Annotated in this window: 64 protein-coding genes (2 of these 64 cut by a window edge); 52 read left to right on the top strand and 12 right to left on the bottom strand. The window is 36.9% G+C overall.

What is annotated here, in order from left to right; all coding sequences use genetic code 11:
- The 8 genes from K319_RS0108965 to K319_RS0108930 form a co-directional block, all read left to right on the top strand.
- Positions 1-464, top strand: the end of a protein-coding gene (locus K319_RS0108965; RefSeq protein WP_027383360.1) for a heavy metal translocating P-type ATPase. It extends 1,915 nt beyond the left edge of the window; 464 of the gene's 2,379 nt are visible here — the last part of the coding sequence; its start codon lies beyond the left edge, outside the window; its stop codon occupies positions 462-464.
- Between the two features lie 110 nt (positions 465-574).
- On the top strand, positions 575-760 hold the full coding sequence (ccoS, locus tag K319_RS0108960; RefSeq protein WP_027383359.1) for a cbb3-type cytochrome oxidase assembly protein CcoS: 186 nt from the start codon (positions 575-577) through the stop codon (positions 758-760).
- 15 nt (positions 761-775) lie between these two features.
- Positions 776-3,061: a cytochrome-c oxidase, cbb3-type subunit I gene (gene ccoN / locus K319_RS0108955; protein WP_027383358.1), complete on the top strand. Its 2,286-nt coding sequence runs from the start codon at positions 776-778 to the stop codon at positions 3,059-3,061.
- Between the two features lie 18 nt (positions 3,062-3,079).
- Positions 3,080-3,277 (top strand): hypothetical protein, encoded by a 198-nt coding sequence (locus K319_RS0108950; RefSeq protein ID WP_027383357.1) that lies wholly within the window; start codon positions 3,080-3,082, stop codon positions 3,275-3,277.
- Between the two features lie 19 nt (positions 3,278-3,296).
- A complete protein-coding gene (locus K319_RS0108945) occupies positions 3,297-4,181 on the top strand; it encodes a cbb3-type cytochrome c oxidase N-terminal domain-containing protein (protein WP_027383356.1) in 885 nt (294 codons plus the stop codon).
- A 105-nt stretch (positions 4,182-4,286) separates the two neighbouring features.
- Positions 4,287-5,741 carry a cytochrome c oxidase accessory protein CcoG gene (gene ccoG, locus K319_RS0108940; protein WP_027383355.1) on the top strand — a complete coding sequence of 485 codons (1,455 nt, stop codon included), beginning with the start codon at positions 4,287-4,289 and terminating at the stop codon, positions 5,739-5,741.
- A gap of 10 nt (positions 5,742-5,751) precedes the next feature.
- Positions 5,752-6,201, top strand: coding sequence for a FixH family protein (locus K319_RS0108935; RefSeq protein WP_027383354.1), 450 nt, complete (start codon positions 5,752-5,754; stop codon positions 6,199-6,201).
- Positions 6,192-6,929 (top strand): sulfite exporter TauE/SafE family protein, encoded by a 738-nt coding sequence (locus K319_RS0108930; protein ID WP_027383353.1) that lies wholly within the window; start codon positions 6,192-6,194, stop codon positions 6,927-6,929. The genes K319_RS0108935 and K319_RS0108930 overlap by 10 nt, the downstream gene beginning before the upstream one ends.
- Before the next feature lie 42 nt (positions 6,930-6,971).
- Here K319_RS0108930 and K319_RS0108925 read toward each other — a convergent pair whose 3' ends face one another.
- The 4 genes from K319_RS0108925 to K319_RS0108910 form a co-directional block, all read right to left on the bottom strand.
- A complete protein-coding gene (locus K319_RS0108925) occupies positions 6,972-7,445 on the bottom strand; it encodes a DUF6702 family protein (RefSeq protein ID WP_027383352.1) in 474 nt (157 codons plus the stop codon).
- A gap of 57 nt (positions 7,446-7,502) precedes the next feature.
- Entirely contained in the window at positions 7,503-8,213 is a 711-nt protein-coding gene (locus K319_RS0108920) for an LOG family protein (RefSeq protein WP_027383351.1), read from the bottom strand.
- On the bottom strand, positions 8,210-8,923 hold the full coding sequence (locus tag K319_RS0108915; RefSeq protein WP_027383350.1) for a nucleotidyltransferase family protein: 714 nt from the start codon (positions 8,921-8,923) through the stop codon (positions 8,210-8,212). Before K319_RS0108915 ends, K319_RS0108920 begins: the two co-directional genes overlap by 4 nt.
- A gap of 85 nt (positions 8,924-9,008) precedes the next feature.
- Positions 9,009-9,440 (bottom strand): RapZ C-terminal domain-containing protein, encoded by a 432-nt coding sequence (locus K319_RS0108910; RefSeq protein WP_027383349.1) that lies wholly within the window; start codon positions 9,438-9,440, stop codon positions 9,009-9,011.
- 149 nt (positions 9,441-9,589) lie between these two features.
- On the opposite strand from K319_RS0108910, the gene K319_RS0108905 reads away from it, so the two are divergent.
- The 5 genes from K319_RS0108905 (at position 9,590) to ypfJ (ending at position 13,592) form a co-directional block, all read left to right on the top strand.
- Positions 9,590-10,753 carry an NTF2-like N-terminal transpeptidase domain-containing protein gene (locus tag K319_RS0108905; RefSeq protein ID WP_027383348.1) on the top strand — a complete coding sequence of 388 codons (1,164 nt, stop codon included), beginning with the start codon at positions 9,590-9,592 and terminating at the stop codon, positions 10,751-10,753.
- A 9-nt stretch (positions 10,754-10,762) separates the two neighbouring features.
- Complete coding sequence (locus tag K319_RS0108900; RefSeq protein ID WP_027383347.1) at positions 10,763-11,299, top strand: adenine phosphoribosyltransferase; 537 nt, start codon at positions 10,763-10,765, stop codon at positions 11,297-11,299.
- An 80-nt stretch (positions 11,300-11,379) separates the two neighbouring features.
- The gene (locus tag K319_RS0108895; RefSeq protein ID WP_027383346.1) at positions 11,380-12,084 is read left to right on the top strand and encodes a YfgM family protein; all 705 of its coding nucleotides are present in this window, start codon (positions 11,380-11,382) and stop codon (positions 12,082-12,084) included.
- A gap of 3 nt (positions 12,085-12,087) precedes the next feature.
- On the top strand, positions 12,088-12,573 hold the full coding sequence (gene ribH / locus K319_RS0108890; RefSeq protein ID WP_027383345.1) for a 6,7-dimethyl-8-ribityllumazine synthase: 486 nt from the start codon (positions 12,088-12,090) through the stop codon (positions 12,571-12,573).
- A gap of 167 nt (positions 12,574-12,740) precedes the next feature.
- Positions 12,741-13,592, top strand: coding sequence for a KPN_02809 family neutral zinc metallopeptidase (ypfJ, locus tag K319_RS0108885; protein WP_027383344.1), 852 nt, complete (start codon positions 12,741-12,743; stop codon positions 13,590-13,592).
- 90 nt (positions 13,593-13,682) lie between these two features.
- Here ypfJ and K319_RS0108880 read toward each other — a convergent pair whose 3' ends face one another.
- Together K319_RS0108880 and K319_RS0108875 are read right to left on the bottom strand one after the other, a co-directional pair.
- A complete protein-coding gene (locus K319_RS0108880; protein ID WP_027383343.1) occupies positions 13,683-15,953 on the bottom strand; it encodes an aconitate hydratase in 2,271 nt (756 codons plus the stop codon).
- Positions 15,954-16,255: 302 nt separating this feature from the next.
- A complete protein-coding gene (locus K319_RS0108875; RefSeq protein WP_027383342.1) occupies positions 16,256-19,033 on the bottom strand; it encodes a bifunctional aconitate hydratase 2/2-methylisocitrate dehydratase in 2,778 nt (925 codons plus the stop codon).
- A 310-nt stretch (positions 19,034-19,343) separates the two neighbouring features.
- Between K319_RS0108875 and K319_RS21915 the strand changes: the two genes are divergently transcribed.
- The 12 genes from K319_RS21915 to K319_RS0108815 all read left to right on the top strand — a co-directional run bounded on the left by K319_RS21915 (position 19,344) and on the right by K319_RS0108815 (position 30,880).
- A complete protein-coding gene (locus K319_RS21915) occupies positions 19,344-19,766 on the top strand; it encodes a DUF2752 domain-containing protein (RefSeq protein WP_051230552.1) in 423 nt (140 codons plus the stop codon).
- 15 nt (positions 19,767-19,781) lie between these two features.
- The gene (locus K319_RS20070) at positions 19,782-20,450 is read left to right on the top strand and encodes a WG repeat-containing protein (protein WP_034671607.1); all 669 of its coding nucleotides are present in this window, start codon (positions 19,782-19,784) and stop codon (positions 20,448-20,450) included.
- Between the two features lie 238 nt (positions 20,451-20,688).
- Positions 20,689-22,794, top strand: a complete 2,106-nt coding sequence (locus tag K319_RS0108860; RefSeq protein WP_027383341.1) for a TonB-dependent receptor — start codon at positions 20,689-20,691, stop codon at positions 22,792-22,794.
- Between the two features lie 156 nt (positions 22,795-22,950).
- Positions 22,951-23,619 carry a T9SS type A sorting domain-containing protein gene (locus K319_RS0108855; protein ID WP_027383340.1) on the top strand — a complete coding sequence of 223 codons (669 nt, stop codon included), beginning with the start codon at positions 22,951-22,953 and terminating at the stop codon, positions 23,617-23,619.
- 92 nt (positions 23,620-23,711) lie between these two features.
- Positions 23,712-24,392, top strand: coding sequence for an HU domain-containing protein (locus K319_RS0108850; RefSeq protein WP_027383339.1), 681 nt, complete (start codon positions 23,712-23,714; stop codon positions 24,390-24,392).
- Positions 24,364-24,885, top strand: a complete 522-nt coding sequence (locus tag K319_RS0108845; RefSeq protein ID WP_027383338.1) for an acyl-CoA thioesterase — start codon at positions 24,364-24,366, stop codon at positions 24,883-24,885. The genes K319_RS0108850 and K319_RS0108845 overlap by 29 nt, the downstream gene beginning before the upstream one ends.
- An 89-nt stretch (positions 24,886-24,974) precedes the next feature.
- Positions 24,975-25,907 (top strand): 2-hydroxyacid dehydrogenase, encoded by a 933-nt coding sequence (locus K319_RS0108840; RefSeq protein WP_027383337.1) that lies wholly within the window; start codon positions 24,975-24,977, stop codon positions 25,905-25,907.
- 100 nt (positions 25,908-26,007) lie between these two features.
- On the top strand, positions 26,008-27,267 hold the full coding sequence (locus tag K319_RS0108835) for a serine hydrolase domain-containing protein (protein ID WP_027383336.1): 1,260 nt from the start codon (positions 26,008-26,010) through the stop codon (positions 27,265-27,267).
- Positions 27,268-27,710: 443 nt separating this feature from the next.
- The gene (locus K319_RS0108830; protein WP_027383335.1) at positions 27,711-28,229 is read left to right on the top strand and encodes a sigma-70 family RNA polymerase sigma factor; all 519 of its coding nucleotides are present in this window, start codon (positions 27,711-27,713) and stop codon (positions 28,227-28,229) included.
- Positions 28,195-28,896 carry a hypothetical protein gene (locus tag K319_RS0108825; RefSeq protein WP_027383334.1) on the top strand — a complete coding sequence of 234 codons (702 nt, stop codon included), beginning with the start codon at positions 28,195-28,197 and terminating at the stop codon, positions 28,894-28,896. The genes K319_RS0108830 and K319_RS0108825 overlap by 35 nt, the downstream gene beginning before the upstream one ends.
- A gap of 102 nt (positions 28,897-28,998) precedes the next feature.
- Positions 28,999-30,351 (top strand): DUF4252 domain-containing protein, encoded by a 1,353-nt coding sequence (locus K319_RS21005; RefSeq protein ID WP_051230550.1) that lies wholly within the window; start codon positions 28,999-29,001, stop codon positions 30,349-30,351.
- A gap of 4 nt (positions 30,352-30,355) precedes the next feature.
- Positions 30,356-30,880, top strand: a complete 525-nt coding sequence (locus K319_RS0108815; protein ID WP_027383333.1) for a DUF4252 domain-containing protein — start codon at positions 30,356-30,358, stop codon at positions 30,878-30,880.
- A gap of 51 nt (positions 30,881-30,931) precedes the next feature.
- Here the strand turns inward: K319_RS0108815 and K319_RS0108810 are convergent, their stop codons facing one another.
- The 5 genes from K319_RS0108810 to K319_RS0108790 form a co-directional block, all read right to left on the bottom strand.
- Positions 30,932-31,387: a YciI family protein gene (locus K319_RS0108810; RefSeq protein ID WP_027383332.1), complete on the bottom strand. Its 456-nt coding sequence runs from the start codon at positions 31,385-31,387 to the stop codon at positions 30,932-30,934.
- Between the two features lie 60 nt (positions 31,388-31,447).
- Entirely contained in the window at positions 31,448-32,653 is a 1,206-nt protein-coding gene (locus tag K319_RS0108805; protein ID WP_027383331.1) for an NAD(P)/FAD-dependent oxidoreductase, read from the bottom strand.
- 142 nt (positions 32,654-32,795) lie between these two features.
- On the bottom strand, positions 32,796-34,484 hold the full coding sequence (locus tag K319_RS0108800) for a T9SS type A sorting domain-containing protein (RefSeq protein ID WP_027383330.1): 1,689 nt from the start codon (positions 34,482-34,484) through the stop codon (positions 32,796-32,798).
- 86 nt (positions 34,485-34,570) lie between these two features.
- Positions 34,571-37,936 (bottom strand): methylmalonyl-CoA mutase family protein, encoded by a 3,366-nt coding sequence (locus K319_RS0108795; RefSeq protein WP_027383329.1) that lies wholly within the window; start codon positions 37,934-37,936, stop codon positions 34,571-34,573.
- 227 nt (positions 37,937-38,163) lie between these two features.
- On the bottom strand, positions 38,164-39,798 hold the full coding sequence (locus K319_RS0108790; RefSeq protein WP_027383328.1) for a T9SS type A sorting domain-containing protein: 1,635 nt from the start codon (positions 39,796-39,798) through the stop codon (positions 38,164-38,166).
- A 99-nt stretch (positions 39,799-39,897) separates the two neighbouring features.
- Here K319_RS0108790 and K319_RS0108785 point away from each other — a divergent pair, with 99 nt between their 5' ends.
- Positions 39,898-41,490, top strand: coding sequence for a glycosyltransferase family 39 protein (locus K319_RS0108785; protein ID WP_027383327.1), 1,593 nt, complete (start codon positions 39,898-39,900; stop codon positions 41,488-41,490).
- A gap of 38 nt (positions 41,491-41,528) precedes the next feature.
- Here the strand turns inward: K319_RS0108785 and K319_RS0108780 are convergent, their stop codons facing one another.
- Positions 41,529-42,005, bottom strand: a complete 477-nt coding sequence (locus tag K319_RS0108780; RefSeq protein ID WP_027383326.1) for a Dps family protein — start codon at positions 42,003-42,005, stop codon at positions 41,529-41,531.
- Positions 42,006-42,234: 229 nt separating this feature from the next.
- On the opposite strand from K319_RS0108780, the gene rpsL reads away from it, so the two are divergent.
- The 26 genes from rpsL to rplO all read left to right on the top strand — a co-directional run.
- A complete protein-coding gene (gene rpsL, locus K319_RS0108775; RefSeq protein ID WP_027383325.1) occupies positions 42,235-42,648 on the top strand; it encodes a 30S ribosomal protein S12 in 414 nt (137 codons plus the stop codon).
- 23 nt (positions 42,649-42,671) lie between these two features.
- Positions 42,672-43,148, top strand: a complete 477-nt coding sequence (rpsG, locus tag K319_RS0108770) for a 30S ribosomal protein S7 (RefSeq protein ID WP_027383324.1) — start codon at positions 42,672-42,674, stop codon at positions 43,146-43,148.
- Between the two features lie 6 nt (positions 43,149-43,154).
- Positions 43,155-45,272 (top strand): elongation factor G, encoded by a 2,118-nt coding sequence (gene fusA, locus K319_RS0108765; RefSeq protein WP_027383323.1) that lies wholly within the window; start codon positions 43,155-43,157, stop codon positions 45,270-45,272.
- A 17-nt stretch (positions 45,273-45,289) separates the two neighbouring features.
- Positions 45,290-45,595 (top strand): 30S ribosomal protein S10, encoded by a 306-nt coding sequence (rpsJ, locus tag K319_RS0108760; protein ID WP_002661363.1) that lies wholly within the window; start codon positions 45,290-45,292, stop codon positions 45,593-45,595.
- A 244-nt stretch (positions 45,596-45,839) separates the two neighbouring features.
- Positions 45,840-48,068, top strand: a complete 2,229-nt coding sequence (locus K319_RS20060) for a zinc-dependent metalloprotease (protein ID WP_051230545.1) — start codon at positions 45,840-45,842, stop codon at positions 48,066-48,068.
- A gap of 101 nt (positions 48,069-48,169) precedes the next feature.
- Positions 48,170-48,622 carry a low affinity iron permease family protein gene (locus K319_RS0108750; RefSeq protein WP_027383322.1) on the top strand — a complete coding sequence of 151 codons (453 nt, stop codon included), beginning with the start codon at positions 48,170-48,172 and terminating at the stop codon, positions 48,620-48,622.
- A gap of 215 nt (positions 48,623-48,837) precedes the next feature.
- Complete coding sequence (rplC, locus tag K319_RS0108745; protein ID WP_027383321.1) at positions 48,838-49,464, top strand: 50S ribosomal protein L3; 627 nt, start codon at positions 48,838-48,840, stop codon at positions 49,462-49,464.
- Complete coding sequence (gene rplD / locus K319_RS0108740) at positions 49,455-50,084, top strand: 50S ribosomal protein L4 (protein ID WP_027383320.1); 630 nt, start codon at positions 49,455-49,457, stop codon at positions 50,082-50,084. The genes rplC and rplD overlap by 10 nt, the downstream gene beginning before the upstream one ends.
- Before the next feature lie 3 nt (positions 50,085-50,087).
- Positions 50,088-50,378 carry a 50S ribosomal protein L23 gene (gene rplW / locus K319_RS0108735; RefSeq protein ID WP_027383319.1) on the top strand — a complete coding sequence of 97 codons (291 nt, stop codon included), beginning with the start codon at positions 50,088-50,090 and terminating at the stop codon, positions 50,376-50,378.
- Positions 50,379-50,397: 19 nt separating this feature from the next.
- A complete protein-coding gene (gene rplB / locus K319_RS0108730; RefSeq protein WP_027383318.1) occupies positions 50,398-51,219 on the top strand; it encodes a 50S ribosomal protein L2 in 822 nt (273 codons plus the stop codon).
- Between the two features lie 2 nt (positions 51,220-51,221).
- The gene (rpsS, locus tag K319_RS0108725; RefSeq protein WP_027383317.1) at positions 51,222-51,500 is read left to right on the top strand and encodes a 30S ribosomal protein S19; all 279 of its coding nucleotides are present in this window, start codon (positions 51,222-51,224) and stop codon (positions 51,498-51,500) included.
- A 2-nt stretch (positions 51,501-51,502) separates the two neighbouring features.
- Positions 51,503-51,898, top strand: a complete 396-nt coding sequence (rplV, locus tag K319_RS0108720) for a 50S ribosomal protein L22 (protein WP_027383316.1) — start codon at positions 51,503-51,505, stop codon at positions 51,896-51,898.
- 8 nt (positions 51,899-51,906) lie between these two features.
- Entirely contained in the window at positions 51,907-52,644 is a 738-nt protein-coding gene (gene rpsC, locus K319_RS0108715; RefSeq protein WP_027383315.1) for a 30S ribosomal protein S3, read from the top strand.
- Positions 52,645-52,722: 78 nt separating this feature from the next.
- A complete protein-coding gene (gene rplP, locus K319_RS0108710) occupies positions 52,723-53,148 on the top strand; it encodes a 50S ribosomal protein L16 (RefSeq protein WP_027383314.1) in 426 nt (141 codons plus the stop codon).
- 11 nt (positions 53,149-53,159) lie between these two features.
- The gene (rpmC, locus tag K319_RS0108705) at positions 53,160-53,345 is read left to right on the top strand and encodes a 50S ribosomal protein L29 (RefSeq protein ID WP_027383313.1); all 186 of its coding nucleotides are present in this window, start codon (positions 53,160-53,162) and stop codon (positions 53,343-53,345) included.
- Between the two features lie 12 nt (positions 53,346-53,357).
- Positions 53,358-53,612, top strand: a complete 255-nt coding sequence (rpsQ, locus tag K319_RS0108700; protein WP_027383312.1) for a 30S ribosomal protein S17 — start codon at positions 53,358-53,360, stop codon at positions 53,610-53,612.
- A 2-nt stretch (positions 53,613-53,614) separates the two neighbouring features.
- Positions 53,615-53,983, top strand: a complete 369-nt coding sequence (gene rplN / locus K319_RS0108695) for a 50S ribosomal protein L14 (RefSeq protein WP_027383311.1) — start codon at positions 53,615-53,617, stop codon at positions 53,981-53,983.
- An 18-nt stretch (positions 53,984-54,001) separates the two neighbouring features.
- Positions 54,002-54,322: a 50S ribosomal protein L24 gene (rplX, locus tag K319_RS0108690; protein ID WP_027383310.1), complete on the top strand. Its 321-nt coding sequence runs from the start codon at positions 54,002-54,004 to the stop codon at positions 54,320-54,322.
- An 11-nt stretch (positions 54,323-54,333) separates the two neighbouring features.
- Positions 54,334-54,885: a 50S ribosomal protein L5 gene (gene rplE, locus K319_RS0108685; protein ID WP_027383309.1), complete on the top strand. Its 552-nt coding sequence runs from the start codon at positions 54,334-54,336 to the stop codon at positions 54,883-54,885.
- Positions 54,886-54,888: 3 nt separating this feature from the next.
- On the top strand, positions 54,889-55,158 hold the full coding sequence (rpsN, locus tag K319_RS0108680) for a 30S ribosomal protein S14 (protein ID WP_027383308.1): 270 nt from the start codon (positions 54,889-54,891) through the stop codon (positions 55,156-55,158).
- Between the two features lie 127 nt (positions 55,159-55,285).
- Entirely contained in the window at positions 55,286-55,684 is a 399-nt protein-coding gene (gene rpsH, locus K319_RS0108675) for a 30S ribosomal protein S8 (protein WP_027383307.1), read from the top strand.
- An 18-nt stretch (positions 55,685-55,702) separates the two neighbouring features.
- Positions 55,703-56,248: a 50S ribosomal protein L6 gene (rplF, locus tag K319_RS0108670; RefSeq protein WP_027383306.1), complete on the top strand. Its 546-nt coding sequence runs from the start codon at positions 55,703-55,705 to the stop codon at positions 56,246-56,248.
- An 11-nt stretch (positions 56,249-56,259) separates the two neighbouring features.
- Positions 56,260-56,613, top strand: coding sequence for a 50S ribosomal protein L18 (rplR, locus tag K319_RS0108665; RefSeq protein WP_027383305.1), 354 nt, complete (start codon positions 56,260-56,262; stop codon positions 56,611-56,613).
- A gap of 18 nt (positions 56,614-56,631) precedes the next feature.
- Complete coding sequence (gene rpsE / locus K319_RS0108660) at positions 56,632-57,150, top strand: 30S ribosomal protein S5 (RefSeq protein WP_027383304.1); 519 nt, start codon at positions 56,632-56,634, stop codon at positions 57,148-57,150.
- A gap of 14 nt (positions 57,151-57,164) precedes the next feature.
- Complete coding sequence (rpmD, locus tag K319_RS0108655) at positions 57,165-57,341, top strand: 50S ribosomal protein L30 (RefSeq protein WP_027383303.1); 177 nt, start codon at positions 57,165-57,167, stop codon at positions 57,339-57,341.
- A gap of 80 nt (positions 57,342-57,421) precedes the next feature.
- On the top strand, positions 57,422-57,671 hold the 5' portion of the coding sequence (gene rplO, locus K319_RS0108650) for a 50S ribosomal protein L15 (RefSeq protein ID WP_027383302.1). The gene runs 200 nt beyond the window's last position; 250 of the gene's 450 nt are visible here — the first part of the coding sequence; it begins with the start codon at positions 57,422-57,424; its stop codon lies off the right edge, out of view.

Here is a 57,671-nt window from a genome sequence, read left to right as displayed (position 1 = left end):
CAATTCTCGAAAAACTCATTCCTAATGTTTCTGAGATGAAATTCAATCAAACTCCGGAAAACAAACTGGACTTCATCAAAGAACTTCAGGACAAAGGACAAAAAGTAGCGATGCTTGGCGACGGATTGAATGATGCCGGAGCTTTAAAACAGAGTAATGTCGGAATTGCAATTTCGGATGACAGCAATTCTTTTACACCTTCATCGGACGTGATTATGAATGGCGAGAAAATCCCGGAACTTGACAAATTTTTAGCACTTTCAAAAGATGCAATTACGATTGTAAAAATCACATTCATAATCAGTTTGTGTTATAATGTCATTGGAGTCAGCTTCGCAGTTTCCGGACATATGCATCCACTTTTTGCAGCGATTTTTATGCCTCTCAGCTCTGTAACCGTTGTAACGTTCACGACACTTTCGACTTGGCTCAGAAGTTCCAAATATTTCAAAATAAAGATTTAGAACGCTTTTATTTAGAGTGATTATAAATTATCCATATTTCTATCATTCTGACCAAAGTCAGTAATTTTCACTAAATTTGACGACTGTTTTATCTTAAATTTGCGGCTGGTATGGAGATTCTCTATTTGATGATTATCTGCAGCGTTTCTTTAGCTGTTATTTTTCTAATAATTTTTATTATTGGAGCTAAAAAAGGGCAGTTTGAAGACGATGAATCGCCGGCAGTCAGGATTCTTTTTGATGACGAGGTGAAGACAGACAAGGAGACGAAAACTCCTAAAAATGAAAATGAATAATTGCTATTTGTAGATATGGAAACACAAAAGTTTAGTTATGACAACGGGATTGTTCGCGCTTTTCTTATTGCGACGGTTGTTTTCGGATTGGTAGGTTTTTTATTGGGACTTACTGCCGCGTTGTTATTATTTTATCCTGAATTACCTGAATTTTTCTTGGGAACAGATGACACAACGATCAACACGCTTAGAAGTGGCGGATTGCAAGGTTTGATCAATTCTCAAGGTGCATTTGGATTCGGACGTATTAGAATGCTGCATACAAGTGCTGTGATTTTCGCATTTGTTGGTAACAGTTTCTTTTCCGGATTCTATTACTCGATCCAAAGATTATTAAAAACAAGAATGTGGAGTGACACATTATCTTGGATTCACTTCTGGGGATGGCAGCTGATGCTTGTTTCTGTGGTAATTACATTCTTTATGGGTATCAACACTTCAAAAGAATATGCAGAACACGAATGGCCAATTGATATCCTGATCACTTTGGTTTGGCTGGTATTTGGTTTCAATATGTTTGCTACAATTGCAATTAGAAGAGTAAGGCATTTATATGTTGCAATTTGGTTCTATATCGGGACTTGGGTTGCAGTTGCAATGCTTCACATTTTCAACAACTTAGAAGTTCCATTGTCTTTCACAGGATGGAAATCATATTCGGCTTACGCGGGTGTTAAAGATGCATTGGTACAATGGTGGTATGGTCATAATGCGGTTGCATTCTTCTTGACAACTCCGGTTCTTGGGATGATGTATTATTTCGTACCAAAAGCGGCTGACAGACCAGTTTTCTCATACAAACTATCAATTATCCACTTCTGGTCATTAATCTTCGTTTATATCTGGGCTGGTCCTCACCACTTACAATATACTGCTTTGCCAGCTTGGGCTCAGGCAGTAGGAACAGGTTTTTCTATTATGCTTATCGCTCCGTCTTGGGGAGGTATGTTGAATGGTCTCTTGACCTTGAGAGGGGCTTGGGACAAAGTAAGAGAAAATCCGGTTCTTAAATTCTTTGTAGTCGCTGTAACTTGCTATGGTATGGCAACTTTCGAAGGTCCGCTTCTGGCGACTAAAACTGTTAACAAAGTTGGTCACTTTACTGATTGGGTAATTGGTCACGTTCACTTAGGTGCACTTGGATGGAACGGATTTATGGCATTCGGTGTTATATACTATTTAGTTCCGATTTTGTGGAGAACCAAACTTTGGTCTGTAAAATTAGCTAACTGGCATTTCTGGTTAGGGACATTCGGGATTATTTTCTACGCAGTTCCATTATACATTTCAGGATTTACACAAGGTTTGATGTGGAAACAATTCAATCCGGACGGAACTTTGGTTTATAAAAACTGGTTAGATACTGTAACAGCAATTCTCCCTTATTTTAAAATGAGATTTGTTGGAGGTTTATTATATTTCTCCGGCGCTGTTCTTATGGTTGTGAACTTGATTGCAACAGCAAGAAAAGGCTCTTTCCAAAAAGAAGTTTCTGCAGAAGCACCAGCCTTAGCTAACGTAAAAAAAGGAAGAAAAGAAGGAGAAACTTTCCACCTTTGGTTAGAAAGAACCCCTCTTTATTTATCAATACTTTCATTCGTAGTTTTGGCAATTGGAGGTTCATTGGAAATTTTCCCTACAATATTTGTGAAAGAAAACGTTCCTACAATTTCTGCGGTTAAGCCTTATTCTCCGCTAGAATTAGAAGGTAGGGATATCTACATCAGAGAAGGTTGTAACGCTTGTCACTCACAGATGATTCGTCCTTTCCGTGATGAAGTTGTAAGATTCAATGGTAAGAATGGACAGTATTCAAAAGCTGGAGAGTTCATCTATGACAGACCTTTCCTTTGGGGTTCCAAAAGAACCGGGCCGGATTTGCAGAGAGAAGGCGGTGTAAGACCGGATTCTTGGCACTTCAAGCATATGTACAACCCAAGGTCAACTTCCGCAGGTTCTATTATGCCTAGATATCCTTGGCTGATTGAAAACACATTGGACAGAAGTAAATCTAAAGCTAAGTTGGAATTGATGAAGAACACTTTCGATGTTCCTTATACAAAAGCTCAGATTGATTCTATGGATACTTGGATGAACAACCAGGCAAGTGCTATCGTGAAGAATGTATTCTCTGAAGCTGATGACGTTAAGAAATCTTTTGCTGAGTCTAAAGCTAACAAAGAGAAAGCTGGAGAAAAATTCGTTCCACTTGAGAAGAGAGAAATCGTAGCATTGATTTCTTATCTGCAAAGATTGGGTACGGATATCAAGACTACAGAAATAAAAACAGCTAGTAATTAATAATATTAAAAAAATAAAATGATTCCGCAAAGTTTTAAAGACATCGTCTCCAATGTGGAAAACGCAGGATTCTTCCAAACTTTGGCAATGATCATCTTCATTCTATTTTTTGTGGTTGTGGTTTACATCGTAATCAACAGACCTAAGAAATATTATAGTGAAGAAGAAAATGCGCCTTTGGAAAAAGACCACGACGATGACAAATTCACTTTGTAATTAAAAAAGATATTTAATAATGAAAAGAAGAACACCTGTTTATATTAATATTCTAATCGTTTTAGGATTATTACTTGTAGTTTTCTATATGTTCTCGCAGACATCGGATTTTCTATCTACCAGATTTTTCTTAGGAACAGCGTTGATCAGTATCATTGTTGTTTTTATTCAGAATGCTATTGGAGATTTGATCGAGAATGAGAAATTCAAAAAATTAACAGATGCCGAAAAAGCAACTTACCTTGCTGATAAAAAGATTCCTTATTTCCAATATCTTTGGAACGGAGCTTTCAAAAGTCAATCTGAAAAAGAAGAAAAAGACATCCTTATCGACCACGGATTCGATGGGATCATGGAGCTTGACAATCAGCTTCCAAAATGGTGGTTAGGGCTTTTCTACTTCGGTTGTGCATATTGTGTACTTTATGTTTCTTCATATTTCTTGACAGATTTCGCTCATCCTTACAAAGAATATGAGCAAGAGTACAGAGAACAGACTGCTGCTATCAATGATTATATGGCAACAGTAACTCAGCCGACTCTGGAGACTGCAGTTTTCTCAGAAGATAACGTAGAAGCTGGTAAAGCTGTTTTCGAAACCAACTGTGTGTCTTGTCACGGTGAAGGTGGAAAAGGTGGTATTGGTCCTAACTTGACTGACAATTTTTGGATCAACCAACCAGAGAAGACATTATTCAAAAATGTATTCTATATGGTTGATAATGGTAGTAAAAATAACCCTACGATGCAGGCTTGGGGTAAGAATGGTGTAGTTTCCGGATTTGATATGCAAAATGTGGCAGCCTATGTCTATCATATCAACCAAGAACAGGCTCCTATCACACCTGCACAAGGTGGTGCTGCTCCTCAGGGAACAGAGGCACATTGGGAAAAATCGAAATAATACATACAAAAGAGATTGTCAAAAATATCGTTCTTTCGGAATGATATTTGAGAATAAATAGCTACTATTTATTTTCGGGACAATCTCTTTTTTTATCTAAATGATATGAGTACTACAGAAAAAAAATACAACGAGGCAGAAAGCTGGGTAGTAGAAGCTGAAACATTCAGAGACTCTGTAGGGACAATGGATAATACCGGTAAGAGAAAATGGGTGTTTCCAAGAAAACCTAAAGGAAAATATACCAATTACAGAGTTATTGTAAGTATTCTCTTACTGGCAATATATTTTACGGTTCCGTTTCTGAAATTCAATGGTAATCCTGTTTTATTGATCAATATTATAGAACGCCAGTTCTTTATTTTCGGTCAGCCTTTTTATCCTCAGGATTTCTTTATTCTGGCATTAGGGGCTATTGCATCATTAATATTCATTATTATTTTCACAGTTGTTTTCGGAAGGATCTTTTGTGGATGGATTTGTCCGCAAACTATTTTCTTGGAAATGATATTCCGTAAAATAGAATATGCTATTGAAGGAGACCGAAACAAACAGATAAGACTTGACAATCAGGCTTGGGATACTGAAAAGATATGGAAACGTTCTTTGAAATGGTTCACTTTCTTATTGATCTCAGTCATCATCACCCACATCATGTTTATGTATATTGTAGGTTATGAAGAAGTTTTCCGTATCATGCAGGAAGGACCCTTTGCCAAGCCTACCAATTTCTTGGTAATGATCATGTTCACGGCCGCATTTTACTTTGTATTTGCCTGGTTCAGAGAACAGGTGTGTACAATGGTCTGCCCGTACGGAAGATTACAAGGTGTATTGATTGATAAAGAGACCATCAATGTTTTTTACGATTATAAAAGAGGGGAGAACAGAGCTAAATGGAAAAAAGGCGAAGACAGAAGACAGGTTGGGAAAGGTGACTGTATCGATTGTAAACAATGCGTTGTAGTGTGCCCAACCGGCATTGACATCCGGGACGGTCTGCAAATGGAATGTGTGAACTGCACGGCTTGTATCGATGCTTGTGATGAAGTAATGGTAAAAGTTGGACTTCCGACAGGATTGATTCGTTATGCTTCTGAAAAAGAGATCGAGGAACAGCAGAAATTCAGTTTCTCAGGAAAAATGAAAGCTTATTCCGTAGTGTTATTAGCGCTTGTTGTTTTCTTGGGTGGATTACTCTACAATAGAGGGGAAATGGAGGCTAAATTCCTGAAACCTCCAGGGTCAACTTTCTTTGTAAGGGACGGAAAGATCAACAATACTTATAATTATACCTTCCTTAATAAGTCCAACGAGAACAAAACTGTCATTATTAAAATCATTGAGCCTGCCAATGGAGAGATATCTTCCAGTTCGGCGTCAAATAAAATTGTTCTGAAAAGAGATGCAATGATAAAAGGAACTATAACTGTAAGTTTCCCAGAGAGTCAAATCAAACTGTCGAAACAAAATCTGGAGTTGGGCGTTTACGATATGAACGGCGAATTATTGGATTCCTACAAAACTTATTTTGAAGGGCCGTTCAAGTTTCAATTTTAAATATTCAAAAATGAAAAATCTAAATTGGGGACACGGGTTAATGATCGCACTAGGTTGTTTCATCCTTTTCATATTATTTCTGATATTCATTTTTCCGATGGGAAAACAGAATGCAGAAATGATTTCAAATAATTATTACGAGGAAGAGCTTCATTACCAAGACATCATCGATGCAAAAGAAAATGCAGCTAAGCTTGAAAAAGTCCCCGAATATAAAGCAACTTCGGAAGGTATGATGATATCTTTTCCGGAAACTATAAAAGTGGATGAGAACAAAGTGAATTTCGTTTTGTTTCGTACGGACGATTCTAACTTGGATGTCAGAAAAGAAGTCGGTTTACAACATAATGTTTTCTTAATTCCTAAAAAAGTAATTTCTAAAGGTTCTTATACTCTAAAACTAAAATGGACAGAGAATAAAAAACCATATCAGGTAGATTACGATATCTTATGGAAGTAGCACTCATCATATCTGCAATTGGATTGGGATTCGCATCCGGATTTCATTGCATTGGTATGTGTGGGCCTATTGCGCTTTCCATGGGATTGTCCAAAAACCAGAAAGCTAATTTCTATCTTCAGAATCTAACTTATCAATTCGGAAGGATTTTGACTTATTCCTTTCTGGGCGCAGTTTTGGGAATCATCGGACAGAGTTTTGAATTCGCTGGTTTTCAAAAATATCTGACGGTTTCTGTCGGGATTCTATTGATTATAATGGCGATTTCGTCATTTGGAGGAAAAGATTTTGCAACAAAGATCCCATTCATTTCAAGAGCCTTGCTGAAAGTCAAAATGCAGTTGGGAAAAATCCTTCAACGCCCTGATTACAAATATCGTTTCGCCACAGGAATATTAAACGGTTTTTTGCCTTGCGGAATGGTTTATATGGCCTTGACCGCCTCTTTAGCCGCTGGCGGAATCTGGCAGAGTTCATTCTTTATGTTCCTTTTCGGATTGGGAACTTTCCCGTTTATGTTCGCAATTGTTTTCTTGGGAAATTTTATAACAACCGCTTTCCGGGTAAAGATCTTAAAAGTAATTCCCGTAATGATGATTATTCTTGGCGGTTTGTTTGTTTTAAGAGGTTTGGAATTAGGGATCCCATACGTTTCTCCACAATCCGACGCTTTGCATGTGAACCATTCCAAAGATGGATTACACATGGATCACACGAATTGTCATTAGATTTTTAGCATAAAAAAATTGGCCATTTGACCGATTTATATTTTAGAAAGTGACTTCTGCGGTTTCCTTACCCTTTTGGAAATTGACCGTTTTCAGATTACCTTTATAAGTGATATTCATAATATTGACCTGTTTTGGGAATTGTCCGATAAGAATACTGTTTCTTATTTTAAGGCTTGAAATGTCAGAAACATTTCCTACCTCATAATAAACCCAGACAGACTCTCCGTTCACTTGGCTGCCTGTAAAAGTCAAGCTTTTTGGAGCACCATTTACAGCCACATCCACATTGTTGTTCACATATTTTTTCACTTCTGCTTCAAATCCTGCTGTATTAGGGTCGATCTTTACGGCCTGAGAAACATGGGAGGTATTGAGTTTTGTAGTGAATTTCAAAGTTTTGGTTCCGTCAATATAATCAACTTTTGTCATAGACGAAAAAAAGTCAAGGTCTTTGAAACTAAAAAAGCTTATTAGTAAAATTCCCAGAGATAATATAAATATAGATTTTTTCATTTTTATAAAATTAAATAACTTTTATTGCAAATATATGCTCAAATTATATGCCACACATTAGAAATTAACATTTACCGAATATTTATCATAAAAAGATTTGATATGCTCAACCGCGTCTTCTGCAGTATCTACAACTCGGAAAAGCGACAGGTCTTGCTCTGCGATCAATCCTTCTTTCAGCAATGTACCTGTAAACCAATTCAACAGTCCGCTCCAAAACTCGCTTCCTACCAATACAATTGGGAATTTCCCGATTTTATTAGTTTGAATCAAAGTCAATGCTTCAGAAAGCTCATCCAAAGTGCCAAATCCGCCGGGCATCACTACAAATCCCTGGGAATATTTAACGAACATTACCTTTCTAACGAAAAAATAATCAAAATTGATATTATAACCTTTATCAACATAAGGATTAAAGTGTTGCTCAAAAGGCAACTCAATATTCAATCCGATGGATTTTCCGTTTCCCTGGGCTCCTCTGTTTCCGGCTTCCATAATTCCCGGACCGCCTCCGGTAATCACTCCAAATCCAATTTCCGTGATTTTTTTGGCAATATCGGAAGCCATTTTATAATAATAGCTGTCTTCTTTTAGTCTAGCTGAACCAAATATGGAAACACACGGTCCAATGCGAACCATTTTCTCATAACCATCTACAAACTCAGACATGATCCTGAAAACCATCCAGCTGTCTTTGGTGATGGTCTCGTCCCAGGTTTTTTGTCTCAGACTGTCGTGTAATCTCTTTTCTTCGTCCTGTTGTGTCATCTGAATAATTTTTCTGCTTCTACAATAGATTCTGGCTTACCAACATCGATCAAATTAGCCGTGTGTTGATAACCTACAATAATATCTTCTTTCATTAAATCCATATATTCGTCCATAATAGAAAACTTTCCAGTTCTGGTCAATTTTCCAAAAATCTCAGAATTTACACAATGGATTCCACTGAAAGCCAACTCTCGTAATTTGAAAATTCCGCCAACCACAGTTTTTTTATTGGTCAAAAGATTCCTCCATCCTTTCAGGAACATTTTATCATTGAACATCAGTTTTCTGGAACTGTCTCTGTCCGAAACTGCTAAAGTTACCATCCCACCTTTGAGTTCGTGGAGTTTTACAAAATTGGAAATATTAAGATCGGTCAGAATATCAACATTCATAATTAGGAATGTCTTCTCATTTTCAAGGAATCGTTTGGCAAAAAGCAATCCGCCACCGGTTTCCAGAAGTTCTTCTGATTCGTTTGAAATTTCTATATTGGCACCGAAGTTATCATTCTCGGCCAGGAAAGCCAAGATCTGCCCTCCGAAATGATGGATATTAATGACGAAATCATTGATGCCGTAACTCTGCAGATACTTGATGTTTCTTTCCAGAAGTGTAACGTCATTCACTTTGGCCAAAGCTTTTGGATGATTGTCCGTAAAAGGTTTTAATCGGGTTCCCATTCCCGCAGCAAATAGTAATGCTTTCATATTTATAAACGATAAATAATAATGGATGAATGATTAATACGCTCATCAATTTTAAAATAATGGATTTTAAGCTAACAGCAAAAGACTAATTGCTAGAAGCCGATGACAAATTGAGTTGCAATTGTTCATCATGATGGATTATTACTTCCGCATCCGGGAAGTTTTTCCTAATGAATTCTGCCGTTTTGATAGCCGCATAAACAGAACGGTGTTGTCCGCCGGTACATCCGAAGTTGATCTGGAGATTTTCAAAGCCTCTCTCCAGATAATTATTGATACTTATAGAAACAAGATCATGAATTGATTTTAAGAAACTCGGCATCTCTGTTCTAGTTTCTAAAAATTCCTGAACGCCAATGTCATTTCCTGTTTGTGTTTTATATTCTTCAATCCTACCAGGATTTAGAATTCCTCTGCAATCGAAAACGAAACCACCTCCGTTGTCTGTATTATCTTTTGGAATCCCTCCTTTTTTATAAGAAAAACTATGAATATCGATTACTAATTTATTCCGCATCCACTTTAATTTTGCGTAAAGTTACTTTTTTTAATTTTCTTTGAAAAATCGATCAATTCTGAATTTTAAATTTAATTTTGCATATTAATTGATATAAGGCGTTTCAAATCAAACATATTCCTTATTTTTAAAAATAAATCTTACACAAAATGAAATTTATAAAATACTGTCTGCTAGCAACTTTACTGATTCTGATGGTGGGTTGCAAAAAAACAAGTGTTGACGGGAGCAGTCGCAAAAGCTTCCAGGAAAGTATCAATGATATGGCTTCCAGCTTGCCGACTTTGAAGCAAGTAAAATTCAATGAAGCTTTATATATATTGAAAACCTTCGGTGTAGAAGCTGAAGGAGATATTGCTGAAATTGCGGCACTCGGAAAATTGCTTGATGGGAAAAAGACGGCAGAGATTTTTGCCTTGGCAGACCAGGTTGCACAAAAAAATGGGATTGATTGGAGTAGTACAGCTCCGCCAAGTTTGGGCGAAATGAACATCTTTGGAAATGAAGTGGCTTCTGAGAAAGACCCGAACGATATCGATGCGGCTGCACTTAATATTGTTGTGAGAAATATAGCTGGTGATAGTTTAACAGGTTCAAAAGGATTGATCGTTGTTCCGCAATTGGTTGACAATAATGGTAAACAAGTTGACTTTGAAGGCGCAGCACTAGAAACTGTTATGGAGATCTCAAGTGGCGGAAATAAAATATCTACTTCGAAAAATCTGATGCAAGACCCGGCCTTCAGAGGATTTACAATTATGTATTCAAAACTTCCAAAAGAAAAGATCTTCGAAGAAAAGATCGATATCAAACTTACCGTAAAAACAACCAAAAAGCTGTTGCAAATGCTTAAAATGGGAATTCCTGTGAATGGAAAAGCGCTTTACACGCCGCCAGCTCCTGTCGTTTCGGATTCGCTTCAAGTTCCTGAGCCACAAGTTGATCCTCAAACTGGAGAAACTGTTACGCCTCCACCGGCTCCGGCAAAAGTGACTGCGGACCCAAAAACGACTGTGACAAAATTCCTGAATAATCTGTCCTCTCAGAATTTTAAAGCGGCTTATGATGCTTCGGAAAATCCTAATTGGGGTTCTTATGACAAATTCTCAAATCCGAATTCCGGTTTCGGCTCAGTTAAAAATATAAGCGTAAAAAATATTGCGGTTCCTTATAACAAAGATAATTCAGCCAACGTCAACGTAACTTATGATGTTACTGATAAGAACGGGAAAACCACTTCTCTGAATGTTACTTACGGACTGAAAGCCGTTAACAACAACTGGAAAATCACAACTTACAAAATCAACAATTAAAAATAGAAGATGGCATCTGCAGAATTGATAAAGAAATTAGAAGAAACGATAGATAATATTCCGGACTTTCCGATTCCGGGAATCCAGTTCAAGGATATTTGCCCGATTTTTCTTCAGCCAAAATTGTATGAAGAAGTAATCGCTGATCTGGCTGATTTCAGTCGTGGGAAGATTGATGTTGTCTGTGGCATCGAAAGCCGAGGTTATCTTTTCGGGATTGCGATTGCTGTTGCTTTGGACGTTCCTTTCGTTCTAATTAGAAAAGCAGGAAAACTTCCGCCCCCTTTCATTGGAGAAAAATATGATCTGGAATACGGTTCTGCCGAAATCGAAATGAAAACCGGACATCTGAAGCCGGGGCAACGCGTTTTGATCCATGATGACCTTTTGGCAACTGGCGGAACTACGGAAGCTGCAGCGAAATTGATCTCAAAACAAGGTGCAATTCCTGCGCAATTCAGTTTTTTGATTGATTTGAAAGACCTGAATGGTGTGGAAAGGCTCAAAAAATTTGATTCAGAAGTGTATTCTATTCTAAAATATTAAAATATTTTAACCATCAGAAAAAGAAGTTTTTGCATATCAAAAGGAAAACATTAAATTTGCACTCTATTATTAAAAAAATTATGGCAAACCAGCATAACAAAAACCACGAACAAGAAGGAAAAGAAACAGTAGAATTCTTCAAAGACCTTGATAAAGAAGCACTTAATATCGAGTCATTTTTGGAAAAAAATGCAAAAGCACTCAGCATCGCATTTGGAGTTCTAATCGTTGCAGTTTTGGGGTGGTTCGGATATCAGCAATTTATTATTGGTCCTAAAAATGAGGAAGCTACGAAAAGTTATCTTGCCGCTCAGAAAAACCTGGCCGATGGAAAAGAAGACCTTGCTCTTGGCGGGAAATCTGTTGCAAATCCTGGTTTCATCGGAACTTATGATGAATACAGCGGAACAAAAGCTGGCAAATTATCTGCTTACAACGCAGGATTGATAGAATTCAAAAAAGGAAATTATCAGAAAGCTTACGATCTGTTGGACAAATTCGGTTCAGATAACAAAGTTTTGGTTGCTCTGAAATATGGGGCAATGGCAGATTGTCTTTCAAACCTTAACAAAGCCGATGATGCGCTTGCATTGGCAGATAAAGCGTCTTCAGCTTCTGATGATGCCTACACATCTTATTATTTCACAAAAAAAGCAGGAATGTTGGCTTTGGCACTTAAGAAAAATGCTGATGCTAAAAAATATTTCGCTGCGATCGAGGAAAAATATCAGGACTATGACAACGGACAATCCGATGCTTTCATAGAAATGACAAAATATTACTAAACAATGGCAACAACTAATCTATCAGATTATAAGCCACTCAACATATCCAATGCCGATGAATATTCAATCGGCATTGTTGTTTCTGAGTGGAACGATTTCGTAACCTACAACCTTCGAAACGGCGCAATAGAAACGCTGAAGGCCGAAGGCATCAAAGAAGAAAACATACACATATATTACGTTCCTGGTGCATTCGAATTAAGTTTTGCAAGTATGAAACTTTGCAAATCCAACAAGTTCGCTGCGGTTATCGCCATCGGAAATGTGATCCGTGGGGAAACACCTCATTTCGATTATGTTTGTTCCGGCGTTACACAAGGTATCAAAGATTGTAACATTCTTACAGATACACCGGCGATCTTCTGTGTTTTGACAGATGATACCAAAGAACAATCTATCGCAAGAAGCGGTGGAAACTTTGGTAACAAAGGTGTAGAGGCAGCAGTTACTGCATTGAAAATGATCGACTTCAACAATAAAACAAATTAGGACTTCTGATCGTAGATCTTTTAGGAGCTTGATCCCGCTTTCCGTTACAATCTTTTTCAAAGAAAAAGGATTTCCACTGCAATCGGGGCTATTGATAAAGGATGTTCCAAAATATTTCTTTAATATCAAAAGAAAAATACTAATTTTAAAACACAAAATATTATCAGATGAAATGGACAAACGATAGAAGTGACAATGTAGATGACAGACGCGGTTCCGGCGGTGGAGGCGGAATGCTAGTTGGTGGTGGATTGGGAACAATTATTATTGCAGCCATTGTTTTCTTTCTAGGAGGTGATCCTTCTGCAATTTTACAAAACAGTGCAACTTCTTCCCCTCAACAAACTGAGCAGAGACAACTTTCCAAAGAAGAGCTCAACATCAGAGAGTTTGTGAGAATGCTGACCAAAGAAAATGAAGAAACCTGGGCAAATGTTTTTAACCAAAACGGAATCCAATTCAGACCTGCAAAAGTCGTTTTGTTCGAAAGTACAACAAGTTCAGGCTGTGGAATTGCTCAATCAGAAATGGGACCATTCTATTGTCCATCAGACCAAACCATTTATATGGATATGAGTTTCTTCAATGAGCTTCAGCAAAAATTTGGAGCCAAGGTGGGACAATTCACAGTGGCCTATGTTCTTGGTCACGAATATGGACATCATATTCAGAATCTCTTAGGAACATTGGATAAGGTTCATCAACTTAGCCAACGAGGAAGTGAAGCACAAGCCAATCAGATTTCTGTTGCCAATGAATTACAAGCCGATTTCTACGCTGGATTATGGGCAAAACAAACAGATAGCAGAGAAAAATTCTTAGAGCCTGGGGACATTCAAGAAGCAATGAGTGCAGCAGCAGCAGTTGGTGATGACAATATTCAAAAAAGAGGTCAAGGCTATGTGAACCAGGAGAGCTTCACGCACGGTTCTTCTGCTCAAAGGGAGGAATGGTTTATGAAAGGTTACAATACCGGTGATATCAGGCAAGGTGATACCTTTAGTGCATTATTGAAATAGATAAAAGAAACAGAGTTTTATAATAAAACAGAAAAAGCAAGAATCATTTAATTCTTGCTTTTTTATTATTTTGAAATATTGGATTTTGTATTACCCTTCTTTTTCCATCGCTTTGATAAGGTTAAGAGCAGAACCTGCTTTGAACCAGGCGATCTGTCCCGCGTTGTAAGTATGGTTTGCCATGATGATATCTTTAGTTCCGTCAGCGTGAACAAATTCCAAAGTCAATTGCTTGCCCGGTGCAAATTGGTCAAGGTCAAGGAAATTGATGGTGTCATCTTCCATGATCTTGTCATAATCGTCCTTATTGGCAAAAGTAATTCCTAACATCCCTTGTTTCTTAAGGTTGGTTTCGTGGATACGAGCAAAAGACTTAACCAAAACTGCTCTTACTCCAAGATGCCTAGGTTCCATCGCCGCATGTTCTCTTGAAGAGCCCTCGCCATAGTTTTCGTCACCAACTACAATTGTAGGAATACCAGCCGCCTTATATTGCCTTGCAGAATCAGGAACTGGTTTGTATTGGCCATCCAATTCATTTTTAACATTATTGGTCTCCATATTGAAAGCATTTACAGCACCAATCAACATATTGTTGGAAATATTATCAAGATGTCCTCTGTATTTCAGCCAAGGTCCGGCCATGGAAATATGATCGGTTGTACATTTTCCGTAAGCTTTGATCAGTAATCTGGCTCCGGTAATATTCAGCCCGTCCCAAGCTGGAAATTCTTCTAATAACTGAAGTCTATCTGACGTTGGGGAAACAATCACCTCTACATTAGAGCCATCTTCTGCAGGCGCAATATAGCCCGGGTCATCTACATCAAATCCTAATTTTGGAAGATCGTCGCCACTCGGTTCATCAAGCATCACTTCTTCTCCGTTTTTATTTTTAAGCTTATCTGTCAATGGATTGAATCTCAAATCCCCTGCAATAGCCATCGCTGTTACCAATTCCGGGGAACCGACGAAGGCATAAGTATTAGGGTTTCCATCCGCTCTTTTGGAGAAGTTTCTGTTGAAGGAGTGAACAATTGTATTCTTCTCTTGTTTTTCAGCACCTTCACGCGCCCATTGCCCGATACAAGGTCCGCAAGCGTTGGCAAAGACTTTGCCGCCTATTTCATCAAAAGTTTTCAAAAATCCGTCTCTTTCTACAGTGAATCTTACCTGTTCAGAACCAGGTGTAATGGTGTATTCCGCTTTTACCTCAAGATTTTTTTCTTTAGCCTGCTTTGCTACAGAAGCCGCTCTTGCAATATCTTCATAAGATGAGTTGGTGCAAGATCCAATCAATCCGACTTCGATTTTTGTCGGCCATCCGTTTTTCTCTGCGATTTCTTTCATTTGGGAAATTGGTGTTGCCAAGTCCGGCGTGAAAGGGCCATTTAGATATGGTTCTAAAGTGTCAAGATTTATTTCGATAACTTGGTCATAATATTTTTCAGGTTCTGCATGGACTTCCGGATCAGCTTTCAAAACGTGGGCAATTGCGTCAGCAGCATCTGCCAAATCTTCTCGATCTGTTGAACGAAGATATTTGCTCATGTTTTGGTCGTATTCGAAAATGGAAGTTGTAGCCCCAATTTCCGCACCCATATTACAAATCGTTCCTTTTCCTGTACAAGAAAGCGAATTGGCACCTTCTCCAAAATATTCTACGATCGCGCCCGTTCCTCCCTTTACAGTAAGGATTCCTGCAACTTTTAAAATAATATCTTTTGGAGCAGTCCAACCGTTCAGTCTTCCGGTCAATTTTACACCAATCATTTTCGGGAATTTAAGTTCCCAAGCCATTCCAGCCATTACATCTACTGCATCGGCACCACCAACTCCGATGGCAACCATTCCAAGTCCGCCGGCATTTACAGTGTGGGAATCTGTTCCAATCATCATTCCACCGGGAAAAGCATAATTTTCCAAAACGACTTGATGAATGATACCTGCTCCCGCTTTCCAGAATCCAATGCCATATTTGTTGGAAACTGATTGAAGGAATTGATATACTTCGTTATTCTTGTTTTCAGCTTCGATTAGATCTTTTGCTGCGCCGACTCTTGCCTGAATCAAATGGTCTGCGTGAACAGTTGACGGAACTGCCACTTTTTTCTTGCCTGCCTGCATAAATTGTAAGAGGGCCATCTGCGCTGTCGCATCCTGCATCGCCACTCTGTCCGGAGCAAAATCTACGTAAGATTCTCCTCTTTTGAATGCTTCTTTTGCCTGGGAAGGGTAAAGATGAGCACAAAGAATTTTTTCTGAATAAGTAAGAGGTCTTCCCATAAAAGCTCTTGCTTCGTTTACTCTGGTTTCGAAATCAGAATAAACTTTTTTTATCATATCCAAGTCAAAAGTCATATCTCGATTTTATTTTTATTATTTTTTAATGATTTATCCGTGGTTTCTAGACGGAAAAAATTTGTTTCAATACTTTAATCAAATACTATTCCTACAGCTTGATAATAGGATAAAAATGATAGATAACCAAAATATTTTATGACTATGAAGTTAAGGAAAAAATGAAGCTTTTGACATTGATATAGGTTAAAATAATTTCCGCTTACGTTAAATAGAAAGATTCTAAACAAAAATGGAAGATTTCTTTTGAAAATCTTCCATCAATTATTTAAAAAGTCTTTCGACTTTAGTTTTAAAATCAATTAATGACCAACGGTAACCAATTCTTTGATAGATGGAACGAAAGTCGTCAAGTCGATTCCTTCAACAGCTTCTTTGTATTCTTCAATACTTGGGATTCTACCAATAATTGCAGAAAGTACAACTACAGGAGTTGATGCCAATAAAGATTCTCCTTTTTTGCGTTCAGAATCTTCCACAACTCTTCCCTGGAAAAGACGGGTAGAAGTTGCCAAAACAGTATCTCCTTTTTCAGCTTTTTCCTGGTTCCCCATACAAAGGTTACAGCCAGGACGCTCAAGATACATCATATTTTCATATTGAGTACGGGCTTCGCCTTTCGGAGCAGCATCGTTGAATTCGAAACCTGAATATTTTTCTAATAATTCCCAGTCACCTTCAGCCTTCAACTCATCAATGATATTATAAGTAGGAGCCGCTACAACCAATGGGGCCTGGAATTCCACTTTACCATTTTGTTTTTCAAGGTTTCTCAACATTTGAGAAACGATTTTGAGATCGCCTTTGTGAACCATACAGGAACCTACGAAACCAAGGTCAACTTTTTTCTCGCCTCCGTAATATGTGAGGTCTCTGATGGTGTCGTGCGTATATCTTTTGGATACATCGTCGTTGTTTACATCAGGGTCAGCGATCATTGGCTCGACGATTTGGTCCAGGTCAACAACCACTTCTGCATAATATTTAGCATTCGCGTCCGGAGTTAAAGCAGGTTTGTCGCCAGTTCTGATTTCCTCGATTCTTTTGTTTGCTTTGTTGATCAGGCCTTGAAGAACGTGGTTTTTGTTATCCATTCCTTTGTCGATCATAATCTGGATTCTGCTTTTTGCAATTTCCAGTGATTCAATCAAAGTATCGTCTTCAGAAATACAGATAGAAGCTTTAGCTTTCATTTCTGCAGTCCAGTCTGTGAAAGTAAATGCCTGGTCAGCCGGAAGTGTTCCGATGTGAACCTCGATAATTCTTCCCTGGAAAACGTTTTCTCCGTCAAACTGCTTCAGCATCTGAGCCTGAGTAGCGTGAACCACATCACGGAAATCCATATGCTCCTTCATATTTCCTTTGAAAGTCACTTTCACCGATTCAGGGATCGGCATTGAAGCTTCACCCGTTGCCAAAGCTAGAGCTACCGTTCCGGAATCCGCTCCGAAAGCAACACCTTTGGACATTCTCGTGTGAGAGTCGCCTCCGATGATAATGGCCCATTCGTCTACCGTAATATCGTTAAGAACTTTGTGAATAACGTCTGTCATGGCGTGATATTCACCTTTCGGGTCACGCGCTGTGATCACTCCGAAATCGTTCATGAATTTCATTAATTTAGGAATATTGGCCTGAGCTTTTTTATCCCAAACAGAAGCTGTGTGACATCCTGACTGATAAGCACCGTCAACAATTGGAGAAATCACGGTTGCGGCCATGGATTCCAATTCCTGAGCGGTCATTAAACCAGTCGTATCCTGAGAACCGACAATGTTTACTTCTACACGGACGTCTGAGCCTGCATGTAACAATTTGCCTTCAGGAACACCTACTGCGTTTCTGTTGAAAATCTTTTCCACCGCAGTCAAGCCTTGTCCTTCAATGGAAATTTCTTTTGAAGGTGCAAAAACTGTTGGAGCAGTAATTCCTAAAGTTTTAGCCGCAAACGTCTGGATTTTTTTACCAAAAACGATGGCATAAGAACCACCAGCTCTGATGAATTCTAATTTTTGAGGCGTAAAAGATTTTGAAATATCTTTTAGCTCTTTATCGCCATTGTATAATTTTTTCTCTTTCGTATTGATTGTCAAGACCGTTCCTGTCGCAACAGAATATTTTTCCTCCAAAACAATGTCACCGTTTTCATTACGGATCGGGTTTCCGTTTTCGTCCACTTTTTTCACCCAGTTTTGAAGGTCGATTCCGATACCTCCGGTTACATCAACCGTAGTCAGGAAAATAGGAGAAATTCCGTTTGTTCCGGCAACAATCGGAGCGATGTTTACAAAAGGTACGTAAGGGCTTGCTTGTTTCCCCGTCCAAAGTGCAACGTTGTTTACACCTGACATACGAGAAGAACCAACTCCCATTGTCCCTTTTTCTGCGATAAGCATTACGCTTGCGTCAGGATGTTGGGCTTGAAGCATTTTGATCTCATCTTGCGCTTCCGGTGTAATCATACATTTACCATGCAACTCTCTGTCTGAACGAGAGTGTGCCTGATTCCCAGGAGAAAGCAAATCGGTAGAAATATCACCCTCACCAGCGATGAAAGTTACTACTTTGATTTCTTCTGCAACTTCAGGAAGTTTGGTAAAAAACTCTGCTTTTGCATAGCTTTCCAAGATATCTTTAGCGATCACATTGCCAGATTCGTAGGCTTCTTTCAAACGAGCCGTATCAGCATCATATAAGTAAACCTGAGTTTTCAGAACTTCAGCAGCCTGTTTTGCAATATTTTCATTGTAGCCTAAAGCTAAATCAAGTAAAACTTCAATTGAAGGTCCCCCTTTCATATGGGACAATAATTCGAAGGCAAAGGTTGGGGTAATTTCAGCAACTACAGATTCACCAAGAATTATTTCCTTTAAAAACTTAGCCTTTACACCTGCAGCGCTTGTTGTACCGGGTAATGTATTATAAATAAAAAATTTAAGAGAATCAGCTCTGTATTCGTTATTCGTGTCTTTGATTTGTGAAATGATCTCGCTTAATAGATCAGCGCTGTCAATTGGTTTAGGGTGAAGCCCTTGATTTTTTCTTTCTTCAATCTCTTGGATGTAATCCTGATAATTCATAATAATAGAAGTCTTTTCATTCTTTAATTTAAATAGATTTGCAAACTGTCTTTGGTGCTTTGAAGTCCAAAAATCCCGCAAAGTCTATACGCTACTGGATAGTTTTCTGATTTTAATTTAAATAAAATATTATTCTATCGTGGAAATTTAATTTCTCGTTAAATTCGCCCAAATTTACGAAATTTTAAGCTTTTTTAAGAATGGAATAATTTAGATTGAAAATAAATTAGATATGTTTTATCTATATTTTATATTTTTACCATAATAATTTCTATTTTGAAAATCAAAATAGTCTCAAAAATATATTATCTTGAAAGTCAAATCATTAATTAAGAGTAGAAAAAAGTCAATTGTAATTTTTGTCTTTTTTTTAGCTTTGATTTGCATCTATTATTTTTTTGATCCGACGAAATATTCATTCTTTTTAAAATGTCCTTTAAAAACAATTACAGGCTATGAGTGTGCGGGCTGCGGTGTTCAGAGAGCTTTTCATTCTTTGTTGCATTTCAGATTCCTAGAGGCTTTTAAGTACAATCCTTTGTTGGTTATTTCAATTTCTGTCTTGGTATTCGTTTTGCTTATCAATTTTGCTAAGAGGTATTATAATTTGAAAATCACACGTGATAATTATATATTTAATAAAAAAAGCATCATTTTAATATTAATAATAGTTTTTGTATTTTCGCTGCTTAGAAACTCTGATTATTATAAAGCGGTAATCGAATATCTTTAAACACAAACAACATCGATGAAAAAAAAATTAAGCTTAATCTTTATAAGCTGGTTCTTTCTGTCTGGTTCTCAGATGAAGGAAGACCAGATTCCTGCACTTATTCCCCAAGCAATAGATCAAAGATTCGGATATGTAGATCAGAGTGGGCGATTTGTCATTTTACCTGAGTATCATATTGCTATGTTCTTCTCGGAGGATTGTAATCTGCTGAATTCACCGAATAAAAGTGTTGCAGTTTTCGGCACCTCGGACTATGCCACTGTGGAAAAAGACGAGGTGTCATACAGAATAGATAAAAAAGGAAACAGGGTCTATCAATACAAACTGTCCGATCTGGGGAGGTGTGTTTCGTCCTATCATTCATCTATTTACAAAGCCTTTGCGCTCAATGGAAGTTATGGTTTGGTGAGCAAAGAGGATGTGGACATCAGTGGGTACAAAGATTTTGATATTTATCCTCAGTATCAGATGCTTTATGTTTTACAGGGCGATATTGAGGATCCGATGATCGTAGCTGTGAAAAATGATAAATTTGGTATTGTGGATAAGAATAATAAAACAATCATCCCTTTTATCTATGAGGATATAAAAACTAATTTATCGTGGAAAACAGCTAATCTTTTCGAGGTTTCCAAGGATGGGAAAACGTATTTTTTTATCGACAGAAATAATAATGCGTATTAATTAAAAAAGATGTAATTTCGCAGTCAGAAATTTAAGGGGTGCTGTAACAAGCTGAGATTATACCCAATGAACCTAGAACAGATAATGCTGTTTAGGGAAACGATTTTTAATGAATAATTAAAAATTGAAAAAATTAATAAAAATGTAATTTCCGGAGATTATAAATTATTGATTTTTCATTGCTAATTCTTTTTGCCCCTTTTATTCCAATAAATTTTAACAACAAAAATTTAAACGAATGAAAGGATTTATTTTTTTAGGGGTATTCATTGCTCCATTTTATCTTTCACAAACTGTTCAGGATTCTGCACAAATTACTTCTATTCCTGCAGTCGAATTCACAAAAAGAACACCGGTTGCAAAATCGATCATCAATGTCGAAAAAGATCTGGCAGACAAGAATCTCGGGCAAGATCTGCCGATTCTTCTGAAAAATCAGATGTCCGTTGTTTCCACTTCTGATGCTGGAAATGGAGTAGGTTATACAGGACTTAGGATCAGGGGGACCGCAGGGACGAGTATCAATGTGATGTTGAACGGAGTTCCTTATAATGATTCCGAATCTCAAGGAACGTTCTTTGTGAATGTTCCGGATCTCACGAGCTCCGCTTCACAGATTGTAATTCAAAGAGGTGTTGGAACATCTTCAAACGGAGTTTCGGCGTTCGGCGCAAGTGTGAACGTGATTTCGAAAGACCCGTCTGACGAATTCTCTGTAAAAACGGATGACTCCTACGGCTCTTTCAATACTTACAAATATTCTGCTGAGGTCAACTCCGGGAAATTCTGGAACAATCGCTTGTCTGTAATGGGAAGATATACTTACATCCATTCTGATGGATATATCGATAGAGCATTTTCAAAGCTTCATTCTTATAACTTTTCTGCTTTGTTCCAGGAAAAAAATACGGAGTTGAGATTTTTAGCTTTTGGAGGAAAGGAGAAAACTTATCAAGCTTGGAATGGCGTTGACAAAGAGACTTGGGAAACTAATCCAAGATTCAACTATTCTGGAGCAATTTATGATTCCAATTGGGAAAATATCACAGGATATTATAATAATGAAACCGATAACTACAGACAAAATCATTATCAGCTATTATGGAATCAGAAATTTTCTGATAATTGGAAATTAGAGACAACAGCCCACTATACCAAAGGAAAGGGTTATTATGAAAATTATAAACAAGGTGACCCTTTTGCAAGATATAATTTGCCAAATCAAATTGTTGGAGGAAGCGAAGAAGAATATTCGGATTTCATTAGAAAGAAGTGGCTGGATAACGATTTTTATGGTGTGATCTCTACATTGTACGGAGATTTAGGTAATTTGAGCCTTAATGTTGGGGCGGTTGCGAATCAATATTACGGAAGACATTTTGGAAATGTTACAGGAGTTTTTATTCCGGAAATCAATGAGTTTGAATATTACAGAAATCGTTCCGTTAAAAATGAAGTCTCTGGTTTTGCAAAAGCAATTTACAAACTGAATCAATTTGAGTTCTTTGGAGATCTGCAATTGAGAAATATCGATTATGATACAAAAGTAATCCAGCAAGGTGATGATGAGGGTGTGGATCTTGACAAGAAATGGACTTTTTTCAACCCGAAAGCTGGTGTTAATTTTAATATAGAAAATGGAAAAGTTTTTGTTTCGTATGCTAATGCACATCGTGAACCAAACAGAGATGATCTTTTCGCCAATCCGGAAACAAAAGCCGAAACACTTCACGATTTTGAAGCAGGTTGGGAACAGCAGATCGGAAAAGTTGCTTTGACCGCGAATGCTTATTATATGTACTACAAAAACCAGTTGGTTTTGAATGGACAAGTCAATAATGTGGGAGCTTTTATTAGAACCAATAGCGGGAAAAGTTATAGACTCGGTCTGGAATTAGGAGTTCTGTCAAAGATCACAAAAGATTTACAGGTTTCTGCTAATGCAACTTTCAGTGATAACAAAAACAAAGATTTTTATTTTGAGTCAGAATCAGGAATTCAAAATTTGGGAAATACGGAAATCTCTTTTTCACCAAGTTTCCTTGCCAATGGAAATGTTCTCTATTCGCCATTCAAAAATTTCAATCTGGGAATTACAGCTCAATATGTTGGTAAACAATATCTGGATAACACAGGCGATAAAGTGAATCAGTTGGATGCATATTTTGTTCCTGATTTTAATATGTCATATAAGTTACCACTTAGGAAACAAGATGTGACTTTGAGGTTCTTGTTAAATAATTTCACCGATACTAAGTATGTCAACAACGGTTTTAGTGGACCGTATTACTTCGCACAAGCCGGAATTAACTTCCTTTTTGGGGTTTCTTTAAAACTGAAATAAAAATTTTTGATTTGATAATCAATTGGTTGTGAATTTTTAAGGTCTATTTTGTAATTTTTTTATTGTTAACTTAAAATTAATATTAGATTTACAACAATTTCAAGTACGTGTATAATGTACATTGAAATTGTATATAGACCTTAAAAATTTACATTTATGAAAAAAATCTATTCATTAATGCTTGCCGCATTGGCAGGTGTTACACTTTCTGCGCAGCTTACCTATACCGTATCGAACGGTGTTTACAATCTTACTTACGGCAAATCAGGCGATTGGAGTTTCTATGATCCACAAAGCCAGCCCACGTTCTACGTTCACGTCTGGTCTGCTCAATCTGATGGTGATAATAATCAAGGAAACTTTGATGATGCCTGGTCAAACTCCAACACCACAATGACCTGGGACAACACAGAAGGTGCTTATGTTGGAACTATCAATTTAAACACAAAACTATTTACAAATTCCAACAATACGATGCCTCAGGGGACAGTAGTTCAAAGAATTGGAGTTGTTTTCAAAAACAAATCAAACGGAGCTGATTTCCAATCTGGAGATAGAGACTTGGAGGGGCCAACGACGCTTACTGCAATGGCCGTTTCAGAAACCAGCGGAAAAACAAAATCTCAAGTAGCAGCGGGTAAATTATTCACTTCTGCAAAAGGAGATCTGGACTTGACTGTTTATGATTTCGGAGGGAAAGTAATAAAGACCTTAAAAGTAAATGCAGATGGAAATCCTATAGAGTTGAATCTCTCTCAAAAAGGGCTGTATCTGATGAGGATTTCCGGCAACAACGTTTCAGAGGTTGTAAAGTTTGCGTATTAACACATCAATTAATTCATATCAAATCAAAAGGTTGCTGTAAAAGCAGCCTTTTATATTTTCTATAACATCAAAAATTATGTAGTTTTGTGGCGATGAATCTTGAATATCTTTTATATCAATATCTTCTGAAGCATAATAGGGCAGAAGTTCCGGGATTTGGAGTTTTCGGACTTACAAAGGAATCTGCTAAAATAGATGCTGAGAATTCTATTATTATTCCACCGAAAGAGACGATTGCTTTTGAATATGATCTCTCCGCATATGATAGTCAACTGGCTAAATTTATTGCAGAAGAAATCGATTCCGATATTTCCATCGTACAGATGGATTTGAAATCCGAAGTTGCAAAATGGTTTCAGAAATTGCAGGCAGATAATTTCCTCGACTTGGAAAATCTTGGCCAATTTCAGTTAGATGGACAAAATAAAGTAGTTAGGATAACAGATAGTAATTCTGATGTTTTTGGGTTTGAAGAAGTTGATTTGCAACAGCTTAAAACTTTGAGATCAAAAAAAACGCCAACAGAAGAAAATTATACTTTTAATAAGGGTGTGATCTGGGCTTTTATTGGTGTCGTGATTGTTGGTTGTGCAACACTTTTTTTCTTTGGTGACCAAGAGCTCATATTTGGAAAGTCATCCCAAATTCCTACAAAAAAGATCATCAAAAAAGCAGAACCTAAAAAAACAGTGGCAATACCTAAAATAGATTCCACAAAAATAGATAGTATAAAACCAACAACGAATGCAAAAATCCAAAAAACCAATAGATAGCCTAACGGTAATGACGAACATCGTCTTGCCCAACGAAACCAATTCATTAAGAAATCTTTTCGGAGGCGAACTGTTGTCAAGAATGGACAGAGCAGCTTCTATATCCGCAACCAGACATTGTGAAAGAAGAGTTGTAACGGCTTCTGTAAATCACGTTTCCTTCAATCATCCGATTCCAGAAGGCGGAATTGTGGTTTTAGAATCCAAAGTTTCCCGTGCATTTTCTACATCTATGGAAATCTACGTGGATGTTTGGCTGGATGATCCGATCAATCAGACAAAAATACAAACTAATGAAGGGATTTATACATTCGTAGCAGTGGATGAGTTCAATCGTCCAATCCCGATCCCAAAAATAGAACCGGAAACAGAACTTGAGATCATTCGCTTCGATGCGGCACTCAGAAGAAAAGAATTATCTCTGATCCTTTCCGGAAGAATGAAGCCAGCGGATTCTGTAGAACTCAAAAAGTTATTTCTGGGAACTGATTAATTTTAAAATATAAATTAAGAACGGGCTTTATTAAAGCTCGTTTTTTAATTTTGTACAATCATTTATTCTAAAAATATAAAGTCATTCTAATGAAAATCCTTCAACTCGATAAAAATCATCCTTTAATTTCTGAACAGCTTACCGCAAAAGGTTTTTTTGTAGAAGAAGACCATGTTTCTACTTATGATGAGGTTTTGGAAAAAATTCAAGATTATGAAGGAATTATCATCAGAAGCCGAATTCCATTAGATAAAAATTTTTTAACAAAAGCTTCTCATCTCAAATTCATTGCGAGAGTAGGGGCAGGAATGGAAAACATAGATATTGAAACGGCGGAGGATCTTGGAATTAAATTAATTAATTCTCCCGAAGGCAACCGGGATTCTGTTGCGGAACACGTTGTCGGGATGTTGTTGATTCTGATGAACCGATTATTCATTGCATCAAATGAAGTGAAAAACGGAATCTGGAAACGCGAAGAAAATCGAGGCGACGAATTATTAGGTAAAACTTTCGGAATTATCGGCTACGGAAATATGGGAAAAGCTACTGCGAAAAGACTCTCTGGTTTCGGTGTTGAGGTTATTTTCCACGATATTTTGCCAAATCTTTCCGATGAATTCGCAACGGAGGTTTCTTTGGGAGAACTGCAAAAAAGAGCGGATATTTTAAGTCTTCACATTCCTCTGACTACGGAAACACATTATTTGATTGATGAGAGTTTCATTTCAAAAATGGAAAAGAATTTCTATTTTGTAAACACGGCTCGTGGGAAAAATTTAAAAACTAAAGCTTTAGTAGAAGCTATCGAATCTGGAAAAGTTTTAGGTGCTTGTCTGGATGTTCTGGAGTACGAAAAGTCTTCTTTTGAAAATCTTGAAACAGAAAATCAGGATTTGAAATATTTATTAAATTCTGATAAAGTGATCGTTACACCGCATATTGGTGGCTGGACCATTCAAAGTAAAATCAAATTGGCCCAGTTTATTGTCGATAAGATTCTCGCAGATTTCAAAAATTAAGTCTCGAAAAATTTCTCCACATTTAACATTTCTTAAGATAATTACTTTCGGTCAAAATTTCATTTTAGTTAACTTGCGAGTCCTTAGAAGTTGGCAAAGAATGAATTTCAGAAAAGTAATTACGATAAGTTTAGCGGTTGTATGTATTAGTTCTTGTAAAAAGAAAGAAGAACAGATTAATGAAAATTACGAATCTAAACTTCCCAATTACGGCAACGTAGATTTAACCAAAGTTTTCACACCACAAGAATCTACACTTTCCAATGAATCTACGATTCTTCCTCAAATCAACAATTATTATCAAAAAATCTGGGAACAAGGCGACCTGAGCGGCGGAATTCTCGTTGCAAAAGGAGACAAGGTCATTTTCGAGAAGTATAGGGGATTTGGAAGAGAAGGTAAGCAAATGCCCATCGATGCCAATACACCGCTTCACGTAGCCTCGGTCAGCAAGACGATGACGGCAATGGCAGTTCTGAAATTGATAGAAGCAGGAAAACTGAAAATGGAAGATGATCTGACCAAGTTTTTCCCAAAGTTCCCCTATAAAGATATTACCGTTTTCAGTCTGTTGTCACAAAGAAGCGGACTTCCGAAATATGAACACTTTGACCAGGGCATAAAACCTGCTCCGGAAGAACTTAAAAAAGACTTCATTACGAATCAGGATGTTCTGGATATGCTCATCAAATACCAGCCGGCTTTGGCGAGGATGTCCAACACTGGATTTATGTATTGCAACACAAACTTTGCTTTGTTGGCACTGATTGTTGAGAAAGTTACGGCAACACCTTTTCCGGAAGCGATGCAGGAGATTGTTTTCAAACCGTTGAAGATGAGTCATACCTATATTTTTCAGAAAAAGGATATTCCTACAGCCTCGCAATCGTTCTTTAGTGGTTACAGATTGTATCCTTTGGACAAACTGGATTTGATTTATGGTGACAAAAACGTTTACACAACGCCAAGGGATTTGCTTAATTTTTCCATTGCATTATATTCCAAAGATTTTCTGAAACCAGAGTTGGAAAACAAAATATTCGAACCGTATAGCAATGAGAAAAAAGGAATCAATAATTACGGTTTAGGATTCCGGATGAAGGAATTTGATAATGGCGAGAAACTGACTTATCATAATGGTTGGTGGCACGGGACCAATTCAGTCTTTGCGCATCTTCTGAAATCGAAGGTTACGGTTATCGCGATTGGAAATAAATATTCGCAAAGAGTTTATTCAGCCTTGTCATTATCAGGGTTGTTTGAAGATTTCCCCTTCGAAATGGAAAAATTCAACAAAACAATGAATCCTAAAGGAGCCGGCGAAAAAGATTCTGCATCTGCAGGAAATGGGGAATTGTAGAATTATTTGACTAAGTCGAATCATTTTGTTAGGATTGGGCGCCTTTATCCGCCTGTAGTTTATCCTGAGCTTGTCGAAGGGCTCCCAATCTTTTTTGCAGAGATTTTTCAGTTTATATAGAACTCGAAGGTTGGCAAAAATGATTTCCGCTCAAGTCGGGCGCAGATTCAGCGTAAAAGAACATTAGTCATTCAATACAATCTTGTCATTCCTTAGGGATTTCAGCAGTTTAGATTCCTAAGGAATGACAAAGCAACGTGAAAAAACTAAAATTATTATAAAAAATAATAAATTGATTATCAGAACTTTAATAATTATTAAAGTTCTTTTTTTATTTTTGATGTAATAATTGTTACATTACAAATGTCTTACTTTTAAACAACCAAGAATTGATAAGGTTTCAAAACTGAAAACTTTGAACCTCAAAACATTAAACTGGATCTATGACTCAAGAAAACTTTAAACAAACGGTATTTATTCTCAAGGATGAGATGTATCGTTTTGCGAAAAAGTTTTTGATGAGCGCAGACGAGGCCGAAGATGTGGTAATGGATCTGATGATGAAGTTCTGGCAAAAGAAAGATGAATTAGCGGTTGTAGAAAATCTGAAAAGTTTTGCCCTGCGAAGTGTAAAAAATGAATGTCTTAACCGTCTAAAACATCACGATGTGAAACTCGGATTTGCAAGCCAGACAAGACATCAATCAGAACTTTATCAGATAGAAACCAATAATATGAGGGAGCAGATCTTGGGATTTATCAACCAGCTGCCCGAGAAACAAAAAATGGTCATTCACTTGAAAGATGTCGAGGAATATGAGATCTCGGAGATCTCGGAAATGATGGAGATGGAAGAAAATGCAGTCAGGGTCAACCTGATGAGAGCCAGACAAAAAGTGAAAGAATCGATTAACAAACTTTATGCGTATGAAAACCGACAGATACAAGGATTGGGAATCTAAATTCTTCGAAGGCGAAGAGTTGACGCCGGAAGAGGAATTGTTCCTGAAAAATGAAAGCGATAATCCATATTTTTCTTTTCTACAAGAAGAGAAACAGGAGAAACTAGATATAAGCTTCGAGGATTTTTTAAAGAAAACAGAGGAGGCAAAAATAGTTGCGCTTCCAATTGTGAAAAGAAAATCTTATACACAATATTGGATGGCGGCGAGTTTAGTTTTATTAATGGGAATCGGTGGATTTTGGATGTTTAACGATCCGGGGGATATTGAACCTCAAATTGTGAAACATACAGAAACTCCTAAGAAGGTTGAAGCTCCAAAAGTTTCCCCAGTTGAAAAAGTTTCAAATCAAAAATCAGTTTTGGCTCAACAAAATGTTGAGAAGAAAAATACGGTTGAAACTCAGAAATCAAAAACTCAATTCGCTTATCATAAACCAGAACAAATTAAATCAGATAATCAAAACCAAGATAAAGTAAACTCAGATTCGGAGTATGATCCCAATTATGTTATCATCAATGGAAAACCAATCTACAACGAACAGGAAGCTATTGCTGTGACAGAGGATACTTTTAATTATTTTGCAAGTAACGTTACCCAAACCATAAATCACGCAGAGTCTGCTCAAAGTCAATCATTAGACTTTTACAGGATTCTTAATTTTTAAATATTAATTAATCAAAATGAAATCGCTTTTGAAGGATATTCCGAAAATAGTACTAAATAAAATGGCGATCGCATAAGACCTTAGACAAATTATAAATTACTTATGAAAAAAATATCAATATTAATCGTATTATTTCTTCTCTCGACGAATATTTTCGGGCAGACAGAAGAACTCAATAAGCTTTTTGATAAATATCAGGACACAGAAGGTGTGACCTCTATTAAGATTGCTAAACCTATGTTCAAATTATTGAATAATCTAAAAATCGATAATGAAGAACTTAGTAAGATTCAACCGCTTTTAGGAAAAGTTAATGGACTTAAAATGCTGGTTCTTGAAAAGCCGAGAGTATCTATGAATCCGGACGAAGTTGACCAAAAAATCTTATCACAGACCGGAAGAATCGAAAAGGAAATTACCAATTCTCTCAAAAATATGAAGTATGAAGAATTAGTAAGCGTGAACAATCGTGATGCTAAAATCAAGTTTATGGCTCAAGATATCACAGCGAATGTTATGGATAATCTGATTCTCAATATCAATTCAGAAGAGAGTTCTGTTCTGATGATGTTGGATGGGAAAATCTCTATGGATGATGTAAATAGACTGATGGAGCAAACTCAAAACGTAACCTCTATTAATCCTGCAAAAACAATCACTTCATCCACATTTTCTAAAAACAGTACATCCACTCATACTATAACCAATGGTTCGGGAACAACAACTTTTACCACCACGGATAATGCTGGTACGTCCAATGTTGGAAGTGAGAGAAATGTTCCTGCATTTAATGGGATAGAAACATCTTCGGGAGTGGAGGTGGAGTTCAGCCAAAGTCCAAAACAAAGTGTGGTTGTAAAAGTAGAGCCGGAAAAACAACAATATGTAATTACAGAGGTTGAAAATGGTGTTCTGAAAATTTTCGTAAGAAACAAAGGTGTTAAGAATTTAAGATTCAATGAATTAAAAGTCATTGTTTCGGGTCCGAAATTATCAAAGTTGATTACTAAATCTGGTTCTACCTTCAAAGCGGTTACACCAGTTAACGAGAATACTTTTGCGGCAAGCTGTTCATCTGGGTCGCAGGTTTCGGGAAGCTTTAAAGTTTCTACAAACACGGCATTGGATGTTTCTTCCGGTGTAAGTGTGAAGATGAATCTGGAGACCAGATCTCTGGCTTTGGAAGCAAGCAGCGGAAGTTCTATCAAATTATCAGGAAAAGCAGATTCGGGAGTTTACAGCGCAAGCAGTGGGAGTTCTATCTCAGCAGGAGATTTCGTAACAAAATCTGCAGTTGTGGATGCGTCTTCCGGAGCAAGTGTGAAAATCAATACAACAGAAAGTTTAACAGCAAGTGCAACATCAGCAGCGTCTGTACAATACAAAGGAAATCCTTCTAAAGTGACAAAATCTGCCAACGAAATGACGGGCTCAACTATTAACTCAATAAACTAAAATTATGTTAAGATTTATATACATTATCATTTTGACGATTGTCGGCTTCTTTCTACAATCGTGTATGGTTTCTCAGAAAAAAGTTCACACCGATTTTTTTGATAATCCGGGATTCAAGGAAAGTTCGACTTTTGTAAGTATCAATGTTCCGACTTTTTTGGCAAAGTCTTATGTGAAGCAGGCTTTGAAAGAAGATGGTGAAAGTCAGGAAGTGATAGACTTGGTGAAGAAAATCAGCGATGTAAAAGTCTTGATTGTTGAAAGTTCCAAAACACCAGTTAAAGCAGAATTCCAAAAATACCTTACCAATAATAACTACGAAGAATGGATGTCTGTAAAACAGCAAGGTCAGGTTGTAAGTATCAATGCGCAACAGACCAACGACATTATCAAAAGAATGATCATTACTGTGAATGATGATAATGACCAGAGTATTTTTGTAGATGTAAAAGGGAAATTCACACCGGATGATGTTTCAAAGATCATCAATGCGACCGAAAAAAATCAAATCAAAATTCATAGAAACTAAATTTTTCAATTAACCACTATTTTGTAGTGGTTTTTGTGTTTTGGAGAATTTTTAGAAATGAACTTTGGTGACCTTATCGTGGGATTTCAAATAGAGCGGAAGTGCAGCGGAACCATACCATTTATAAATTTCAACATCAAAAATTCCTGATTTTACAGAAGGGTCGGTCAAAACTAAACTTTCAGCCTCTTCTTTTGTTTTCGCATCCAGAATGAAAATTCCTGAATAATTTTTATCATTTTTCTCAGCCATTGGTCCTGCAACAATCAGTTTTCCATCTTTTGCCAGTTTGTTGATGTTTTCCATATGACCTTTCATCAATTCTGATTTCCTGGCTTTATCATTGATTTCAGCTTTTCCTTTTTTGAGAATAACTAAATAATAGGATTTCATCCCATATTGGTCGGCTCCGAGAGAATCTGCTAATTTTTGGTCAAAGTCTTTATTCTGAGCATTGATGAATGAAAAAAATAAGACTAATGACAGAATTGTAAATAGTGATTTCATTTGTTTAAGTTTATTCCAAATTTAGAATAAAAAATGAAATCCCAGATTCTCATAAGACAATTATCTTCGAAACCTGAAATATTTGGTCAACTCGTGTTTTTTGCCTTTTAGAAAATCAGAAGTCATTTCCATCCCGATCACCGAAAATGTAATTCCATTTCCCCCAAACCCTAAAACAAAATAGGCGCTTGGAAAATCCGGATGTTCGCCGATGTAGGGTAATCCGTCTTTGGTTTCTCCGAAAGTTCCGGCCCAGACAAAGTCAGTTCGGAAATCGTTTTCAGGAAGATATTTATCAAGTTTTTTGACCAGTTTTTTTTCCTTTTCGTGAAGCAAAGAATCCCTTTTATGGGCATTGACAAATTCCTCATCTTCACCACCAATCAGAATCCGTTTGTCGTCAGTGGTTCGCATATAGATGTATGGTTCGGCGGTATTCCATACCAATAAATTGTTAAGTTCCGTATGTTTTTTTTCATTTTGTTCGCCAACGATAGCGTAAGTCGAAAGCAGATCTACAAAGTCGTCTTTGATGATCTCTGTACTTTCGAAACCGTTGCAGAAGATTACTTTTTTAGCTTTGATTGTATTTCCGTAATCAGTGGTTGCCGTAACTCCGTTTTTCTTATAATCGAATTTGATAATGTCGGTTTTATCAAAAACTTGTAATCCTTTTTTGTAGTTGTAATGCAAAATGTCGTGAGCAAGGCAAAAAGCATCAATACTTCCGCCTTGTTCAGATAAGATTCCACCAAAAGTATTATCGATTTTAAATTTTTTACTGATTTCTTCGGCTGAAAGCCATTTTACAGGAAACTTCGCTGCTTTTCTAGCTTCGAATTCCTTTTTCAAATCTGGAACATCCTTTTTGAGTGCCGCAAAATAGAGCGATTGTTTTTTCTTGAAACCACAATCCGATTTCACTTCTTTCGCAATTTTCTGCAAATCATCAATAGAATTATAACACGCCCAATAAGATTTTTCCGCACCTTCTTTCCCGATCATTTCTGAGAGTTCAAATAATGGAACATCAATCTCATATTGCAGCATAGAAGTTGTAGCGCTTGTGCTTCCGTTCCCGATTTCCCGACGGTCAATTAAAACAGTTTTGTAGCCGTCTTTTATCATTTGATGAGCGAGAAGAGAACCGGTGATTCCGCCACCGACAATTAATATTTCAGTTTCGATATCTTCTCGAAGTGAAGGATAAGAATGTTTCAGTCCGTCTTTGACGAGCCAGAATGGTTCGGGAGATTTTAGTTTCATATGAGTATTTAGTTATTTTTAAATGTCATATGTAATCGCAAAGCGATTTCATAGTTTTTTTGATTTGATTGTTGTTGCTAATCAAAAAGTAAACCGTGAATTTTGGTAATAAAAAAACCGCAGAAATTTCTGCGGTTTGATTTTATTTTTTAATGAATTTTGAAGTCAAATTATTTTTGTCGGTTTTTATTTTTATATAATAAATTCCATTAATTAATTTTCTAACATCAATTTGGTTGTTTAATTTGTATTCTGCGGTGACTTTTCTTCCTGTGGAGTCATAAATATCAATATTGTTTATTTTTTCTTTTGTAATGATGTTTATAAAATCAGAGGTTGGATTAGGATAAATATTAATGCTGATTTTATTGACTTCGTCAGTTTTTAGAACTTCTTCTTCTAGAACAGCAATATAATAATTGTCTCCACCTAAACTATTAATTGGGTGGTTTTTGATAGAAATTGCAGATGTATTGCCACTCAATAAAATGTTTCCATTCGGCACAATTGATATTTTCTGATTATTATCTTGAAATGAATTTTGTACCAATGGTTCAAAAAAATCAACTACTCCATTTGAATAGACTTTTAAGACATTAGAACTGTAAGATGGCAATGAATATTCTTTATCCTGAATATGTACTTTATCAAACCATCTACCATAGATGTAGGTATTCCCGTTTTTATCCACGTCAAACGAATTATAATCATAAGTTCCAGATGTGAAAATAGGTAATGTCCCTAAAACTTGTCCCTCTTTTGTAATCTTTGAGATAGAATTTGCGAGAGTTTTATTAGAATAAGGATTAGAATAAAAATTATTGTCAAGTCCAATAAAAATTGGACTTTGAGAACCTATAACTTCATAAGTAATGAAATTATTACCATCATATTTAACATCTATTGGCCAACTATATTTATAAGTTCCAGCAGGTATACTTTCATAAAAATTTTTACCAAAAATAGGTTCGCCATTTTGATTAAATTTAATCATAAAGAAATTAAAATAATCATCATTCCCCATAATCTGAATATTTCCGAAATTATAAATTTTATTTGTATGCTCATCTATTGGTTCATAAAAAATATACATTTCGTTATTCTCATCAAATAAAATAGTTCCTATATAAGCGTCTAAATCTTTATATGATTTTACATATTCAACATTTCCTGTTTCTCCATTAAGTTTAGCAATAAAGCTTTTTATAGAACCTAAAGAGGTGTTGTCAAAAATCACTTCTGTTCCTGTCTGTTCCTGTGGCATCTGTTGATAATACCAAATGATAATATCTCCGTTCTGGTCATATGAACATTGTAATTTTGCAGAAAAGTTTGCGGGATTTATTATAGTTTTTTTCCATTTTAATTTTCCATTACTAGATAATTTTATGATTTCGTGGCTAAAGTTGTTTAAGGGTGTTGATATATCGTCACTATCATAAAAAAAACTATCAGCTGAAGTTCTGATTCCATAAATCATTTCTCCGTTAGGTCTAATGTCAATATTATGGTCTGAGTTTGAGTATGAAGAGGATTCTAAATCTGAAGAAACCAGCATTGAACTCCAAGCGATGATTCCGCTAGGATTTAATTTGGCAAATACACTTGCTTTATTATTTCCAATATTTAAACTTTTATTAAAGAAATTCAGTTGTCCTGAAACTATAGTATTCGAGTAAATATTACCATTTGTGTCCGTTTTTATAAAATTTGGAGTTATTTTTCCTTGTGTATTTGTATTAACCTGTAGAAGATTTTTTAAATTTAAATTTTCTTGAGAATAAAAGTTATAAAAAGAGAATAATAAAAATAAGAGATAAAGTTTTTTCATAGAAAATTATTTTTTGTAAAAATACAAAAAAACCTCAAAGAATTTCTTTGAGGTTTGATTTTAAATAATTGGCTGGCGACCTTCGTCTACATATTTCTACGATACTTACCTCCCACTTCAAACAAAGCATTGGTAATCTGCCCAAGAGAACAATATTTCACGGCATCCATCATTACCTCGAATAAGTTTTGCTGGTTGATTGCTGCGTGTTGAAGTTTTCTTAATGCTTCTTCAGATCTGTTTTCATTAGCTTTTTGGAAGTTGTGTAAAGTCTCAATCTGAGCTTGTTTTTCCTCTTCAGTAGAACGGATAACTTCTCCCGGAAGTACGGTTGGTGAACCGTCTTTTCCTAAGAACGTATTTACCCCGATGATCGGATACTCTCCGGTATGTTTCAACCATTCGTAATGCATGGATTCTTCCTGGATTTTTGAACGTTGATACATCGTTTCCATCGCACCCAACACACCACCTCTTTCTGTGATTCTATCAAATTCTGCATAAACAGCTTCCTCTACAAGATCCGTTAATTCTTCAATAATAAATGACCCTTGAAGCGGATTTTCGTTTTTCGCTAGACCTAATTCTTTATTGATAATCAGCTGAATCGCCATTGCTCTTCTTACAGACTGCTCAGTCGGAGTGGTAATAGCCTCGTCATAAGCATTGGTGTGCAATGAGTTACAGTTGTCATAGATAGCGTAAAGCGCCTGTAAAGTCGTTCTGATATCGTTGAAATCAATTTCCTGAGCGTGAAGTGAACGTCCTGAAGTCTGTATGTGATATTTCAACATCTGGCTTCTTTCGTCGGCTCCGTATTTCAATTTCATTGCTTTTGCCCAGATTCTTCTCGCCACACGCCCGATTACTGAATATTCAGGGTCGATACCGTTGGAGAAGAAGAAAGATAAATTCGGTGCAAAATCATTGATGTCCATTCCTCTTGACAAATAATATTCAACATATGTGAAACCGTTTGCCAAGGTAAATGCCAACTGAGAAACAGGATTGGCACCCGCTTCTGCAATGTGATATCCTGAGATAGAAACAGAGTAGAAGTTTCTTACTTTTTCTTTAATGAAATATTCCTGAACGTCACCCATTAATCTCAAAGCAAATTCAGTGGAGAAAATACAAGTGTTTTGAGCCTGATCTTCTTTTAAAATATCCGCCTGAACGGTTCCACGAACTGTTGCGATGGTTTTAGCTTTAATTTCAGCATAAGCTTCTGCAGGAATAATTTCGTCTCCAGTGATTCCTAATAATTTCAAACCTAAACCATTGTTGGAAGGTGGAAGTTCTCCGTTATATTTTGGTCTTGCTAAACCTTTATCATCGAATTTTGCTTTTAAAACTTCCTCAACTTTAGATTCTAAACCATTTTCAACGATATATTTTTCAACGTTTTGGTCGATCGCTGCATTCATAAAGAAAGCAAGCAACATCGGAGCAGGTCCGTTGATCGTCATTGAAACAGAAGTCATGGCATTTACCAGATCAAATCCAGAATATAGTTTTTTAGCATCATCTAATGTTGCAATAGAAACTCCCGCATTTCCGATTTTACCATAAATATCCGGTGGTAAGGCTGGATCCTGTCCATATAATGTAACCGAGTCAAAGGCGGTAGACAAACGTTTTGCAGGCATTTCTGCAGAAACGTAATGGAATCTTCTGTTGGTTCTTTCAGGTCCTCCTTCTCCTGCGAACATTCTTGTTGGATCTTCTCCTGTTCTTTTGAAAGGGTAAATTCCTGCGGTGTAGGGGAAGCTTCCCGGAAGGTTTTCCTGACCTTTCCACTTAATCAGGTCACCCCAATCATTGTATTTTGGTAAAGCAATTTTTGGAATTCTTAGGTGGGATAAAGATTCTGTTGAGGTTTCAACTTTAATTTCTTTTCCTCTTACGAAATAGGAGTAAAACTCTTCATGGAAGGCTTTTTTCGTATCATCCCAAGATTTCAGGAAGTCGATATTTTCCTGTTGAAGTTCTTTTTCTGCCTTTTGATATTCGGCGTCTAAAGTTTCATTGGAAAGAAAATTTTTCACTCCTTCAATATGATACATTTTTCTCGCCAGCTCAGCCTGTTTTTCTACATTGGCATCATATTGTCTGTTGTTTTCAACGATTTCAGATAAATAACGAACTCTTTTTGGAGGGATAATTGTTACTTCTTCCGTAATTTCCTGTTCGACAAATGTTTGAAACTGAGGAGCATTGTCACCCTGAGCCTGTCGAAGGGTTTCGTTTACTTTGGAAACCAATCTGTTGTACAATTCCGTCGTTCCGTGGTCATTGAACTGAGATGCTTTTGTTGCATAAACCGGCATTTCATCCAATTGCTTATCCCATAATAAATGATTTCTCTGGAACTGTTTTCTTACGGCTTGAAGCGCGTCAAGAGCGCCTCTTTTGTCAGATTTATTTAAAGCAACTAAATCCGCATAGTCTAGCATATCGATTTTTTCCAACTGTGTTGAAGCTCCATATTCAGGAGTCATCACGTACATGGAAACATCTGCAAAATCAGAAACTTCCGAACCTGATTGTCCGATACCTGATGTTTCAAGGATAATAACATCAGGATGAGCCAATTTTAAAACATTCAAAGCAGAATGAATGAACGGAGAAACAGAAACGTTGTTCTCTCTTGTCGCCATCGAACGCATATAAACTCTAGGATCATTGATCGCATTCATACGGATTCTATCACCTAAAAGTGCACCTCCGGTTTTCTTTTTTGAAGGGTCAATCGAGATGATGGCAATTTTTTTATCTGTATTGGAACGTAGGAAACGTCTTACCAATTCGTCTGTTAATGAAGATTTCCCAGCTCCACCCGTACCAGTGATACCGATGATGGGAATGTTCAGGTCTTTCGATTTTTCATCAATCGCTTTTACCAATTCTGGTTTTTCTTCTGAAAAGTTTTCTACTGCCGAAATGATTTTTGCAATGCTTGTAGAATTTTCAAAACTGATAGAATCCAAATCGCTTGCTTCAACATCCTTTCCGGTTGCAAAATCTGATTTTTTTACCAAATCATCAATCATTCCCTGAAGACCAAGTTCACGACCATCGTCAGGAGAATAGATTCTGTCGATTCCATAAGCCATGATATCTTCGATTTCTTCCGGTAGAATTACACCACCACCGCCACCGAAAATTTTGATTTGCGGCGAGTTTTTTTCTCTTAAAAGGTCGTAGATGTATTTAAAATATTCGTTGTGACCACCTTGATAAGACGTTAAAGCAATTGCGTTCGCATCTTCCTGAATTGCAGTATTTACAACTTCCTCTGCAGATTTGTCGTGGCCAAGGTGAATGACTTCGCATCCCGTTCCCTGGATGACACGGCGCATAATATTGATCGCAGCATCGTGACCATCAAACAATGAAGCTGCGGTTACGATTCTTACCTTATTTTTAGGGGTATATTTTTGGGTTTCCATTCTTAATTATCGATAGGTCTCAAAGATAATATTTTTTGTGAAATGGAAAATAGACGGAAGATGATAGACTGATAGATAATAGATTTTTTGCTAAATCTAAATTTGAAGACACCACTTAATAGCCCCGATAGTAGCGGCATCCTTTTTTGAGTGAGGCGGCGGAGCGCAGCGAAGCCGACCGAGCGAAAAAAAGATACAGCGGATAGCGGGATCAAGCTCCTGAAAAATTACTGTTTGATGAACTTGAAGTTTTTGTTCCCTTCCTGTGTTTTGATGATCAACATATAAACGCCGCTTGGAAGTTTTGAAACATCGATTTTCGATCTGGTTTCTGAAAGCATTTGTTTACCGCTGAAATCATAGATATGAACTTTTTGGATGTCATATTTTGAACTTACGATATGAAGATGATCAGACGTTGGGTTTGGGTAAATGTTGAAATATTTAGAAGATTCTGCTGTACCCAGAACTTTTACCAAAGAAATTGGCTCTCTGAAAAGTGACAAGTCAAATACAACAGAATTATTTAAAACAGAATAAGTGTAAGCTTCGGCCGTATAAGTGGCATAATCTGATTCGTCAACACTGTTGAAGCTGAGGTCTGTTGTAGTGATATTCATCTTTTGGTCCAGGTTTTTGAACCAAGTGAAAGTATATTCGCTCCCAGAAAGCGATTGTTCCAGTTTGGCAGGCTGCCCGATAACGCCTAGAACTTCTTTTTCTCCATCATAACGCTGAGGTGAATAGTTGAGCTCTGTCTGCTCATTATAGTCAACAATGTAATTGGATAGCTGGTTTTTGTTAAATCGGTTGTTACTAAGATGTGTTATTTCCGGCAATTTGTCATCGAGGTCGCCAGAGAGCTGATTGCTATTGAGATTCAGCATCAATAGTTTTGGCATTCCCAAAAATTCTGAAGGGATATTGCCCGACAATAGATTGTTGTTCAGGAACAATTGCTGAAGGACCGGAAGTCCTGCCAATATAGAAGTCCCTCCTGAGATCTTATTTCTTCCAAGATTCAGGGTTTGAAGTTTTTTCAACAAAGAAACTTGAGAAGGTATCTGTGAGAATTGATTGCTTTCCAAAGAAAGCCATTCCAAGTTTATCAATGTCGATAATCCGGAGGTGTTTTGCTCAGTTAAATTATTGTTGCTCAGGTCAAGACTGGTAAGTTGTGTCAGTAAGGTAACCTGAGTTGGGATTTGTGTTAAAGAATTGCCTGAAAGCGAAAGAGAGGTCAGCTTTGAAAGCCCGGCGATATTGCCGTAAGCATTTGCCAAAATTGGATTGTTGTCCAGGGTAAGGCTTTCAAGATTTGAGAAGGTGGTGATTCTTGCCGGGATGCTTTGAAGTCCGAGGTTAGCAATGTTAAGACTTTTGATATTATTAAAACTTTGTAATAATCCATTGACATCTGGGATTGTAAAGCTATTACCACCCAAAGCGAGATCTTGGACATTGAAAAATCCTGTCAAGGAATTGGTAGGATCGCCGTTTAATCTGTTGTTGCTGATATCCAGCTTGGTCAAGGAACTTAATGAGGAGATTCCCATTGGAACCTCTCCTGAGAGCTGATTGTTACTAAGGTCTAGCTTGGTAAGATGGGTAAGTGATGAGACAAATGTCGGGAAAGCACCTTTCAGGGCATTGCCTGTAAGGTTGAGCTCATCAACCACGCCATTTTTTATAGAGACCCCGAACCACGTTTTGGGATCCTTTTCCAAGTCCCATGCTCTGTTCCAGTTTTCGCCATCTGTAGAATTATATATACTTACAAGTGCATTTCTTTCCGCATTGGAGATGCTCCACTGAGAGAATAAGAAATTGGAAATCAATAAAAAGAATAGAATTTTTTTCAAATCTGTGTGAAATTAAAGAGCAAATATAATCGATAATCGAATTAGTTAATGTATTTTCTAAAAATTTAATGATTATTTTCGCAAGCAAAAATGAAAACTATGCGCAGATACCTGTATTTTTTGATTATATTATTTACTTTTATATTAGGATTTTATTTTTACCTGGCATATAGCAATCTCTCTGGAAGTGTATTTATATATCCGTTAGATGATGCCTATATTCATCTTTCTCTTGCAAGGAATTTTGCTGAAAACGGAGTCTGGGGTGTCAATCCCGGTAGCTTCGATAGTGCATCATCATCTATTCTATATACGCTTGTACTTAGCGTATTGATAAAATTATTTGGAGATAGTATTTATTATCCTCTAATTGTCAATGTTGTTGCGGGTTATGCCACGGTCTATTATACTTACAAATATTTTCGTGATTTTTACGGAAAGAATGAGGTTCTATGGGGATTGATTTTGCTTATTCCCTATTGTCAACTTTGCTATATGGTACTTATAGGGATGGAGCAGACCTTGCATATTCTTCTAACTGTCATGATGCTTTATTATCTTGTAAAGAATCTGAGATCTGGTTTTGCTAACTATGATTGTATTAAATTATTTTTTGTTTCAATACTATTCGGAGCAGTAAGGTTTGAGAGTATGTTTTTTATTTCAATTTTAGCATTTTTACTATTGTTAAGGAAAAATTGGAAAGAGGGTCTGATGGTTTTTTTTGCCGGATTTTTACCAATAATTATTTTCGGGATTTTTTCAGTTAGAAGTGGCGGTTATTTTTTTCCAAACTCACTTCTGATGAAAGGAAATTATCCGGAGTCTAATTTTTTGGTAAGTGTTTGGAATATTTTCAAAAATGGGATCTTACTTAATGTTTCTTTTTATAAATTGTTTTTAGCGCCGTTTCTTATTCTGTTCTTCTACTTTTTATCAAAGTATAAAACTTTTGAATGGAGAAAATTAATCAATGATGAAATTGTCGCCATCACTGTTTTAGGAACAATTGTTTTGCATAGTCTTTTTGCTGTGATACGTTATAGATACGAAAGTTATCTTATGGCTGCTTTAGTTTTAATTATTATCCCGGTCGTTGTTGCTTTTTTCAAACAAAAACAAGTGAATGGAAAATTTTCTTTATATAAGAAGCTTATTTTGGGTTCATTCTCAGTAGTATTATTGTATAGCATTTATATCAGTATATTTAATTATAAGGTTGTTAAATATGCTTCAAAAAATATAGAAGAACAACAGATAGAAATGGCCAGATTTTTATACCGTTTCTATCCAAATCAGAAAATTGTAGCCAATGATATCGGGGCGATCTCTTATTTTTCCAATGTCGAAATATTTGACATTGCGGGCTTAGCTTCTACCAATGTTGCAGGTTTCTATCTTGAAAACAAGCATCTGGATATAAAGGTCTTTGAAAAAAAATACCACGATTATATGTCGGGAATTATTAGGAAAAATAAATTCCGAGTGGCGGTTATCTATCCGGCATGGTTTCCAGATGGCGTTCCATCGGATTGGATTCCGGTTGTGTCATGGACAATTAAGAAAAAAATGGGAGTTGCCGATCAGACAGTTGTTTGGTATGCTGTTAATGAAAAAGAAGCAAATATCCTTTGGCAAAATCTTAAAAAATTCGATCTTAATAACAATGTTGAGAAACATTATTATAAATGAAAAAAATCCTGCTTCCGATAGCAGGATTTTTTGATGTTCTATTTGCCAAGATAAGAATTGTACATCCAGACCTCTTTTTCCTGTTCTGTGATGTAGTCACTCATTTGGGAATTGGTTCCCTCGTCACCTGCTTCGTCTGTAATGTCGAGAAGCTCCCGTTGTAGATCGATCACGACTTTGAAAGAATTAAGGATGATTTCTACGCTTTTGTTTCCATCGCTTACCTCTTTGCTTTCCTTGATGGTGGAAACTTTCAAATAATCTGAATAATTATGGTCGGGAGTTGCACCTAAGGTCAGGATCCTTTCCGCAATCTCATCGATTTTCAAAACAAGACTGTTGTAAAGTTCCTCGAATTTGGGATGAAGGGTGAAGAATTGCTCTCCTTTTATATTCCAGTGTGAACCTCTCGTGTTTTGATAAAAAACAGAATAGTTGGCCAAAAGGATATTCAGTTTTTCGGAGATTTTTTTACAGTCTGCTTCTTTCAGTCCGATCAATGTCGCATTTTTCATAGTTCTTGTAATTTTATAATTAATGAATTGAATTTTTTTAAATTAATAAGCATTATTTGTGATTCGGTAATTATCAATAATCTTTCCAAAAATAGTATTCTTAAAATGATTTTCATAAAAAGTGATGAAGAATAATATTGGAAAATTCTATCACAAATTAATTTTTCATAACTACTTGTAGATTAAAAAATTATTCATATTTTTGCACCCTAAAATAAAAAGCAATTAAATGCCTACTATTCAACAATTAGTTAGAAAAGGAAGAGTCGCACTTACCAAGAAGAGTAAATCGGCTGCCCTTGATTCTTGTCCACAAAGACGAGGTGTATGTACGAGAGTATATACTACCACTCCTAAGAAACCTAACTCTGCACTTAGAAAAGTTGCAAGGGTAAGACTTTCAAACGGTAAAGAAGTCAACGCTTATATCCCGGGCGAAGGACATAATCTTCAAGAGCACTCGATAGTATTGGTACGCGGAGGAAGGGTGAAAGACCTACCGGGAGTACGTTATCACATCGTAAGAGGAGCACTGGACACTGCGGGTGTTAGTGGAAGAACTCAGAGAAGGTCCAAGTATGGAGCTAAGAGACCAAAACCAGGTCAGGCAGCTGCAGCACCAGCTAAAGGAAAGAAAAAGTAATCATTAAATAAGGTACAGAAACAATGAGAAAGACAAAAGCGAAAAAAAGACCGTTGTTACCAGATCCAAAGTTTAATGATCAATTGGTAACTAGATTCGTAAACAACTTGATGCTTGACGGTAAGAAGTCAATCGCATTCAAAATATTCTATGATGCATTGGATATCGTGGAAACTAAAAAAGGAGATACGGAAAAAACTTCATTAGAAATCTGGAAAGATGCATTGACAAACGTTATGCCTCACGTAGAAGTACGTTCCAGAAGAGTAGGTGGGGCCAACTTCCAGATCCCGATGCCGATCAGAGCTGATAGAAAAATTTCTATGGCAATGAAATGGTTGATCAAATATTCTAAGGCTAGAAATGATAAGTCCATGGCTTTGAAATTGGCTAACGAAGTTGTAGCTGCTTCAAGAGAAGAAGGTGCTGCTTACAAGAAAAAGAGTGATACTCACAAAATGGCGGAAGCTAACAAAGCGTTTTCACACTTTAAATTCTAATCTGAAATGGGAAGAGATCTTAAATTTACAAGAAATATTGGTATTGCTGCTCACATTGATGCAGGTAAGACTACCACTACAGAAAGGATTTTATTCTATACAGGTGTAAACCACAAAATTGGTGAAGTTCACGATGGTGCTTCTACAATGGACTGGATGGAGCAGGAAGCAGAAAGAGGTATTACAATTACTTCTGCTGCAACTACTTGTTCTTGGAACTTTCCAACAGACCAAGGAAAAACTTTACCAGAAACTAAACCTTACCACTTCAACATCATTGATACACCGGGACACGTTGACTTCACAGTAGAAGTTAACAGATCTTTGAGAGTATTGGATGGATTGGTATTCCTTTTCTCTGCAGTAGATGGAGTGGAGCCACAGTCTGAAACAAACTGGAGACTTGCTGACAACTACAAAGTTGCTAGAATGGGATTCGTAAACAAAATGGACAGACAAGGTGCTGACTTCCTTAATGTGGTAAACCAGGTTAAGACGATGTTGGGATCTAATGCAGTTCCAATCGTTTTACCAATCGGTTCAGAAGAGGACTTCAAAGGTGTAGTTGACTTAATTAAAAACAGAGCGATCATATGGGATGAAGCAGGACAAGGAGCTACTTTCGAGGTAGTGCCAATTCCTGAGGACATGAAGGCTGAAGTTCTGGAATATAGAGAGAAATTAGTAGAAGCTGTTGCTGACTACGATGAGACTTTGATGGAGAAATTCTTCGAAGATCCAGATTCTATCTCTGAAGAGGAAATCAACGAAGCTCTTAGAAAAGCGACTATCGATCTTTCTATTATCCCAATGACTTGTGGTTCTTCATTCAAGAATAAAGGAGTACAGTTTATGCTGGATGCAGTATGTAAATACTTGCCATCTCCATTAGATAAAGATGATATCAAAGGTACTGACCCAAGAACTGATGCTGAGATCACAAGAAAACCATCTGTAGATGAGCCTTTCGCTGCTCTAGCGTTTAAGATTGCTACTGACCCGTTCGTGGGAAGATTAGCATTCTTCAGAGCTTATTCTGGAAGACTGGATGCTGGTTCTTATATCTTGAACACTCGTTCAGGAGATAAAGAAAGAATCTCAAGAATCTATCAGATGCACGCTAACAAGCAAAACCCGGTAGAATATATTGAAGCTGGTGATATTGGTGCTGCTGTTGGATTCAAATCTATAAAAACTGGTGATACAATGTGTGACGAGAAAAACCCGATCGTTCTAGAATCAATGGTTTTCCCTGATCCGGTAATTGGTATCGCTGTTGAGCCTAAAACTAAAGCTGACCAGGATAAAATGGGTAACGCTCTAGCTAAATTGGCTGAAGAAGATCCTACATTTACTGTAAGAACAGACGAAGCTTCTGGACAAACGATCATCTCTGGTATGGGTGAGCTTCACTTGGATATCATTGTAGACCGTATGAAGAGAGAGTTCAAAGTTGAAGTAAACCAAGGACAACCTCAGGTAGAGTACAAAGAAAACTTAACAAAAGTTGCCAGCCACAGAGAGGTTTACAAAAAGCAATCTGGAGGTAAAGGTAAATTTGCTGACATTGTATTTGAACTAGGACCTGCAGACGAAGGTAAAGTTGGTTTAGAATTCATCAATGAGATCAAAGGGGGTAACGTTCCTAAGGAATTTGTTCCTGCAATTGAAAAAGGCTTTAAAGCTGCAATGAAAAACGGTCCTTTGGCTGGTTTCGAAGTTGAAGGTATTAAAGTTGTTCTTAAGGATGGATCTTTCCACGCGGTGGATTCTGATGCTCTTTCCTTTGAAATGGCTGCTAAATTAGGATTCAAAGAAGCGGGACGTGCTGCTAAGCCAGTGATTATGGAACCTATTATGAAATTGGAGGTTGTAACTCCGGAAGAATATATGGGTAACATCATTGGTGACCTTAACAAGAGAAGAGGAACAATCAGTGGACAGGAAGAAAAGAACGGTGCCGTTGTTATCAAAGGTTCAGTTCCATTGTCTGAGATGTTTGGATATGTAACTACTCTAAGAACACTTTCATCAGGAAGAGCTACTTCTTCTATGGAATTAGAGAAGTATCAGGCTACTCCGCAAAACGTTGCTGAAGATATCATTGCTAAAGCAAAAGGTTAATTTTTAAAGTACAAGAAATGTCACAAAGAATCAGAATAAAATTAAAATCTTACGATTACAACTTGGTAGACAAGTCTGCTGAGAAGATCGTAAAAACGGTAAAGGCTACTGGTGCTGTTGTAAACGGACCAATTCCATTGCCTACGAACAAGAGGATCTTCACTGTGTTGAGATCTCCGCACGTAAACAAGAAAGCTAGAGAGCAGTTTCAATTATCAGCTCACAAGAGATTGATGGATATCTACTCTTCCTCTTCTAAAACTGTTGATGCTCTAATGAAATTAGAACTTCCTTCAGGAGTTGACGTAGAAATTAAAGTGTGATAATTCACATTTTGCTATGATAGTAAATCCCTTTTCGAAAGAAGAGGGATTTTTTTGTTCATATTGGAATGCTAAAAAAATTAAGACAGCTTAAAAAAAACTTAAATAATTTATTTGATAAATTTATTAAAAACACTTTTTTGAATAGATAAATTAAATCAAATTGTTAAAATTTTAAATTTTTTTTTGAAATAATAAAATAATCGCAATAAAATATTACATTTGTCGCCTTAATTTTAAAAATATGAAGAAAGTTTTATCACTAGCGTTGATTTCAGCATCCTTAGCTGGAATTGCGCAAACCGGAAAGTTGTGGAAAAGAACATCTTTCTCAAACAGATCCGCTATTGAAGAAAATATGCGGTTTCTTAAAAATCCAAATTTGTACTCCCTGGATCATACAGGATTGAAAGAGGCTTTGAAAGGAGCTCCGAAAAGCACTGATCATATAAATTCCAAAATCATTTTAAGTTTTCCAAATTCTGAGGGTGAATTTGAAGATTTCAGGATCTATGAAAAATCAAATTTTGAACCAGCATTGCAGGAGAAATATGCTGACATCCGATCCTATGTTGGTGAAAGCGTATTTGGAGACTCGAAAATCTACTTTAGTGTTTCTCAATTTGGTTTATCTACAATGGAAATGCATAGCGATAGGACCGTTGATATCATAGAGCCATACACGGCAGACCTGTCTTCTTATGTTGTTTTCAAAAGAACAGATGATAAAGGTATTGCGAAAGAATTTGAATGTAAAGTTCCTAATCTTACAAAAAGGAATTCCGATAACGTAGATGGAAAGAGTGCTGATGATGGACTGCTAAGAACATACAGATTGGCGTTGTCTTGTACGGGAGAATATGGTGCCTGGGCAGGGTCGGTAGCCAATGCTTTAGCTAGAATGAATAATACAATGACACGTGTAAATGGTGTTTTTGAAAGTGAATTTTCCATTCATTTGAACCTAATTGCTGAGGAAGAAAATATCATTTTTACAAGTGCAAGCACGGATCCATATTCGGCAGCGGCTACAGGAGCTGCTGGAGCTTGGAATAACGAGCTTAAGGCTGTTTTAATGGGAACAACTTATGGTATTGGAGATGCTAAATATGACATTGGGCATTTGTTTGGACGTTCTGGTGGAGGTGGTTCTGCCGGGTGTATAGGATGTGTGTGCGATAGCAGTAATACATATGACTCAACTTACCAGTGGTATAAGCATAAGGGACAGGGATTTACTTCCCCGGGAAGTGGTACACCTGTTGGAGATAATTTTGATATAGATTATGTGGCACACGAGATGGGCCACCAATTTGGAGGATGGCATACTTTTACACATGGGGCAGAAGGTAACCCGTCACAAATGGAGCCTGGTTCCGGTTCTACGATCATGGGATATGCCGGGATTACTGCTAAAGATGTTCAGGCACATTCTGATGCTTATTTCCATGCTGCTTCGATCAGGGATATAACGAATTATATGAAAACTACACTAGGGAATTGCTCGGTAAATACCTCTAACGGGAATACTGCCCCTGTTGCAAACGCCGGAGCGGATTATACAATTCCGAAAAGTACTCCTTTTATGTTAACAGGCTCCGCAACTGATGCTAATGGGGATAGTCTTACTTATGATTGGGAGCAGTTTGATCTTCAAAACTCATCAACAACAAATCCAACGGCAACAAAAACTTCGGGCGTTAATTTCAGGTCTTATTTGCCGACAACTTCTCCAACAAGATATTTTCCTAATATGACAACTGTTTTGACCGGTGCACTTTTCACTGCTGCTACAGAATTAAATGTAGAATACCTTCCAAGTGTTGCAAGAACGCTTAATTTCAGACTGACCGTGAGGGATAATAAAACAGGAGGAGGAGCTAATGGTTATGATGATATGAAAGTTACAGTCAATGAGGCTTCTGGCCCATTCAAAGTAACGGCTCCCAACACTGCGGTTAGTTATGCTGGTGCAAGTACACAGACAGTAACTTGGGATGTAGCTTCTACTACTGCATCACCAGTCAGTTGTGCCAATGTTGACATCCTGATCTCTACGGATGGTGGCACTACTTGGTCGACTTTGGCAACTTCGGTACCTAATGATGGCTCCGAATCTGTTATTCTTCCAAATCTGGATACAACAACTGCAAGAATTATGGTAAAAGCTAACGGAAATATTTTCTTCGATGTTTCGGATGCGAACTTTACAATTACAAAAACCAATTTGGCAGTATCGGATGTTAATACAAAATCCGTTCAGATTTATCCAAATCCTGTAAAAGATGTACTGAATGTTTCTAATGCTTCTCCTTCTTCATCTTACGAGATTTTCAATACTGCAGGTCAGATCGTTTCCAAGGGAACTTTGTCAACGGGCAAGGTTTTGGTTAACAGACTAACGAAGGGCGTTTACTTTATCAACATAGATAATAATGGAATTGTAGTTAAAACTAAATTTGTAAAAGATTAGTGATTCTAATATAATAACTATCAAGAAAAAGGTCTCCACTTTGGAGGCCTTTTTTCTTTTTATGATGAAATGTTTATTTAATTAACTTTGGAAATAAAAAAATGAATAATAAAAATCTTTTTGAGAAATTCTCAAATTGGGCAACCAATTTTACTGGGAGTTCATCTGCTTTCATAGGATCAGTCCTGATAGTTGTGATCTGGGCGGTCACAGGTCCTGTTTTCCACTATTCGGAAACGTGGCAATTGGTGATCAATACAGGAACCACCATTATTACCTTTCTTATGGTTTTTCTGATTCAAAAAGCACAGAATAAAGATAGTAAAGCCATCCAATTGAAACTTAACGAATTGATAGCGGCAAACAAACAAGCAAGCAACAGGATGGTGGATATAGAAGATCTCACAGAGAAAGAGTTGGATCAGCTTCATCAATATTTTGTGAAGATCGCGGAACTATCCAAGCAAGCTGAGAATATTCATAAATGCTACTCTATAGATGCAGCCGAGAGTAAGCATAAAAGCAAATATCAGAATAAAAATCAGGAATTATAAATATATTACTCAAACACCGATTCTAAAATAGATATTCTGCTAAAATCTCGTAACTCACAAATTATCAAATAATTTCCGAATATTTATTTGTCAATATAAAAAATATTCATAAATTTGCACACTCATTTTAGGGAAGGAGTATGCCTATTTCAGACATAGAATATTACAAACACCACTAAAATGCTAAGTTTTAATATAATAGATATATATAAATAATGTCAGGTATTATTGGTAAAAAGATCGGTATGACATCTTTGTTTGACGAAGCTGGGAAGAATATTCCTTGTACAGTTATTCAGGCTGGTCCATGCGCGGTTTTACAGGTCAGAACCGAAGAGGTTGACGGATACGTTGCCGTACAACTAGGTTTCGATGACAAGAGTGAGAAGAACGTTGGTAAAGCGTTAGCTGGTCATTTCAAAAAGGCTGGTTCAACTCCTAAGGCTAAGTTGGTAGAATTCAGAAATGCATTCGAGCACGAAGTGAAGATAGGAGACAAAGTGGAAGTTAGCATGTTTGCAGAAGGTGAGTATGTGGATGTGACTGGAACTTCTAAAGGTAAAGGTTTCCAAGGTGTTGTTAAAAGACACGGTTTTGGAGGTGTAATGCAGGCAACTCACGGACAGCACAACAGGCTTAGAGCTCCAGGTTCTATCGGTGCTGGGTCGGATCCTTCTAGAGTATTCAAGGGGATGAGAATGGCTGGAAGAATGGGAGGTGAGCAGGTTACTGTTCAGAACCTTCAAGTGTTAAAAGTGGATGAAGAACAAAATCTTTTAGTAGTAAAAGGTGCTGTTCCGGGAGCTAAAAATTCTTATGTAATTATCAAGAAATGGAACTAGTAGTATTAAATACATCAGGAAAAGAAACCGGAAGAAAAGTAACTCTAGACGAAACAGTTTTCGGAATTGAGCCAAATCAGCATGCGGTTTACTTAGAGGTTAAACAATATCTTGCTGCACAAAGACAAGGTACTCATAAATCAAAAGAAAGAAGCGAAATTACTGCTTCTACAAGAAAGCTTAAAAAGCAAAAAGGTTCAGGTTCTGCAAGATATGGTGATATCAAGTCGCCAACTTTCAAAGGTGGAGGTAGAGTTTTTGGTCCAAAACCAAGAGACTACAGATTCAAATTGAACAAAGCGCTTAAAAGATTGGCTAAAAAATCTGTTCTTTCTCAAAAATTGAGAGATAACAGTATCAGAGTTGTAGAGAATTTGACTTTCGAAGCTCCTAAGACCAAAGAATTCATCACATTGTTGGATGCTTTGACTCTTACAGGTAAGAAATCATTGTTCGTACTTCCTGAGGCTAACAAGAATGTATATTTATCTTCAAGAAACTTGCCTAAGACAAGAGTATTGAATTATAACGAGATTTCTTCTTATGATTTGATCAACGCAGGTGAGATTATCTTCTTAGAAGATGCAGTAGAAAAATTTCAGGAAAACTTAAAGAAATAGATCATGTCACTTATTATTAAACCAATTATTTCGGAAAAAGCAAACTATCTTACAGATCTAAGAGGTGCTTATTCTTTCTTGGTTGCCCCAAAAGCAAACAAGATCCAGATCAAAGGTGCTATAGAGGCAGCTTACGGTGTAAAAGTAGCGGACGTTAGAACCATGATCTATGCGCCTAAAGTTTCTGCTAAGCATACAAAAAAAGGACTTCAAGTTGGAAAGACCAATAAATTGAAAAAAGCTGTGGTAACATTGGCTGCTGGAGAAGTTATTGATATTTTCGCAACAAATTAATTAATTATAAATAATAGTAATGTCTGTTAGAAAATTAAAACCTATCACCCCGGGACAGAGATTCAGAGTTGTAAATAACTTTGAGGAAATTACTACCAACAAACCAGAGAAATCTCTGACAGTTGGTATTAAAAAGTCAGGTGGACGTAACCAAACTGGTAAAATGACCATGCGTTACACCGGCGGTGGACACAAAAAGAAATACAGAATTATCGACTTCAAAAGAAACAAGCATGATGTTGAAGCTACGGTAAAAACTGTAGAGTACGATCCGAACAGAACTGCATTTATTGCTCTATTGGAGTATGCAGACGGAGAAAAGAGATATATCATCGCTCCAAACGGTATCAAAGTTGATCAGAAAGTTGTTTCTGGAGAAAGCGTTGAGCCTAATGTAGGTAATGCAATGAAACTGAAAAACATTCCTTTGGGAACTGTTATCTCTTGTATTGAAATGAAACCGGGACAAGGTGCTATCCTTGCAAGAAGTGCTGGTTCTTCTGCTCAATTGACTTCCAGAGACGGAAAATATGCAATCGTTAAATTGCCTTCAGGAGAATCCAGAATGATCCTTACTGAGTGTTATGCAATGGTTGGGTCTGTTTCTAACTCAGATCATCAGTTAACGGTATCAGGTAAGGCTGGTAGAAGCAGATGGTTAGGTAGAAGACCAAGAACAAGACCAGTAGTTATGAACCCAGTTGATCACCCAATGGGAGGTGGTGAAGGACGTTCTTCCGGAGGTCACCCAAGATCTAGAAACGGTAAACCGGCTAAAGGTTACAAAACTAGAAAGAAAAACAAAGCGTCTAACCGTCATATCATATCTAAACGTAAATAATTATGGCAAGATCACTTAAAAAAGGACCATTTATTCATCATACTTTAGATAAAAAGGTTCAGGCAAATGTAGAGTCTGGTAAGAAGACTGTAATCAAAACATGGTCTAGAGCATCTATGATTTCTCCAGACTTTGTAGGACAAACTATCGCTGTACACAACGGGAAATCTTTTATCCCGGTTTATGTTACAGAAAACATGGTTGGTCACAAGTTAGGCGAATTTTCTCCGACAAGATCTTTCAGAGGTCACGGTGGTAACAAAAATAAAGGAGGTAGATAATCATGGGATCAAGAAAAAGAGAAAGTGCATTAGCACGTAAAATAGCAAACCAAGATGTGGCAAAAGCGTTACACAACGATTGCCCTTCTTCTCCTAGAAAAATGAGATTAGTTGCTGATATCATTAGAGGAGTAGAGGTGGAGAAAGCTTTGTCTATTCTAAAGTATTCAAAGAAAGGTGCTTCTGAGAAATTAGAAAAAGTATTACTTTCTGCAATTGCTAACTGGCAAACTAAAAACGAAGGTGCTGACATCGAAGAAGCCAACCTTATCGTTAAAGAAATATTTGTAGATAGTGCAAGACAATTGAAGAGACTAAGACCTGCTCCACAAGGTAGAGGTTATAGAATCAGAAAAAGATCAAACCACATTACATTAATCTTAGGTACTAAAAATTAATTCAAGGTATGGGACAGAAGACAAATCCAATTGGTAACAGATTAGGTATCATCAGAGGATGGGATTCTAACTGGTTTGGTGGTAAAAACTACGGTGATAGAATCGCTGAGGATTACAAAATCAGAAGATACCTTGAAGCAAGATTATCTAAAGGTGGTATTTCAAAAATATTTATAGAAAGAACACTTAAATTAGTAACTGTAACGATCACAACTGCTAGACCGGGTTTAATTATCGGGAAAGGTGGACAGGAAGTTGACAAGCTAAAAGAGGAATTGAAGAAATTGACTGGAAAAGATATCCAGATCAATATTTTCGAGATCAAGAGACCTGAGTTAGATGCAGTATTGGTTGCTGACAGCATCGCTAAGCAAATCGAAAACCGTATCTCTTACAGAAGAGCTGTGAAAATGGCAATCGCTTCTACAATGAGAATGGGTGCTGAAGGTATCAAAGTTCAGATCTCTGGAAGGTTGAACGGAGCAGAGATGGCACGTTCTGAAAACTTCAAGGAAGGAAGAATACCTTTATCTACTTTCCGTGCAGATATCGATTATCACATCGGTGAAGCATTGACTCAATACGGTAAGCTAGGTGTTAAAGTTTGGATCATGAAAGGAGAAGTGTACGGTAAAAGAGACCTTACTCCACTTGTGGGACAGCAGAAAAAAGCGCCGGCTGGAGGTAGAAACGAGAGAAACGACAGAGGAGAAAGAGGCGACAGAAAACCAAGAAGAAATAATTAATAAAATTTTAGAGGATAGTTTTTAAATGACCGTTACTTTTTTAAAATCTAAATTCTAAAATCTAAAATTTAAGAAATTATGTTACAACCAAAAAGAACCAAATTCCGTAGAGTTCATAAGATGAAAATGAAGGGGATTGCTCAAAGAGGTAATCAACTTGCTTACGGAACTTTCGGAATCAAAGCTACAGAGGGAGCTTGGGTTACTGCAAGACAAATTGAAGCTGCTCGTATCGCCGCTACAAGATATATGAAAAGAGAAGGTCAACTATGGATCAAGATCTTCCCGGATAAACCAATTACCAAAAAACCAGCGGAAGTACGTATGGGTAAAGGTAAAGGTGCTGTGGAATATTGGGTAGCTGTAGTGAAACCAGGTAAAATTATGTTCGAAGTTGGTGGAGTACCTTATGATGTGGCAAAAGAAGCACTTAGGCTTGCTGCTCAAAAGTTACCGATCGTTACCAAGTTCGTAGTTGCAAATGATTTCGTTAAACCTCTATAATCTCTATTAAAATGAAAAAAGCTGACATCAAAAATTTAAGCGTAGAGGATATCAAAGTTCAATTGGCTGACGCTAAAGCTAACTATTCAAAATTGAAATTAGCGCACAGAATTAGCCCTGTTGAAAATCCGATTCAGATCAGAGATTTGAGAAAAACGATCGCAAGACTTAACACAGAATTAACTAACAAACAATAATTCCTTTTTACAATGGACAGAAATTTAAGAAAAGAACGTATTGGAGTAGTTTCCAGCAATAAAATGGAAAAGACTATTGTTGTTAGTGAAACTACGAGAGTAAAGCATCCAATGTACGGTAAATTCGTTTTGAAAACGAAAAAATATACTGCACATGATGAGAACAACGAGTGCACAGAAGGAGATACAGTTTTGATTACTGAAACTAGACCTTTGAGCAAAAGCAAAAGATGGAGATTAGTAAGAATCATTGAAAAAGCTAAGTAATAATGTTACAAACAGAATCAAGATTAAAAGTTGCTGATAACACAGGTGCAAAAGAAGTACTAGTTATCAGAGTTCTAGGAGGAACTAGAAGAAGATATGCTTCAGTTGGTGATAAAATCGTTGTTACTATCAAAGATTCTACACCATCAGGAAACGCAAAAAAAGGTCAAGTATCTAAAGCAGTAGTAGTAAGAACTAAAAAAGCGGTCAGAAGAAAAGATGGATCTTACATCAAGTTCGAAGACAACGCTTGTGTATTGCTAAACGCTGCCGGAGAAATGAGAGGAACTCGTGTTTTCGGACCAGTTGCCCGTGAGTTGAGAGACAAAGAATATATGAAGGTTATTTCATTAGCTCCTGAAGTACTTTAATTTTAAAATTTTAAGAAAATGACAAAAGTTAAAATAAAAAGAGGAGACAACGTCATCGTTACTACCGGAAAAAATAAAGGGAGTAAAGGTGAAGTTCTTGAAGTGATCAAAAAAGAAGGAAAAGATCCTAGAGTTATCGTTGCAGGTATCAATATTGTTAAAAAACATACTAAACCATCTGCACAAAACCCTCAGGGTGGAATCGTTGAAAAGGAAGCTTCACTACATATTTCCAATGTATCACTAGTTGACAAAAGCGGAAAAGCGACTAAAGTTGGATACAAAGTAGATGGTGATAAAAAAGTAAGAGTTGCTAAAACAACCGGTGAAACTTTATAATTTAAATTACAATGGAATATATAGTAAGACCAAAACAACAATATAAAGACAAGATTGTTCCTGCAATGATGGAAGAATTTGGGTACAAATCTGTAATGCAGGTTCCTAAATTATTGAAGATCGTTGTAAGCCAAGGACTTGGTGCAGCTGTTCAGGACAAAAAGATCGTTGACTATGCTGTAGAAGAATTAACTGCTATCACTGGACAAAAAGCTGTTGGTACTTTATCTAAAAAAGATGAAGCTGCTTTCAAACTAAGAAAAGGAATGCCGGTCGGAGCTAGAGTTACTCTTAGAGCTGATAAAATGTATGAGTTCCTGGACAGATTGACGTCTTCTGCTTTACCAAGAATTAGAGATTTTTCTGGGATTAAAGCTGAAGGTTTCGACGGAAGAGGTAATTATAACTTAGGAATCACTGAGCAAATTATCTTCCCAGAGATCGTTATCGATAAAGTGAAGAAAATCCAGGGGATGGACATCACTTTCGTAACTTCTGCTAACACAGATAAAGAAGCAAAAGCGTTATTAACTCACTTCGGTTTACCTTTCAAAAAGAACTAAGAAATGGCTAAAGAATCAATGAAAGCGCGTGAGCGCAAAAGAGAAGCTACTGTAGCTAAATATGCTGAAAAAAGAAAAGCTTTGAAAGAAGCTGGAGATTATGAAGCATTACAAAAATTGCCTAAAAATGCTTCTCCTGTAAGATTACACAACAGATGTAAATTGACAGGAAGACCAAGAGGATATATGAGAACATTCGGTATTTCCAGAGTAACTTTCCGTGAAATGGCTAACAATGGTCTTATCCCAGGAGTTAAAAAAGCTAGTTGGTAAGCAATTAAAAAAATCGAGGCAATTAAGTTGTTGAGATACTAAAGATAGAGATGTCATTTTTTTGATATCTCTATCTTCAAGTCTTTTCAATACTGGTTGCCATTAACCAATAATTTAAAACAAAGAAATGGTAACAGATCCAATTTCAGATTTCCTAACAAGAGTAAGGAACGCACAAAGCGCAGGCCACAAAGTGGTGGAAATTCCTGCATCGAAAATCAAAAAAGAGATCACTAAGATTCTTTTCGACCAAGGTTATATCTTGAACTACAAGTTCGAGGATAATGCAGTTCAAGGAGCTATCAAGATCGCTTTGAAGTATGACAAGCAAACGAACAAACCAGCTATCAAGTCTATCCAGAGAGCTTCTAGACCAGGTCTTCGCCAGTACAAAGGTTCAGAAGAACTTCCAAGAGTACTTAACGGACTAGGCGTAGCTATCATCTCTACTTCTAAAGGAGTAATGACAGATAAAAAAGCTAGACAGGAGAAAGTAGGAGGTGAAGTAATTTGCTACGTATATTAATTTTTTAAAACAAGGAAAATGTCAAGAATTGGTAAAGCAATTATAGAAGTTCCTGCTGGTGTTACAGTTACTGAGAAAGATGGTGTTGTAACAGTTAAAGGTCCAAAGGGTGAATTAACTCAGGAGCTTACAGGTGGAATCAGCTTCTCACAAGAAGACGGTGTACTTACGTTCACGCGTCCTTCTGACTCAAAAGAACACAAGGCGCTTCATGGTTTATATAGAGCACTTGTCAACAATATGATTGTTGGTACTTCTACAGGATTCACTAAGCAATTAGAGCTTGTTGGAGTTGGATACAGAGCATCTCACAATGGCCAAAGATTAGAGTTGGCCCTTGGATTTTCTCACGGTATCGTATTGGAGCTTCCGAAAGAAGTTACATTGGATACATTGACTGAAAAAGGGAAAAACCCGATCATTACATTATCTTCTTACGATAATCAACTTCTTGGAATGGTGGCTGCGAAGATCAGATCTTTCAGAAAACCTGAGCCTTACAAAGGAAAAGGTGTTAAATTCGTGGGTGAAATCATCAGAAGAAAAGCCGGTAAATCTGCATAAAATTTAAGAAAATGGCATTAACAAAAGTTGAAAAACGAATCAGAATCAAAAGAAGAGTAAGAGGGAAGATTTCAGGATCTGCATCATTACCAAGATTATCTGTATTCAAAAGCAATAAGGAGATCTACGCACAATTGGTAGATGACAAAGAAGGAAAAACATTAGTAGCTGCTTCTTCTAGAGAGAAGGGAGTAGATGCTAAAGGAACGAAAACAGAAGTATCTGCGGCTGTAGGGAAAGCTATTGCAGCTAAAGCTAAAGCAGCAGGTATCGAGAATGTTGTATTTGATAGAAATGGTTTCGTATACCACGGTAGAGTGAAAGCTCTTGCTGACGGTGCTAGAGAAGCTGGTCTTAAATTCTAATTTTAAAATCTAGAAAACATGGTAGATAGTAATATAGAAAGAGTTAAACCTGGAGGATTAGAATTAAAAGATCGTCTGGTTGCTGTTAACAGAGTAACTAAAGTAACCAAAGGTGGTAGAGCATTCGGTTTTTCTGCAATTGTTGTTGTAGGAAACGAGGATGGGATTATCGGATACGGACTAGGTAAATCTAAAGAAGTAGCTTCTGCAATTGCTAAAGCAGTAGAAGATGCTAAGAAAAACTTGGTAAAAGTTCCGGTGATCAATCATACAATTCCTCACCAGACTTCTGCAAGATATGGTGGTGCTGATATCTTCTTGAGACCAGCATCTCATGGTACAGGACTTATCGCCGGTGGTGCGGTAAGAGCGGTACTAGAATCTGCAGGTGTGCATGACGTATTGTCAAAATCTAAAGGTTCTTCTAACCCGCACAATGTTGTGAAAGCTACTTTCAACGCATTGTTGGATATCAGAAGACCAGAAGAGATCGCAAGAATGAGAGGAGTTTCTCTAAGTAAAGTGTTTAACGGTTAATAATCAATATAGCAATGGCAACAATCAAAGTAAAATTAGTTAGAAGTGCTATTAATCGTTCTAAGACTCAGAAAAGAACACTTGAAGCACTAGGATTTAAGAGACTTCAACAAGTTGTAGAACACGAAGCAACTCCTTCTATTTTAGGAATGATCGCTTCTGTAAGTCACTTATTAGAAGTTCAGAAATAAGACAATAGACATAGAGAAAAGAGATTATGTTCAGTAGTCTCTTGTCTCTTATCTTTTAAATCTATAATCTCAATACAACAATGAATTTAAATAATTTAAAACCATCAACTGGCTCTACATTCAGTACGAAAAGAATTGGTAGAGGACAGGGAAGCGGATACGGTGGTACTTCAACAAAAGGACATAAAGGTCAAAAAGCGAGAGCTGGTTATTCTCAGAAGATCGGTTTCGAGGGTGGACAGATGCCTTTGCAAAGAAGACTTCCAAAATTTGGTTTCAAAAATATTAATAGAAAAGAGTTTAGAGCAATCAATCTCGATACTATCCAAA

The organism is Epilithonimonas caeni DSM 17710, assembly GCF_000426465.1.
Lineage (GTDB): Bacteria > Bacteroidota > Bacteroidia > Flavobacteriales > Weeksellaceae > Epilithonimonas > Epilithonimonas caeni.
This window is presented reverse-complemented; position numbering and strand designations above follow the sequence as displayed.

Coding starts and splice junctions, on each gene's coding strand:
- rplP (WP_027383314.1), top strand. CDS start 52,723: ATGTTACAACCAAAAAGAACCAAATTCCGTAGAGTTCATAAGATGAAA.
- K319_RS0108915 (WP_027383350.1), bottom strand. CDS start 8,923: ATGAAAGCATTACTATTTGCTGCGGGAATGGGAACCCGATTAAAACCT.
- K319_RS0108805 (WP_027383331.1), bottom strand. CDS start 32,653: ATGAAACTAAAATCTCCCGAACCATTCTGGCTCGTCAAAGACGGACTG.
- rpmC (WP_027383313.1), top strand. CDS start 53,160: ATGAAAAAAGCTGACATCAAAAATTTAAGCGTAGAGGATATCAAAGTT.
- K319_RS21005 (WP_051230550.1), top strand. CDS start 28,999: ATGAAAAAAATATCAATATTAATCGTATTATTTCTTCTCTCGACGAAT.
- K319_RS0108835 (WP_027383336.1), top strand. CDS start 26,008: ATGAATTTCAGAAAAGTAATTACGATAAGTTTAGCGGTTGTATGTATT.
- rpsS (WP_027383317.1), top strand. CDS start 51,222: ATGGCAAGATCACTTAAAAAAGGACCATTTATTCATCATACTTTAGAT.
- ccoG (WP_027383355.1), top strand. CDS start 4,287: ATGAGTACTACAGAAAAAAAATACAACGAGGCAGAAAGCTGGGTAGTA.
- ypfJ (WP_027383344.1), top strand. CDS start 12,741: ATGAAATGGACAAACGATAGAAGTGACAATGTAGATGACAGACGCGGT.
- K319_RS0108840 (WP_027383337.1), top strand. CDS start 24,975: ATGAAAATCCTTCAACTCGATAAAAATCATCCTTTAATTTCTGAACAG.
- K319_RS0108910 (WP_027383349.1), bottom strand. CDS start 9,440: ATGCGGAATAAATTAGTAATCGATATTCATAGTTTTTCTTATAAAAAA.
- K319_RS0108785 (WP_027383327.1), top strand. CDS start 39,898: ATGCGCAGATACCTGTATTTTTTGATTATATTATTTACTTTTATATTA.
- K319_RS0108815 (WP_027383333.1), top strand. CDS start 30,356: ATGTTAAGATTTATATACATTATCATTTTGACGATTGTCGGCTTCTTT.
- rplB (WP_027383318.1), top strand. CDS start 50,398: ATGTCTGTTAGAAAATTAAAACCTATCACCCCGGGACAGAGATTCAGA.
- rpsQ (WP_027383312.1), top strand. CDS start 53,358: ATGGACAGAAATTTAAGAAAAGAACGTATTGGAGTAGTTTCCAGCAAT.
- K319_RS0108830 (WP_027383335.1), top strand. CDS start 27,711: ATGACTCAAGAAAACTTTAAACAAACGGTATTTATTCTCAAGGATGAG.
- K319_RS0108825 (WP_027383334.1), top strand. CDS start 28,195: ATGAAAACCGACAGATACAAGGATTGGGAATCTAAATTCTTCGAAGGC.
- rplX (WP_027383310.1), top strand. CDS start 54,002: ATGACAAAAGTTAAAATAAAAAGAGGAGACAACGTCATCGTTACTACC.
- K319_RS0108750 (WP_027383322.1), top strand. CDS start 48,170: ATGAATAATAAAAATCTTTTTGAGAAATTCTCAAATTGGGCAACCAAT.
- ccoN (WP_027383358.1), top strand. CDS start 776: ATGGAAACACAAAAGTTTAGTTATGACAACGGGATTGTTCGCGCTTTT.
- K319_RS0108860 (WP_027383341.1), top strand. CDS start 20,689: ATGAAAGGATTTATTTTTTTAGGGGTATTCATTGCTCCATTTTATCTT.
- rpsL (WP_027383325.1), top strand. CDS start 42,235: ATGCCTACTATTCAACAATTAGTTAGAAAAGGAAGAGTCGCACTTACC.
- K319_RS0108945 (WP_027383356.1), top strand. CDS start 3,297: ATGAAAAGAAGAACACCTGTTTATATTAATATTCTAATCGTTTTAGGA.
- rplC (WP_027383321.1), top strand. CDS start 48,838: ATGTCAGGTATTATTGGTAAAAAGATCGGTATGACATCTTTGTTTGAC.
- rpmD (WP_027383303.1), top strand. CDS start 57,165: ATGGCAACAATCAAAGTAAAATTAGTTAGAAGTGCTATTAATCGTTCT.
- rplF (WP_027383306.1), top strand. CDS start 55,703: ATGTCAAGAATTGGTAAAGCAATTATAGAAGTTCCTGCTGGTGTTACA.
- K319_RS0108930 (WP_027383353.1), top strand. CDS start 6,192: ATGGAAGTAGCACTCATCATATCTGCAATTGGATTGGGATTCGCATCC.
- rpsG (WP_027383324.1), top strand. CDS start 42,672: ATGAGAAAGACAAAAGCGAAAAAAAGACCGTTGTTACCAGATCCAAAG.
- K319_RS0108800 (WP_027383330.1), bottom strand. CDS start 34,484: ATGAAAAAACTTTATCTCTTATTTTTATTATTCTCTTTTTATAACTTT.
- K319_RS0108895 (WP_027383346.1), top strand. CDS start 11,380: ATGGCAAACCAGCATAACAAAAACCACGAACAAGAAGGAAAAGAAACA.
- K319_RS0108855 (WP_027383340.1), top strand. CDS start 22,951: ATGAAAAAAATCTATTCATTAATGCTTGCCGCATTGGCAGGTGTTACA.
- rplD (WP_027383320.1), top strand. CDS start 49,455: ATGGAACTAGTAGTATTAAATACATCAGGAAAAGAAACCGGAAGAAAA.
- K319_RS0108900 (WP_027383347.1), top strand. CDS start 10,763: ATGGCATCTGCAGAATTGATAAAGAAATTAGAAGAAACGATAGATAAT.
- ccoS (WP_027383359.1), top strand. CDS start 575: ATGGAGATTCTCTATTTGATGATTATCTGCAGCGTTTCTTTAGCTGTT.
- K319_RS0108875 (WP_027383342.1), bottom strand. CDS start 19,033: ATGAATTATCAGGATTACATCCAAGAGATTGAAGAAAGAAAAAATCAA.
- rpsJ (WP_002661363.1), top strand. CDS start 45,290: ATGTCACAAAGAATCAGAATAAAATTAAAATCTTACGATTACAACTTG.
- rplV (WP_027383316.1), top strand. CDS start 51,503: ATGGGATCAAGAAAAAGAGAAAGTGCATTAGCACGTAAAATAGCAAAC.
- K319_RS0108920 (WP_027383351.1), bottom strand. CDS start 8,213: ATGACACAACAGGACGAAGAAAAGAGATTACACGACAGTCTGAGACAA.
- rplN (WP_027383311.1), top strand. CDS start 53,615: ATGTTACAAACAGAATCAAGATTAAAAGTTGCTGATAACACAGGTGCA.
- rpsE (WP_027383304.1), top strand. CDS start 56,632: ATGGTAGATAGTAATATAGAAAGAGTTAAACCTGGAGGATTAGAATTA.
- K319_RS20070 (WP_034671607.1), top strand. CDS start 19,782: ATGAAAAAAAAATTAAGCTTAATCTTTATAAGCTGGTTCTTTCTGTCT.
- fusA (WP_027383323.1), top strand. CDS start 43,155: ATGGGAAGAGATCTTAAATTTACAAGAAATATTGGTATTGCTGCTCAC.
- rplE (WP_027383309.1), top strand. CDS start 54,334: ATGGAATATATAGTAAGACCAAAACAACAATATAAAGACAAGATTGTT.
- rpsC (WP_027383315.1), top strand. CDS start 51,907: ATGGGACAGAAGACAAATCCAATTGGTAACAGATTAGGTATCATCAGA.
- K319_RS0108950 (WP_027383357.1), top strand. CDS start 3,080: ATGATTCCGCAAAGTTTTAAAGACATCGTCTCCAATGTGGAAAACGCA.
- K319_RS0108810 (WP_027383332.1), bottom strand. CDS start 31,387: ATGAAATCACTATTTACAATTCTGTCATTAGTCTTATTTTTTTCATTC.
- K319_RS0108780 (WP_027383326.1), bottom strand. CDS start 42,005: ATGAAAAATGCGACATTGATCGGACTGAAAGAAGCAGACTGTAAAAAA.
- rpsH (WP_027383307.1), top strand. CDS start 55,286: ATGGTAACAGATCCAATTTCAGATTTCCTAACAAGAGTAAGGAACGCA.
- K319_RS0108935 (WP_027383354.1), top strand. CDS start 5,752: ATGAAAAATCTAAATTGGGGACACGGGTTAATGATCGCACTAGGTTGT.
- K319_RS0108880 (WP_027383343.1), bottom strand. CDS start 15,953: ATGACTTTTGACTTGGATATGATAAAAAAAGTTTATTCTGATTTCGAA.
- rplR (WP_027383305.1), top strand. CDS start 56,260: ATGGCATTAACAAAAGTTGAAAAACGAATCAGAATCAAAAGAAGAGTA.
- K319_RS0108850 (WP_027383339.1), top strand. CDS start 23,712: ATGAATCTTGAATATCTTTTATATCAATATCTTCTGAAGCATAATAGG.
- rplW (WP_027383319.1), top strand. CDS start 50,088: ATGTCACTTATTATTAAACCAATTATTTCGGAAAAAGCAAACTATCTT.
- K319_RS20060 (WP_051230545.1), top strand. CDS start 45,840: ATGAAGAAAGTTTTATCACTAGCGTTGATTTCAGCATCCTTAGCTGGA.
- rpsN (WP_027383308.1), top strand. CDS start 54,889: ATGGCTAAAGAATCAATGAAAGCGCGTGAGCGCAAAAGAGAAGCTACT.
- ribH (WP_027383345.1), top strand. CDS start 12,088: ATGGCAACAACTAATCTATCAGATTATAAGCCACTCAACATATCCAAT.
- K319_RS0108845 (WP_027383338.1), top strand. CDS start 24,364: ATGCAAAAATCCAAAAAACCAATAGATAGCCTAACGGTAATGACGAAC.
- K319_RS0108795 (WP_027383329.1), bottom strand. CDS start 37,936: ATGGAAACCCAAAAATATACCCCTAAAAATAAGGTAAGAATCGTAACC.
- K319_RS0108905 (WP_027383348.1), top strand. CDS start 9,590: ATGAAATTTATAAAATACTGTCTGCTAGCAACTTTACTGATTCTGATG.
- K319_RS0108925 (WP_027383352.1), bottom strand. CDS start 7,445: ATGAAAAAATCTATATTTATATTATCTCTGGGAATTTTACTAATAAGC.